This window comes from Neobacillus sp. GCM10023253, from assembly GCF_042653105.1.
GTDB classification, from domain to species: domain Bacteria; phylum Bacillota; class Bacilli; order Bacillales; family Cytobacillaceae; genus Neobacillus; species Neobacillus citreus.
The window spans coordinates 55,287-112,957 of sequence record NZ_JBHSHV010000009.1 but is presented as its reverse complement, the minus strand read 5'-3'; the positions used below and the strand labels follow the sequence as shown (position 1 = coordinate 112,957).

Below are 57,671 nucleotides of genomic sequence, written 5' to 3'. Positions count from 1 at the left end.
CCGCTCCTGCTGCTGTCTCAGAACAGGCTCCACAGCCTCCAGCTGCAGTCCTAACAGAGGTTCCGCCTGCACTGCCGAATAATACAGGTTCGGTTGAGACGGCTGGTATACAGCAGGATAGAAAAGAGGAATCAGGAAAGCGCCCAATCGCTTCGCCTGCTGCCCGTAAACTAGCAAGGGAGAAAGGTATCAATTTACAAGAGATTCCGTCATCCGACCCATTAGGAAGATTAAGAAAACAAGATGTCTCATCATTTCAGCCTGGTATGAACCCGGCTGGGCCGTCAGTTCCTAAAAGGGAAGCATCAGTGGAACCGATGAAAGTTGAAAATCCGGCAAAACCAGTTATCAATGAGAGAATGTCCAGACGCCGCCAGACCATTGCTAAGCGGTTGCTCGAGGTAAAGCAGTCAACCGCCATGTTAACAACTTTTAATGAAATTGACATGACAGCGGTAATGGACCTGCGAAAACGCCGGAAGGATAAATTTTTCGAAGAGCATGATGTTCGGCTGGGCTTTATGTCCTTCTTCACAAAAGCTGTAGTTGCTGCATTGAAAAAATACCCTTATTTAAATGCCGAAATTCAAGGAGATCAAATTTTAGTTAAAAAGTTTTATGATATTGGCATTGCTGTAGCGGCAGAAGAAGGTCTAGTCGTACCGGTTGTTAGAGATGCCGACCGAAAATCATTCGCTGAAATTGAAAGTGATATTATGCAGCTTGCTGAAAAAGCAAGAGCAAATAAATTATCATTAAAGGACTTACAAGGAGGCACCTTTACGATCACGAACGGCGGGGTTTTCGGGTCCTTACTTTCAACGCCAATTTTAAACGGGCCTCAGGTTGGGATTCTTGGCATGCACACAATCCAGCTTCGCCCTGTGGCGGTTGACAAGGACAAAATGGAGAATCGCCCGATGATGTATGTTGCCCTTTCTTATGATCACCGAATTGTCGATGGCAAAGAGGCTGTAAGCTTTTTAAGTACAATTAAGAAACTCCTTGAGGACCCGGAAACGTTACTGCTTGAAGGATAATATGTCAAAATAAATTAGGAAAACCGCTGATAATCGGATCAGCGGTTTTTAATGTCTAGCGATTTTTTAATGGCCTTAATCCACGTCGTTCAATTTCATCTTTAAGAATTTTTATCCATTCCTTTTCCTTACCAGACTTCAATGCATCCCGATACGAAAGAATTAGCTGTTCATTACTCATAATCTTCAATTAAGAATGCCCTCCTCGGAAAGTGGATTGAATATTCAGTTTTTACTATTGTAATGGTTTACAATGGATTTGAGAACCCTTACTGATAAAATTTTCACAAATTTGTCATTCTTAATTACGGGCTATGTTTACTATAATTGGAAATATTATATTTAAAAAATATTGAATATTCCAAAAAATATGTTAACATACATTTTGTAAGCGTTTTATTTTATTGAATTGTAAAGTGTTTTAGGGGGTTGTAAGGATGTCGGAATTATTAACTGTAACAGTTGGAGAGCTGTTAGAAGAAAAAGCAAAATTACACCCAGAGCATGAAGCAGTCGTGTATTCAGACCGGAATCTGAGATGGACCTACAGCAGGTTCAACCAAGTTTGCCGGACTGCTGCAAAAGGCTTAATGAAACTTGGAATCGAAAAGGGAGAGCATCTTGCAGCATGGTCGACAAACACTCCTGAGTGGCTGATTACCCAATTTGCTACAGGAAAGATGGGGGCGGTACTGGTTACGGTAAACACAAACTATCGAACAGCAGAATTGGAATATCTTTTAAAACAATCAGACTCCACTACGATTATTTTAATGGATAAAATGAAGGATTCTTCCTATGTCGATATGCTTTACGAAATTGCACCTGAATTAAAAACTTCAGAACCGGGCAGGTTGAAAAGCAGCAAGCTGCCATTCCTTAAGAATGTCATCGTATTGGGGGAGAAGAGATACCCAGGTACCTTTTCATGGGAAGATATTATTCGCTTAGGTGAATTGGTTTCAGATCAAGAACTGGATAACAGGATGAACTCACTTGAACCCGATGATGTGATTAACATGCAGTATACTTCCGGGACAACAGGTTTCCCCAAGGGGGTTATGCTGACCCATAATAATATTGTCAATAATGCCTTAAATATTGCAAATTGCATGAAGCTGACCGTTCAAGACCGCCTTTGCATACCAGTTCCATTTTTTCACTGCTTCGGATGTGTTCTTGGTACAATGGCTTGCATGACTGTAGGAGCTACCATGGTACCGGTACAGGAATTCAGCCCGAAAAAGGTACTTCAGACGGTTCAAGATGAAAAATGCACGGGACTTCACGGTGTTCCGACCATGTTTATCGCGGAATTGAATGATCCTGAGTTTGAAAAGTATAACCTGTCGTCCTTAAGAACCGGGATCATGGCTGGATCAAATTGTCCAATTGAAGTCATGAAAGCCGTTATCGAAAGGATGGGGGCCACGGAAATTACGATTGCCTATGGACAAACAGAGTCCTCACCGGTCATTACCCAGACGCGGACAGATGACCCTATTGAATTACGGGTGGAAACAGTCGGAAAAGCTCTGCCAAATGTCGAAGTGAAAATTGTAGAACCGGGAACGAGTAGGGAAGTGCCGCGCGGTATTCAGGGGGAGCTTTGCACCAGAGGTTACCATGTCATGAGAGGCTACTACAAAAATATTGAGGCAACCACAGAAGCGATTGACCAAGAGGGCTGGCTGCATACAGGTGACTTGGCGGTCATGGATGAAAACGGCTACTGCAAAATTACCGGCCGATTGAAGGATATGATTATAAGAGGCGGAGAAAATATCTATCCCCGTGAAATTGAAGAATTTTTATATACAAATCCCAAGATTTTAGATGTCCAGGTGGTAGGAATCCCCGATGAAGTGTATGGGGAAGAGGTAATGGCCTGGATCATATTAAAAGAAGGGGAGTCGGCGGATGCTGAGGAGGTCAGGGAATTCTGCAAAGGAAAAATCTCGAAACATAAAATCCCGCGGTATATAGAATTTACAGACTCTTATCCAATGACAGCCTCCGGAAAAATACAAAAATACCGGTTAAGGGAGAAGGCAAAAGAAGTAGTGAAAAGATAATATTTTCAATGTTGTTGCACGATACCGGCCCTTTTGATTATACTTAAACTTGGACAATTGAGGAAAAAGGGCGGTGAAAGCATGATTCATCTGACATGGCGTGAACGCGAAACAGTTAAGAAAGTTAAATGTGTGCATACAAACGCTGAAAAATATATGGTAAAAAACATGTTGACTGTTGGAAAAGTGTACGATGTAAAAAATGAAACGGAAGAATTCTATTACATTATTGACAACTCCGGCAAGGTCGGCGGATTTTATAAGGATTATTTTCAAGACGCATAAAAAATGCCTGGCACTTTAAGCCAGGCATTTTTCTATTTTGCATCCGGGAATACACGTCGGATGGTATCTGTAAATTCGTCAAATAAACCGGAAACTGGCCGACCTTTCCGAACGTCTCTTTCAAAACGATTCATTCGTTCATAAAAATCTGGATTAACGGAAACATAGACGTTATCAATATCTGGATCCACTAATTTAACTGTTCTAGAAATTGTATCTTTGACATTGGCTGTAAGTCCATTTCGTGCCGTACGGTTCAGTTTTGCGGCAACATAAGCATTATGATTCGAGACGATAATATTGGCGTGATTTACCTCAGGCAGGTCCGATACCTTGCGGGCTGCTTCCTCGGCAACACGCATTTTGGAACCCGTAGTACTTTGCACATTTGTCCCACGGATATCTTGTTTGTTAATATTTCTATCCAATTCTTGATCGCTGACATCAACACCTGAAATGGCCGGCCCGCCGTGATTTGGAATATTATAATTTACTTTGGCTGGATTTATCTCATTGCGGGTGGCGGTATCGTCATTCACATCATTTCGCGCACAGCCAACTAGGCAGAGACTAAACATGATAGTAGCAGTAAAGAACAGTCTCAATTTCACTTTTTTGCACTCCTTTTTTATAGGTTGTACAAAATTAGGTTGCCAAACATGGAAATAAACTATCCAATGAAAAAAGGAAGCATCTGTGTCGATGCTTCCTTTAAAGAATAGATTATTTTGCCTGCGCTTCTGCAGGTTTTTTTGCATAGAGCTTTTGACTAATCAAGGTTTGAACAGTCAGGAACGTTCCCCCAACAACCCAGTAAAGCGGCAGAGCGGCAGGTGCACTGAAAGAGAACATGACAATCATAAGCGGGGACATTAACCCCATAAATTTCATTTGTTGACGCTGCTGTTCTGGCATGGTTGACTGAGAAACTCTAAATTGGAAATAATAAATAACCCCTGCAATGATAGTGATAACGATATCAGGATGCCCCAAACTAAACCATAAAAATTTATGAGAAGCAATTTCTTGGGAGCCGCGAATTGCATAGTAAAAGCCTGTTAATATCGGCATCTGAATAAGAATTGGAAGGCAGCCCATATTTAATGGGTTAACACCATGCTTTTGATATAGACCCATCATTTCAGCTTGCAGTTCTTGTTTTTTCTTTGCATCCTTTTCGGCCTTCATCTTCTTTTGAATTGCATCCATCTCAGGCTTTAAGGCATCCATTTTTTCTTTCATATGCATTTGATTTTTATATTGTCTTAGCATTAATGGCATTAACACAAGCCTGATGATCAAAGTTACGAAAATAATTGCTAATCCATAGTTTCCGCCAAAAACTTCTGCGAAGAAGTGAATAATTTTTGCAAATGGTTCAACAAAGTACGTATGGAAGAAACCATCATTTTTCCCGCTTTGCTGGGAAGAGCATGCAGATAATAGTAATACAGAAAAAGATAGAATAATTAATAGTAACGATGATTTATGTTTTTTCATATTTCCTCCTAAAGGTATGATTTAGTATAAAGTAGAGAATAAGAAGGAAATTGGCTTTTCAGAATCATCGTCCCGGAAACACGCTTTTCTTCGGATAAATTTAACGATTCTTATTAAAATAATACTAATCGTTAAACTGCTTTTTTTCTTATAAAAAAACAGCGGGTGAATAATTTTTGAGCCGTATGGGTTCGAAAGCGAACCAATTGATGAGGAATCTACACCCAAAGCCCACAAATTTTTTAAAACCAGTCCTAGATAAAGACTCATATAAAGGGCTGTTAAGGTATTAATATCCGAATGATCGATTAATAATTGAAACAAACATTTCACCTCGCATCAGGTAACCAATGATATGAGTATATAAGAGAATAGCCAAATAATCAATTATTGTTGTGATGTTAATGTTTGGGTCTAAATGTTCATGAAAAGTAAAGAACACTTACTCCCGGAAGGAATTAGTGTTCTTTAGGTTTTTGCCAATGTGCAGTTAACATCGTATAGGCAAGATCAACTTTCTCTTCGCTTGGCGGTTCCACATCCTTTAAAGGGTATTCGTGGCCGAGCGCTTCCCATTTATAAACGCCCAGTTTGTGGTAAGGAAGAATTTCAATTTTTCGAACGTTTGCAAGTGTTCCAATGAATTCGCCAAGATTCTTCAAGTCTTCCGGTTCATCAGTTACAGATGGAACTAAAACGTGACGAACCCAAATCGGGACATTTCGGTCTGACAAAAACTTGGCAAACTCGAGAATATGGTCATTGGCCATACCGGTCAACTGGATATGTTTTTTCCTGTTTATATGTTTCAAATCTAGCAATATTAGATCGGTGTAAAGTAACAGTTCTTCAAGCTGTTCGATGAACAGCTTGGAATGGGAAAAGCAGCCCCCGGAGGAATCGATGGTTGTATGGATTCCTTTCTTTTTACATTCCCTAAATAGTTCAATGAGAAAAGGAACCTGCAGGAGGGGTTCACCCCCGCTGACGGTAATGCCGCCTCCTGAGGCTTGGATAAATGGGAGGTAGGATTCCAAATCATCTATGATTTCGGAAACTGTCATTTCCTTTCTGGTGCCGATTTCCCAAGTATCGGCATTATGACAAAATTGGCAGCGCAGCAGACAGCCTTGTGTAAAAATGACATAGCGGATTCCTGGCCCATCTACGGTTCCTAATGTTTCAATAGAATGAATGTTTCCGTTCATGATGATTCTCCTCTCATTAAAAGCAGAGGCTGAAGGGGACAGCCTCTATTCTTTTTTACAACGATTCATGGAAGGTGCGATTGATTACATCAAGCTGCTGTTCTTTTGTTAGCTTAATAAAGTTAACAGCATATCCGGATACGCGGATTGTTAATTGCGGATAAAGCTCCGGATGCTCCATGGCATCTAAAAGTGTTTCCCTGTTAAAGACGTTTATATTTAAATGATGACCTGCTTTAATGGCATAACCATCTAAAATGGACACTAGGTTGCAAATTTGACTTTCTTCTTCCTTACCTAATGCTTTCGGAACGATGGAGAATGTATTGGAAATACCATCCATTGCATAGCTGTATGGAAGCTTGGCAACAGAGGAGAGTGATGCTAATGTCCCTTTTGTATCCCGTCCGTGCATTGGGTTTGCTCCTGGTGCAAACGGTTCGCCAGCGCGGCGGCCATCTGGTGTATTACCTGTTTTCTTACCGTAAACCACGTTAGAAGTGATGGTTAATATTGATAAAGTATGAACAGAGTTGCGATAGGTTTGATGCTTACGCAGCTTTTTCATAAAGCTTTTTACAATTCCAACGGCAATGCTATCTACACGGTCATCATTGTTTCCGTATTTAGGGAAATCGCCGCTTATTTCAAAATCAACAGCAAGGCCGTTTTCATCGCGAATCACTTTCACCTTGCCGTATTTTATCGCGCTGAGCGAGTCGGCAACTACACTTAAACCAGCGATACCAGTTGCCATCGTCCGAATAATCTGCGTATCATGCAGAGCCATCTCAATTCTCTCATAGCTATATTTGTCATGCATATAGTGAATGACATTCAACGTATTAATGTATAGGCCGGCGAGCCATTCCATCATTTGATCGAACTTTTGCATGACCTCATCGAAATCCAAAATATCTGAAGAGATCGGCCGATACTCTGGTCCTACCTGTTTTTTTAATTTTTCATCGACACCGCCGTTGATGGCATATAGCAGTGCTTTTGCCAAGTTGGCACGGGCACCGAAGAACTGCATTTGCTTGCCGATTTCCATGGCGGATACACAGCAGGCAATCCCGTAATCATCACCATATTCAAGGCGCATGATATCATCATTTTCATATTGAATAGAGCTAGTTTTAATGGACATTTTCGCACAATACTTCTTGAAATTTTCAGGAAGCAGTACGGACCATAGTACTGTTAAGTTTGGCTCTGGAGCAGGACCAAGATTATCAAGGGTGTGCAGGAACCGGAACGAGTTTTTTGTAACAAGCGGGCGGCCGTCGATAGCCATACCGCCAATAGACTCTGTTACCCAAGTAGGATCACCGCTGAATAATTCATTGTAATCCGGCGTACGCGCAAATTTGACGAGACGGAGCTTCATTACAAAATGGTCAACTAGTTCTTGAGCTTCTACCTCTGATAAGGTACCGTTTTGTAAGTCTCTTTCGATATAAATATCAAGGAAGGTGGAGACACGGCCAAGGCTCATCGCTGCGCCGTTTTGTTCTTTAATGGCTGCTAAATAGGCAAAGTATAACCATTGGAAGGCCTCGGCGGCATTCTTTGCTGGTCCGGAAATATCGAATCCATAGCTTGCTGCCAGTTCTTTAAGTTCCTTCAAGGCCCGGTATTGCTCAGAAAGCTCTTCGCGCAGCCGGATATTATCTTCAGTCATTACTTTGCTAGTGCTATTGAAATCTTTTTGTTTTTCTTTCATTAAGAAATCGACACCATATAAAGCAACACGGCGGTAATCCCCGATAATTCGACCGCGCCCGTACGCATCCGGCAGACCGGTAATAATCCCTGCTTTTCTGGCTAAAATCATTTCACTCGTATAAGCATCGAAAACACCTTGGTTATGTGTCTTTCGGAATTCGGTAAAAATTCTTTCAATCTCTGGATTTAATTTGTAGCCATATGCTTCACAAGCCTGTTTAGCCATACGAATTCCGCCGAATGGCTGAAGAGAGCGGTTAAATGGCTTATCTGTCTGCACGCCGACTACCTTTTCAAGATCTTCATCCAAGTAGCCTGGGCCATGGGAAGTGATGGTTGATACGGTCTCCGTATCCATTTCTAGGACTCCGCCATTTTCTCTTTCCTGTTTCGTCAATTCCATTACTTGCTGCCATAGATTATTTGTCGAATCTGTAGCACCGGCTAAAAAGCGGTCATCACCTTCATATGGAGAGTAATTTTTTAGAATAAAGTCACGTACGTTAACTTCTTTTGTCCAAGTCCCTTTTGTAAAAGCCTTCCATGCTTCCATGTTTTTTCACCTCTAAATGAAATAAAAATTTATATAACAGATTGGCTATTATTTCTACACTTAAAGTATAACAGGTTAACAATCTGAAATAAGGGATAAATGTTAAGATATTGTGAAATGAAGAATTTGTGGGGTTTTTTATGGAGAATTTGAACGAATTATGAACATGTTTATAAACTGTTTCACTTTATTTATATAACAAACACCGCCTGTTATATAAGAACGATTCAACAATAACAGCACCTAAATAGTGATTACTAGTGAACAGCATAAAAAAACAGGAGAAAAATGCTCCTGTTTTAATCTACGATAATATCAGCAATCATTGGACCATTATGGGCACGATTGGAATGAACTTCGCAAATTAAGCGATAGGTACCCTCCTTGGAAAATTGAAGTGGAACGATTGTTTCTTCCCCTTTTTTTACAGTCCCCTTGATATTTGTACCTTCAATATAGAATGGATGTTCTTCTCCGTTAATGCCGGTTATATACAATTTAACCTTTTCTCCTTTTTCTATAATGATTTGACTCGGATCCCAACGATAGGCCTCAATATCTTTCCCGTTTTTCATTTTGGATTTGTATTCAACTGTCACCATATGGATTTCTCGTATTTTCCCATCTGCCTTCTGATTAAAGACCGCAGCATCCCCAGCTTTTAATAGAAACCAAGATGAAATTGCAGCAAGCATAATACCCACAGCTAAAACGAATAGAAGTGTTTCTTTTTTTAATATTAAAAATTTCACAAGCATAACCCCCCTCTAATATTTGTCCTAGTTTATTCATATGCCGGATAGGTGGGAAAACTTGTCTACTTTTTTTCCTGAATTTTCGAATTGCCTCTGACCAGATGGTTGAACGTTCGATAAAATGTCTACACTTGTAATAAGTCACCGCAAGAAAGTAAGAAATTGCTTTGTATTTCTTTCATAAACGTTTATAGTAAAATCAGGGATGATATGAATACTAGGTGATTATTTTGAAGGGTTATCAGAAGGATAAAATTTTTAAGATTGTAAAATTTTTATTCCCATTGCTTTTATTGATTTTTGCAATATTTGAAATAAAAAAGTTTGTGGGAAATTTAGATGTTCATTTGCTAGAAAAAGAATTAAATCAACTCAATTTTTTGACGCTGCTGCTTATCATTGGCATTACCTTTTCGGCTGTATTACCGATGCTTTTGTATGATGTGATTTTAGTTCGGATTTTAGGGGCAAAGGTCCCAAAAAAAGAATTGTTAGAGCAATCGTTTATTGCCAATTCCTTTTCTAATTTAATCGGATTCGGCGGGTTAATCGGGGCAGCGTTAAGAACGTACTTTTTTCACAAACTTGAACAGGATAAGCGGAGATTACTTAGTGTTATAGCAACAGTTTCCCTATTTTATTTGGCAGGCATCTCATTGTTATCGTGGGCAGCGGCACTTTGGTTCCGGAAGTTTCCTCTGTTTGTCGATACCAAATGGCTTTATTTTGCTGTGTTGGGTGTCGCCCTTTATCTACCGGTCTTTTTAATGATACATAGAATGAACGCTAAAAAGGGCAAGCAATCTTTGATTACGGTAAAAGAGGGAACTAAGCTCATTGGGGTTTCTTTTGTTGAATGGATCGCTGTCTTTTTTGCTATTTATCTATTGACCAGAATTCTGGGTATCTCAATCCGAATCGAAGATCTTTTTCCTGTCTATATTGCCGCTGTTTGTGCAGGAATCATCAGTATGATACCGGGCGGTCTTGGCTCATTTGATTTAGTTTTTATTTGGGGGATGCAGGAATTTCATATGGCCGAGGAAAAAGTCCTCGTTCTCCTTCTTTTGTATCGGGTAGGCTATTACTTACTGCCGTTTATCGTGAGCCTCATTTTTTTTGTGAAGCTTTATTGGGAAAGATGGAACCAGTCGTGGAATAATTTACCTAACGCGATATTAGAGGTATTTAGCCACGTCATTTTGACTATGCTAGTGTTTCTATCAGGGCTTATCCTGCTTTTATCTGCAAGTGTGCCGGGGATTATGTCGAGGCTTAAAATTGCCCAGGAACTGTTATCGTTTCCGATTATTAATGTTTCCCATCAACTCTCTGTTGCTGCTGGATTTTTGCTGTTAGGATTATCGCGAGGCATTGAATATAGAGTGAAACGGACATATGAATTAACAATGGCAGCCTTAATTCTTGCAGCACTGTTTTCCATTTTTAAAGGGATTGATTATGAAGAAGCCATCTTCTTAATTATTGTCGCCATCCTACTTAGAGTTTCGAAAGGGCAGTTCTATCGGGAAAGCTATGTATTAACCTGGGGAAGAACACTCTTTGATATTGCATTAATTGTAATCATTACATCGATGTATATCATCATTGGCTATTTAAATTTACCGGATGCCAAATTGGCGCTGCCTGCAAAATTATTGCCATATGTCATTATCGATTATCACGATTTATTTATGAGTGCGGGAATTGGGTTGTTTATTGCTGTTTCAATCCTTGCCATTGGCTATCTCAACAGCTTATCGAAAAAATGGAAATTTGAATCATCGTTGACACAAGAACAGGAAATCGTTCAGCATTTACATAAATATCAGGGGAAAGTCTTGTCCCATCTGATTTTCTTGCACGATAAATATATTTTCTGGAACAAAAAAAGAAATGTCATGATTTCATTTCAAAAATATGCGGATAAACTGGTGATCCTTGGTGATCCAATTGGTGAACTAAATGATCTATCTTCCGCCATTGAAGAATTTCAGGAAATTGCTGACCTGTATGGATTTTCGCTTGTATTCTATCAGGTTAGTGAAGAAATGCTTCCATACCTTTATAACCATGGATTTGCCTTTTTTAAATTGGGGGAAGAGGCCTTTGTGAAATTGCGGGAATTTTCATTGGCTGGAAGCAAAATGAAAGGATTACGGGCCATTAAAAACAAATTTACCAGTGAAAATTTTCGTTACGAATTGGTAAATCCGCCTCATTCCAGTGAACTTTTAAATGAACTGCGTGAAGTGTCAAATGATTGGCTACAGGGAAGCAAAGAAAAGGGATATTCGCTGGGATTCTTTGATGAAGCTTACCTAAATAAGGCTCCTATTGCACTTGTAAAGGATCGTAATAGTAGAATTATTGGCTTCATGAGCATGATGTATGTTTATGATGATAACCAGACTATTTCAGTGGATTTAATGAGATTCCGTCCGGATGTAGAATCAGGTAGCGTGGATTTTCTGTTTCTCTCCTTAATGGATTGGGCGAAGGAACAGGGGTACCGGCGATTTAATATGGGTATGGCCCCATTGGCGAATGTTGGCCTTTCCAGGTTTTCTTTTTTAAGTGAGAAAATTGCGGCGCAGATTTTCCTGCACGGTCATTTTTTCTATCATTTTCAAGGCTTAAGAAAATTCAAAGAAAAATATACAAATATTTGGGAACCGAAATATTTAGCCTATCGGAAAAAATCTTCTCTTCCGTTTATTATGGCACAAATTACCCTGTTGATTTCGAAGAGAAGGGCATAGATAATGAAAAGTGGCTGGGACAATGAGTCTGCCGCTTTTTTTTATATAAATTTCCAAAAAGGACTCTTCATATCTATAAATATTTGGTAAAATCAATTAGGTAATTAGTCATGGATAGGGTGTTGTCATTGAGTAAATGGATTTTAATTCTTATAATAGTCTTGTTCTTATTTTTAAACCAAATTCCCGTCTTTGCAGAAGGGACTGGGGACCTGCCATTAAAAAGTGAATCAGCGGTGCTTTTAGATACTGAAACGAATGCTGTTCTCTACGGGAAAAATGCGGACGAAAAAATGTATCCTGCCAGCGTTACGAAAATCGCTACAGCTATTTATGCCATTGAAAAAGGGGACTTAGACAGTATTGCGACAGTCAGTGCCAATGCTGTTAGACAAGATGGTACAAGGGTCTACTTAGTGGAAGGTGAACAAGTACCGCTAAAAAAACTAATTCAAGGGATGCTGATCAATTCAGGGAATGACGCCGCAGTGGCGATTGCGGAACAAATTGACGGCAGTGTTGACCTTTTTGCGGAACATATAAATGAATATTTAAAAACAGTTATTGGGGTTAAAAATACGCACTTTACAAATCCAAGCGGCCTTCACGATGACAATCATTATACAACTGCAATGGATTTGGCATTGATTACGAACTATGCCATGAAGAATCCTCAATTTGCCGAGATTTTTGGAACAAAAAGATTACATTGGGAGGGCCAGTCCTGGAATACTGACCTAATCACTCATCATCTTATGCTAAAAGGCGAACTTCCATACGCGGGAATAACCGGGGGGAAAACAGGATATACCACAGTATCGAAACAAACTTTGGCCACCACTGCCGATAATGGGAATTTAAAATTAACGGTGATTGTCCTAAAATCAGACCAAAAAAGAGACAAATATGATGATACAGCCATCCTGTTTGATTATGGATTTAATGAATATGTCCATTCCACCCTAAAACATGGGGAAGTTTATAAGAGCGGCGATCAGGAATTTCTATTGGATAGAGATCTCCTTGTAACGGAGGATAAAAGTGGAATTGTAAAAAAAGTCGACAGTACCGGCCGGTTATCTATTGAAAATCCAAATGGTCAGGTTCTTCAGGTGGCTCAGTTAAAACAAAAGGAAGAACCAAAACCTGTGAAAACTTCTTTAAAATCAAGTAAATCCACTAATAAGCAGGAATATGCAGCATCATACTTTTGGATTTTTATAGTTGCGGCTGCTGCCGTTTTAATAGGTGCCGGGAAAAAAATAACAGGTAAAATGTAGATGAATATAGAAAGCCATGAAATGCTTTAGTTTCATGGCTTTCTTTGTGTTAAATTGGTTGTCAATAGCATTAAAAAAGAGATGAAGATCATTGAAATGACTAACAGCCAAGCTAATTTCATATTGCCTGTTTCCATTGCAACATATACAGCAGTGGGAGCCGTCTGGGTTTTCCCAGGGATATTGCCGGCAAACATGAGCGTGGCGCCAAATTCCCCCAATGCTCTAGCAAAGCTAAGTATGAATCCGGAAACAATCGATTTTACTGATAGTGGGAGAGTTACTTGTAAAAAAACATTAAAATCACTTGCCCCGTCCATCTTCGCAGCCTCTTCGATATCCTTGTCCACGGCTTGAAATCCAGTTTTTACAGATTGGTACATTAACGGAAATGCAACAATAGTGGAGGCAATAATCGCTGCCAGTGGTGTAAAAATGATGGAGCTGTCGAAAAGGGTTTCGATAAAAGCACCTGCCGGACTATTTTTTCCAAAAAAGAAAATTAATAAAAAGCCAATAACGGTAGGCGGCAAAACAATAGGCAGCAGCATCAGGGTCTCTATGATCATTTTTCCTTTAAAATGTTTATCAGCAAATAACCTGCCGAATAAAATACCAAAGATTAGTGCCAGTAGGGCAGAAATTGTGGCCACTTTCAGTGACAATAAAATTGGGGGCCAAAATTCATTAAGCATAGTAGATAAAATACTTCCTCTCGAACGGCTGATTATTCCCTCATTATAGCGAAAGCTTCCAATTCATAAAAGATATAAAACAAAAAAACTGCCAAATTGCAGTTTTTATAGATCATCTTTGTCTTTGGCCAATAGCTGCTGGGCGCCTGAATCGAAGGAGCTCGGGGAATCAATTTGATCTCGGTCATCGACAAAGCTCCTATTCCCAAAGAAATCACTCTTATCACCAAAATTTTGGCCGTAGCCTTGATTTTTCTTGTCGGAATTATGCCACTCAGCCAGCAGGTTTTGGCCAATATTTACGGCGGAAGCATTTTCAAAGGAATTAATTTTAATCATAAATATATTTATATTAATATATGGAACGGGAGTGGGCATGTCATCTCCTCCTTATAATTGCTTTTAAATATATGCAATTCCCTAATGTTTATGAGGAAATTAAGGATTAAAATAACTTTCAGTTAAGTATGATGAAGTAAGGCTTTGTTTTTTGCTTCCCTAGATTAGGGGAGAGGGGGTGCGGATTGATGGATATGGAAAAGTTGAAACAATGGCTAGAGATGGCTAAAAATATGCAGGGCGGGGATTTCTGGAACAATATCTTTGACCAAGAATTTGCCCAACAATTTATGAATGAAGCGCCTTTTAAGACACCTAATGCCCATTCAAACCGGCAGCAGCCCGGCACCGATCTGAAAAGCGAGAGAACGTTCCCTGCAATTGATTTAATGGAAGGGGAAGAGGAGGTAATGGTAGTTATCGAGCTCCCTGGTGTCTTAAAAGAAAACATAGAATTAGGGCTTAATGGCAATATTCTCACCGTCAAAGGAAGAGCGCTGCCTGTTCATCCACATTTGAAATATACTTATTCGGAAAGGTTTTACGGTGAATTCAATCGGCAGATTACCTTACCTGATACCGTAAATCCGCAGGATATCAGCGCTAAATTCTGGAATGGCTTATTAATAGTCAGTTATCAACGATTCGTACAAAAGGGCGAAATTATCCCAATTGAATAACAGGTTTTTATGAAAATAGGACTTGATAAGCAGTGTTTTCCATATAAATAAAGTAAGGTTAAAAATAAGGGAGCGTTTTAGGCCAATGTCAATAAAAAATTTATTCCTTATTTTCCGCAAAAATGATTATGATAAAGAACTCCGAAAAAAAATAACTTCCTTAGAGAGAAATATAGAAGAATTGGAACAAACGCTGCGGGACTTAAAGGCACAAAACAAGCCTGATGAAACCGTGAAAACAAAGGATCCCCCTATAATAATCGAAAAAATAAATATCGAAAAAATTATTCTGGATAAATATGAATTGAATAATAACTTCGGACAGCTTGGGATTAAAGAATTGAAAGGAAAATTAAACATAGGTGCCACATACGGCAGTGAATTTACACCAAATTTCACCGGAGATGAAGACGATAAAGTAACCGAAGCTAAAGAGGAAAGAATCAAGAAGCAAGAAAAACCGAATGGACCCAAGGTAAATATTAAACCAAAAGACCATTAAAAAAAGACTAAAGAGGAGTCCTTTAGTCTTTGTGTTAACATTATTGAAGTCTGCTTTCAACCGCTTGGCATACTTCATCAGCAGACAAACCGTTTGCATCAATAACCGGTGCTTTCGTAACGGTATCAGCCATTCCCATAACGTTCGAATCAAGGCCGGTAACGACACAGCAATCACAATTTTGGGCGTCAGACTCCTGTTTGAGTTCGACAACATCATATCCTTTTGCACGTAGAGCATCTTGAACATTTGTAAGAGATTGTTCTACTCCAACCCTTGCCATACAAACACCTCCTCAATCATTATGTTGCCTAAGTTTGACAGAAATATTCCGAATAACAGGGGATAATCTTTCAAAAGCTAAAATGGGAGGTGTACTATGGGCAAACGCAGTAAAAAGAAAGCCGACCCTTCAACCATAGGGTTGGCTTCACCAGAAGTAGAAGGACAGGGAACGACCACAACAGAAACTGGCTCCAGAATGCAGCCATCTTCAAGGAAAAAGCAGAAACAAATGTAATAATGAAATAAGAGGCTGCCATTTGACAGCCTCTTATTTGTCCAGTTCCAGCGCCCAGCGGCTATTGTCCTTCGCTCATCTCCCTACGATAAGTCAACATCGGATCGCTTCGCTCTCCGTGTTTCCTTTATCTCAGTCGATGCGCTCCAGGCCATACGCCGCTAAACGGGCGCTTCCACTTTTCTAATTATTTATACATCTCTGCTACTTGTTTTTGTATATCAGTATTCTCTAGGTATTCATCATAAGACATTTGCTTATCGACCAATCCAGCAGGTGTTAGTTCAAAAATGCGGTTGGCAATCGTTTGGATAAACTGATGGTCATGGGAAGCAAACAGCATGGATCCCTTAAAATTAATTAATCCATTGTTTAGAGCGGTAATAGACTCCAAATCCAAGTGGTTGGTTGGCTCATCTAAGAGCAAGACATTTGCTCCGCTAAGCATCATTTTGGACAGCATACAGCGGACTTTTTCTCCTCCGGAAAGGACGCTTGATTTCTTTAAAACTTCTTCACCGGAAAATAGCATTCTTCCTAAAAATCCACGTAGGAAGCTTTCACTGTCATCTTTTGGTGAAAACTGACGAAGCCAATCAACAAGATTTAAGTCGCTATTCTCAAAGTATTCCGAGTTATCCTTTGGAAAGTAGGCTTGAGATGTGGTGATTCCCCATTTAAAGGTACCGCTGTCAGCTTCCATTTCACCCATTAATATTTTAAAGAGTGTTGTTTTGGCTGTTTCATTTGTTCCGACAAGGGCGATTTTGTCTCCCTTGTTCATGATAAAGCTAATGTTATCAAGTACCTTCACGCCTTCGATTGTTTTCGTCAGCCCTTCTACTCTTAACAAATCATTACCAATTTCCCTATCTGGGGTAAAGCCGACATATGGATATCGTCTTGAAGATGGTCTAATATCATCAAGTGTAATTTTGTCCAATAGCTTTTTCCGTGATGTTGCCTGCTTGGATTTTGAAGCATTCGCACTAAAACGGGCAATAAAGCTTTGCAACTCTTTAATTTTTTCTTCTTTCTTCTTATTGGCGTCCTGCGCCATTTTTGAAGCTAATTGACTGGATTCATACCAGAAGTCGTAGTTGCCGACATAGATTTGGATTTTGCCAAAGTCTAAATCCGCAATATGGGTACAAACCTTATTTAAGAAGTGACGGTCATGGGATACAACAATCACTGTATTTTCAAAATTGATCAGGAATTCTTCAAGCCATTGGATGGCCTTAATATCCAGATGGTTGGTTGGCTCGTCTAAAAGTAATACATCAGGCTGGCCAAATAGGGCCTGTGCAAGAAGGACTTTTACCTTTTCAGCACCTGTTAATTCAGCCAACTTTTTATAATGAAGCTCTTCGCCAATTCCCAGACCTTTTAACAGGATGGCCGCTTCAGATTCAGCTTCCCAGCCGTTTAACTCGGCAAATTCACCCTCGAGTTCAGCAGCTTTCATGCCGTCCTCATCCGTGAAGTTTTCTTTCATATAAATGGCGTCTTTTTCCTGCATTACCTGATAAAGTCTGGTGTGACCCATGATAACTGTTTTTAAAACTTCATGTTCCTCATATTCAAAGTGGTTCTGCTTTAAAACCGCCATCCGCTCGTTCGGTCCTAGTTGGACTGTACCCGTTTGCGCTTCAATTTCTCCAGCGAGTATTTTTATAAAGGTAGATTTTCCGGCACCGTTCGCCCCGATGAGACCGTAGCAATTGCCGGGAGTAAATTTAATATTCACATCTTCAAAAAGCTTTCGGTCTCCGTATCTTAAACTTACATTACTTACAGTAATCATTCTTGCATCCTCCAAAAAAACATATTGCTTTGTATTATACCATTAATAAGGGAAAAGAGCGAATTTCACAAAAAAATCTTTGGGGGAAAATGCATCATTTTTTTGAGTTTTGTGGGGAAGTAAAGTAGTAAAAAGAAAAATTTTCTAAAAAAATTTTTTTGTTTTCACACTTTATTCATATTTTTGTTGTAAAATTATCGTAAGATGCAGTTAAAAGAGGGTGAATTGTGTGGCCAAAAAACAGCTCGCAGAACTCGTAAACAAGCTTAAAAAAGCAGGTATTAAAGCGAGTTTAACGAAACCAAAGTCCAATTATCATTTATCTTTGCAGCAATTAAAAAAATATCCTTCATCTGTTGTTAAATAATATATGTAGTGAAAAGCGATTAATCCTAGGGACTAACCGCTTTTTTTATACTAATTAATTTTATCCATTATTTTATTTTTAACTTCTTCGCGATTAAAACCATCGCCCATCGGAAATTTGGCAACAAATTTATTGTTTTCGTCAATTAAGTAAGTGAATGTGGTGTGGACAAATTGTCCGTTTCCAGGGTCTTTATATTGGAATTGCAAGGCCTCACCAATCTCCCTGATCTTTTTCTGCTCATTTTTAATATTTTGTTTATCCCCGGTTAGGAATACCCAGTCTTTGCTATTTTCAATTCCAAACCCCTTCATATAATTGGACAATACTTCTGGAGTATCACGATAGGGGTCAATCGTAATCGTAATGAATTCGATATCCTTGCCGAATACCCCGCTTTTTTCTAAATCCTTTTTCAAAGCGGCCATCTTTTGCGTCGTGGTCGGGCAGACATCAGGACAGTGTGTGTAAATGAATTCAATGAGCTTTAATTTTCTTTGATCCTTGCCGAATGTATATTTATCACCATTTTGATTGATTAATGTAACATTGCCTGGAATTTTGGTGTTTGCATCCCGAATAAGAAAATAGGAAATGCCGGCAGCAATACCGATAAATATGGCTAAACTGCAAATAAGGTAGATTTTTTTCATCACGATTCCCTCCTAACAATAAGATAAAGAAGTTTTCACAAAAATGATATGGATATTTTGTGAACAAAAAATGGGCTATGATAATATTGACAATTCATGCCAAATGTAATAATCTGAAGTTGAAATTAAGTTTTCTTAATAAAAGGAGTATGTTTTATGTTAGGTGTCGTTCTTAACTAATCCAACTAATTGGATATTTTCATTCCGGCCGCCTTCTTGTTTTTTTGATAACAAGAAAGGGTTATTTGAGTATGGGCAAGGAATGAGGTTAAGAACAATGGGCAGCCATAAGCATACATTTTATAAATCAATGTAGCTGTGTACACTCGTGTAGACAGTTTTTATTTTGGTTTATTTTGTTGTAATTTTCATTTGCCGCAATGACATTGTTCATTGCGGCTATTTTTATTTTGGGAGGAATATAAGTTGAATCAGCATACCTTTAATGTATTGGAATTTAAACAAATAAAAGAAACTATTGCAGGCTTTGCCATGACAAAGGAAGGAAAAGCGAAAATTGCGGGCCTGACACCTTCTTCTATTAAGAAGCAAATTGAGGCTTGGCTTGATGAGGTTACGGAAGCCGTCGAGATTCTGAAAAAAAGTGCAAGTGTTCCTGTCCATGGACTTGATGGGATGGAACAGATGCTTTCCAACTTAAATAAAGGAGTGGTCTTCCGTCCGGACCAGTTAATGAAGCTGTACGATTTCTTGGATAGCTGCGGAAAGATGAGAAGATATATGAAGGATAAGGAATATTTTGCACCAAGAGTTGCGTCCTATGTCCATGTAATTGAAGAACTGCCGGAGCTTGCCAATGAAATTAATCGCTGTATCCATAATGGCAGAGTGGACGATTATGCCAGCAAGGAGTTATTAAAAATTAGGAAGCAAATGGCCATTCAGGAGGAGCGCCTGAAGGAAAAAACCATGCAGCTGGTAAGGTCAAATAAATATAAGCCATATTTACAGGAACAGGTTGTCAGTCAGCGAAATGGAAGATTTGTGATACCGATAAAAAAGGAGTATCGGACCAAAATTAAAGGGACAGTCTTGGATACATCGGCATCAGGAGCAACATTGTTTATTGAACCTGAGGATATTGCTATATTCCAAGATCAACTTAGCTGGCTTATAGCCGATGAAGAGACCGAGGTACAAAAAGTTCTCAGCCGTCTAACTGGATTGGTGGAGCAATATGAAACGCAAATTCGGCTGGCAGTCGAAACAATGGTTCACTATGATTTTTTGTTTGCAAAAGCAAAGTATTCCCGTTCCATTCATGGCTCCAAGGTGAGAATGAATGACACTGGTGATATGGAATTAATTGAGGCAAAGCATCCGTTGTTAGGTGAAAAAGCTGTACCGTTGACTTTTAGTATGGGGGATAATAAACGAGCCTTAATTATTACGGGTCCGAATACGGGCGGGAAAACAGTTACCATCAAGACGGTTGGGCTGCTCACATTAATGGCCCAATGCGGACTTCATATACCTGCAGATGAAAAGAGTAATATTAGTATTTTTCAAGCTATTTTAGTTGATATTGGGGACGGTCAGAGTATTGCCGAAAATTTAAGTACGTTCAGTTCCAGAATCGTTAATATCATTGAAATCTTAAAGAATGCAAACAATCGCACATTAACTTTAATAGATGAACTTGGTTCCGGCACAGATCCGGGTGAGGGAATGGGTCTGGCAACAGCCATTCTTGAAACTCTTTACGAAAAGGGGGCCGTGATTTTGGCCACCACCCATTATAGTGAAATAAAAGATCTTGCCGAACAGCATCCAGGATTTATAAATGGGTCAATGGAGTTTGATCTTAAGAGCTTAAGTCCAACCTACCGTTTAATGATAGGGAAAGGGGGGGAAAGCCAGGCCTTTGAGATTGCTTTGCAGTTGGGAATCCACCCGAAAATCATTGAAAAAGCGCATAGCGTAACGTATAAAGAAGAAAAAACCTATGTTTCTCCTGTTTCGGACGATTGGAAGCTTAAGGATATGGAAAAACAGGTTATCATCAACAAACACCAAGACAAAAAGCCAGTTGTAAAACCTGTCCAACAAGTGCCTTTATACCAGCAGGGGGACAATGTAAAAATCACACCGGGAAATGAATTTGGGATTGTTTATAAAGGACCAGATCAGCAAGGAAATTATATTGTCCAGATAAAGGGTGAAAAAGTATCGGTTAACCATAAAAGGATGAAGCTATATATTGCCGCAAATGAATTATATCCCGACGATTATGATTTCGATATTATCTTTCAAACGAAAGAAAATCGCAAAAAAAGCAAAATTCTTTCAAAAAGACATGATGACGAAATTATAATTGAACATTCAGAATAACGATAATTCTTAAAACCTCGAAGAGGCTGTCTAAAAGGTACCCATATTAGACAGCCTCTATTATCATTTTTTATTCTGTAAATATTGTTTAGCCAGCAGCTGCTTTACTTCGTTATAGCTTAAACCTGACTGGCTGTTTAGACGTTTTACCTCTTCAATATCTGTTCCAACAATCGAATAACGCTTCTGATTTAAGTTCATTTTAAGTCCTCCAAATGAAAAAGAAAAATGAAGAAATGAAAAGGCTAATTTTGGACATACTAAAGGAAAAGGAGGCGGTTCCGATTTTTTTTGGTAAACGTGCAAAAGAAGAAGAAATGGAAACAATTCTTGTTGATACTGAAATTTTTTCATGCATGGATAATTCATGTATAGGCTGGATGAGAAAGGATTTTGTATCTGACGATTTACTGTGCCCAATGTGTGGTAATGAAATGATACAGGAAATTCGTGAGCTTCCGAAAATATAATAAGTTTCGTGACAAAGACTGTCTTGCTGATGACAGTCTTTATCTATACCCATATCTTCTACAAATTTTCATTTTGCTGGCCGATTTCACCGGCGGCAATAATTGAATTGGCTTCTTTAAGAAATTCATGCTCATCGACCGAATCACCGGGAACATTTTTTAAATTTGGATAGATGGCCCCATTATTAATGGTAATGGTTTTTTCTTTTGGAGCGGTTGTCAAATAATCTTCCTTCTTTGCCATTTCATCATCTCCTTACGTACAGGTTTTGCATTCCAATTGGCTTCTATGCTTCCCTATTTTTGACCAAAACGGAAAAAACTCTCCGGTCCGTCCGGAGAGTTTTTGTTATTCTTCTTTCTTTGATAGGCAGTGGTCACATTCCATTAGGTAAGATTCAGCTTGCTCTTCCATATGCTGACCGCATTCTGGACATTCTTTTTTAGGAAGGTTACGGAAAAATTCAACTGGGCTCATTAACATTATTAAACATCTCCTTTATAGTACAGTTATTTTTATTGTTGTTTGTTGTAGTACAGAATAGTCAAAAATAAAAGTTTCCCTCTTTTTATTCTGCTTTTTTGGATAAACAGCGATCGCATTCCATTAGGTAAGATTCAGCTTGCTCCTCCATATGCTGACCACACTCAGGGCATTCCTTTTTAGGCAGATTACGAAAAAATTCAACCGGACTCATTAACATTTAAAACTCCTCCTTTATTAATACAGTTTATTTTAATCCCTCTTGTTATAGTACAGTATAAACAAAAAAATTAAAAATGTGTAGCCTTTTTTCTAAAAAAGTTAAATTTTTTTAAAAATAAGTCTTTTATCCCGGACAAGTAAGTTTATTAATGATTATTTATGTAGGATTTAATTTAGGGTAAATTAAACAAAAATTTATCTTTCCTAACATTTTACTTTCCATTACAATCATAGTAGAAATAGGTTAAATGGGGGAATGCACGTTAATGAATGCATTTTTAGGAGAATTTCATCCTTATCTTTTTATAATTGCTGTTGGACTAACCTTTATGGCTTCTTATACGGCCTTAGACATGTTTTCCTTAATTAGGTCCTCAGATCAAAATAAAAGGCTGCTTTTTATAGGCGGCACACTTTCAATGGGAATTGGAGTATGGGTAACTAATTTTATTGGATTATTAACGACAAATAGTACTCTGTTTGCTAACTACCATATTCCATTAACGATTCTTTCCATATTTATTGGAGTTGCCTTTACTGGAATGGCGTTTTTTCCGCTGTTTGGAAAAGAAATTAAGATGTCACATCTGCTTGCTGGCAGTTCATTACTAACAATAGCCGTTTTTTCCATCCATATTATAGGCATTTATTCTATGAATGTGACAATTAAATATCATTTCCTTTTATTTGCTTTTTCTGGACTGTTAATGTTCGCAGCCTTCTTCTTTTCCTTTTGGATTTTGTTTTCTGTAAGGAATTTTCCGACTGAAAATCAAGTTTGGCTAAAGCCGGTAAGTTCGATTATTTTAACTGCGGCGATTGCCGAGGGACATATTTTATTAAAGAAATCGACACTATTTATCACCGATAACAATATGGTTAATAGTTCTGCTCCAGATAGTCTGTTTTTTACTTATTTGGTGCTGTTTGTTTCCGTCCTTATAATGGCGGGACTTATTGTTTCAAGTACCTTAATTAGCAAACAGCTAGCCACATCCGATTTCAACTTAAAGGAATCAATTAAAGAAGTAAAAGATATTACCTTTGCTTTAGATCAATCATCCATTGTAGCGATAACCAATTCAAAAGGTATTATTACATTTGTTAATGATAAATTCAGTGAGATTTCGAAATACTGCCGGGATGAATTGATCGGACAGGATCATCGCATTTTAAATTCCGGATACCATTCAAAAGACTTTTTTAAAGATTTGTGGAAAACAATTGGCCAAGGTAATGTTTGGCACGGAGAGATTTGCAACCGTGCCAAGGATGGAGGCCTATATTGGGTGGATACAACGATTGTTCCCTTTTTAAATAGTCACGGGAAGCCGTATCAATATGTAGCGATTCGGACCGATATTTCAGACCGGAAACGTGCTGAGGGACATTTAAAAGAAACAATGAAGGAAAACACTGATATTAAATTTGCTTTGGACCAGTCTTCGATTGTTGCCTTTACAGATTCACGGGGGAAAATTACCAGCGTAAACGACAAGTTTTGTGAGATATCCAAATACAGCCGGGAAGAGATCATTGGAAAGGACCATAATATCTTGAATTCCGGTTACCATTCCAGGGACTTTTTCAAAAACCTATGGAAAACGATTGGGGAAGGAAAGGTTTGGAAAGGGGAAATCCGCAATAAAGCGAAGGATGGAACTTTTTATTGGGTCGATACCACGATCGTTCCATTTCTCAATGAACAGGGGAAGCCATATCAGTATTTGGCGATCCGCAATGATATAACAGAACGCAAGAAGACGGAAGAAGTCCTCCACCGGCAGGATAAGCTTGCCGCGGTTGGGCAATTAGCTGCCGGCGTTGCACATGAAATCCGCAACCCGCTGACATCTATGAAGGGTTACACGGAATTTTTGCAGTTAGATGAGCAAGATCCTGAACGCCTTGAATTTTTGAATATTATTTTAGATGAAATTGAGCGCGTCAATACCATTGTCGAGGACTTCATGGTCTTGGCTAAACCGAAGGCAGTGGAATTAGAAGAAAAGAATGTTGTACCGGTTATCAAGAATGTGGTTTCACTGCTTGAGTTTGAGGCGCGTAAGAAAAACGTCCGTCTGATGTTTAACTGCAATCAGGAAATAATCCAGATAGAATGTGATGAAAATCGTTTGAAGCAGGTCTTTTTAAACTTTATAAAAAATGGTATAGAGGCCATGCCGAATGGCGGGGATCTGCATGTTAAAACGGTGATTCATGAGAACAATGTGCAAATATCCATTCAAGATACCGGTGTTGGCATTCCAAAAGAAAAGCTGAAAAAGCTCGGAGAACCTTTTTTCACTACCAAGAAAAATGGAAATGGACTAGGGTTAATGGTCAGCTTTAAAATTATAGAAAGCCATAACGGGAAAGTATTTGTAGAAAGTGAACCAAACAAGGGAACAACATTCAATATTCTATTGCCGGCAAAAACAGCCTAAAACGGAAGAGCCTATCTTCCGTTTTTCTTTTTTGAAAAATAGACAAAATTTTTTGCAAAAAAGGAAGCCGTAAATGTAATAATTAGATTAATATGATTATATAGATAGTTTAGTTATCACAGGGAGGGAGCATTTTGGGTGAAGCAAATTTAGTCAAGACAATTTGCGGCTATTGCGGTACAGGCTGCGGATTAGTCCTAGAGGTTCAGGATAATAAAATCGTCAAAATCCGCGGTGACAAGGAAGCACCGGTTAACAAAGGACAAACTTGTGTCAAAGGTGCATTTGCCTATGAGTATGTCCATGCCAAAAACCGGCTGACAGCACCTTTAATAAGAAGGGCCGGGGAACTGGTGGAAACTACTTGGGAAGAAGCTTATCAATTTATTGCAAGCAAACTTTCCGACGTAAAAAGCAAGTGGGGATCAAATGCCATCAGCATGTTCGCTTGTGCGAGAAGCACAAACGAATCAAATTATGTAACACAAAAATTTATGAGGACGGTTATTGGCAGTAACAATATTGACGGCTGCAACCGAACGTGACATGCGCCAAGCGTTGCCGGTCTGGCAACTATTTTTGGAAGCGGTTTCCCAACAAACACTTTGGAGGATATCGACAAAGCAGAGGTATTACTCCTAATGGGCTCTAACACGACAGAGGCACACCCGATTATCGCTAATCGCATGAAAAAAGCAGCAAAAGCCGGCCTCAAAATCATTGTCGTCGACCCAAGAAAAATAGAAATGACAAAAGTGGCCCACCGCCACCTGCAAATCAATGTAGGCACTGATATTGCCCTAATAAATGCCTTGATTCGGGTAATTCTAAAGGAAGGTCTTTATAATCAAAAATTTATTGAGCAATTTACAATTGATTTTGATAAACTGGCAAATCAGGTTGAGCTATATACACCGGAATATTCGGCCAAGATCACAGGTCTTGCCCCGGAAGAAATCGTGGCCACTGCCAGGGACTATGCAAATGCGAGCGCTTCGATGATTGCTTATACACTAGGAATTACCGAACATCACTGTGGGGTGAACAATGTTTTCGACATTGCCAATCTTGCCCTTTTAACCGGGAACATTGGAAAGCCAGGCTCCGGAATTATGCCGCTAAGGGGACAAAATAATGTTCAAGGTGCTGGTGACATGGGCTGTCTTCCAAATCAATTGGCAGGAGCAATGAGCTTAACTAATGATGAATACAGAGCACGTTATGAAAAGGAATGGAATATTACCCTAAATCCCCAGGCGGGCGACACCCAAACCAGGACATTTGATCGGCTTGAGATGGGAGAGCTAAAAGGACTTTATGTGATTGGGGAAAATCCACTTCTCGCCGATGTTGATATGAACCATACAAAAACATTGTTGAAAAAGCTGGATTTATTAATCGTTCAGGACATTTTTCTGACTGAAACCGCGAAAATGGCTGATGTTGTGCTTCCTGCCCGTTCCTGGGGTGAAGTCGAAGGGACTTACACAAACACGGACCGGCGGATCCAACGAGTACGTAAGGCAGTCGAGCCAGGTCCGAATACAAAGGAAGATTGGGTCATTCTTTGCGAGCTGGCGACATTGATGGGTTATCCAATGCATTATAACAAGAGCGAAGAAATTTGGGATGAAGTCAGGAAAATCGCATGGGAAATGTACGGGGGCATTTCGTATGAGCGACTGGAGAAGGAATACAGCATTCATTACCCTTGTCCAGATGAAAACCACCCGGGTACATTTATTATGCATGAAAGGTTCCATCAAACCGAAGCGGCTTCTAAAAAAGCTCCTTTTGTGCCTGTCGATTATACACCGCCTATGGAGCCACCGGATGAAGAGTATCCTTTTACGTTGACGACAGGCAGACGTTATGAGTCGTACAACACGCATACACAGACTCGGCATTACGCTGCGGGAGTGAAAATAAAACAGACTGAAGAGACTGTTGATATCCATCCTGAAGACGCCAAATCTCTTGGAATAGTCGATGGGGAAGTCGTCCAAGTCCGTTCACGAAGAGGAGACCTTCAAGTAAAAGCCAAAATTACAGAACAGGTTGTACCGGGGCTTGTCTTTATGAGTTTTCACTGGAGCGAAACACCGACTAACGTATTAACTTTAAATGAATATGATCCGATTTCGGGAACAGCCGAATATAAAGCTTGTGCCGTAGCGATTGAGCGATTAAGCTAAATAAGTAATAAAGAATAGTGGAAATGAGCAATCCACTATTCTTTTTTTCCTGTATCGCCAAATCATGGACAGACTGGAAGGTTCTGATGCGTTAGAAATGCTATTGTAATATAACTGCCATTCTTGTTAATGAATTAACATCTCCTTGTTCTTTTTCTGTTAAGAAACCATGTTAAGATTACCTTAGACATGCTTCGATGGGAACATAGGAGGTAGTTAAATGATTTTTAAAATAAAAACATTCATTGCAGCTATTGGATTATCAGCGGGTTTTGGGGTGCATGCACATGCTGCAGCGCTGGCAGTGCCTCAAGTGGACTCTTTAAAAGAACAGCCAATAATGAATATTACAAATGTGCAAACTTTTGATGATTGGATGAAAATATCAACTCTAAATGATATTCCAATGTTACAAAGTGAAAAACAATTGATTGTTAACAAAACAGATACTTTCTGGGACAGTGCTAATCACATTCAAGAATCAGTCGCTAAAGCAAATGAAACGATTATTAGTCCGGAAACACAGATTGTTGCTCCAAAAGTTGTGGAGAACAATGAGCAGAAACCAGAAACTGCTGCACCAATACAAGACAAACCTGAAATAGCCGTTAGCCAGCAGGATAACAGCAAACCACAGGAACAGCCTGTTGTCGAAAATAAGGCGTCTGCTGAAACGCCTGACAATAACAATCAAAATAATAATGCTGTCGAAGCAACTACAAATGATAATAATAACAACACCATCGATGCACAGCCGGTTGTAAATCAAAATCAACCAAAGGAGATCACTGTAGATGCCACTGCTTATACAGCTTCATGTGAAGGCTGCTCCGGCATTACCAAAACGGGTATAGATATAAAGGCTAACCCAAATGCAAAAGTGATTGCAGTAGATCCAGCAGTCATACCACTTGGAAGCAAGGTATATGTTGAGGGATACGGTGAAGCAATTGCAGGTGATATTGGCGGGGGAATTAATGGACATGAAATTGATGTGTTTATCCCTTCAGAACAAGATGCACTTAAATGGGGACGTAAAACAATTACAGTTAAAATATTAAACTAGAATAAGCCGGATCAAAATCCGGCCTGTCTAATTGTCGAGAAAGGGTATTTTTCTCGGCAATTTTTTTTATTAATTGTCTCTGTTAATGGGCCTGTTGAAAAGCCTTATATTAATAATTATATAATGTATTAACACGGAGAATTGTTAAAGGGAATAAGTAAAATAAAAGGCTATCGAATGTTTTTCGACAGCCTGACAAGCCGGATGATTATCCGGCTTGTTTTGCTAGTTCTTGGGTTTTTGAAACAGTAGCTTTTCTTTGATAGAAGTACCAGTTTAATGCGAATGAAATTGCATAAAATCCAATAAAGAAATAAAACGCTGTTACTGGTGTTCCTGTGGCATTAACAGACCAGCCGAATAGTTTTGGAATTAAGAATGATCCGTAAGCGGCAAATGCTGCTGAAAAGCCTATAACTGGTGCTGCTTCCTTTGGTATGAAAATATTTGGAATCATTTGGAAAGTAGAACCAGAACCAATCCCTGATGCAAGGAACAAAATTAAGAAAGAAATTAAAAATCCTGCAAATTGTTTAGCATTAAGGAAATAGATTACTCCAATAGCACCAATTGTCATAACAACAAATACATAGGCTGTAACCTTTGCTCCACCCAGTTTATCTGCAATCCAACCGCCTACAGGTCTAGCGGCAGCTGCCACTAGCGCTCCAAGGAAAGCAAGTGAAATGTATTCAGGGAATTGGGATTTTAATAATAACGGGAATGCTGCTGAATACCCAATGAACGATCCAAATGTACCGATATAAAGAATGGTCATAATCCATGTGTGTTTCCGCTTAACGATCACAAATTGATCTGCTACTGATTGTTTTGTGCCTGGAACGTTATCCATTTTAAATGCTGCAAGTAATGTTACAATCACAATTGGGATAACCCAAACAAATGCTGCGTTTTGTAACCAAACTTCTTGACCGTTAGATAAAACCTGCTTACCGCCAATTAAGGCAAATGTTCCAGAAGTAATGACTAATGGAGTGATAAATTGAACAACTGAAACTCCCATATTTCCTAAGCCGCCGTTAATTCCAAGAGCAGTTCCTTTTTCACTCTTTGGAAAGAAAAAGCTGATATTCGCACTTGAAGATGAGAAGTTACCGCCGCCTAATCCGCACAGTGCAGCAAGAGTCAGCATAATAGAATATGGCGTATCTGGGTTTTGTACTGCAAAGCCAATTCCAATAGCTGGTATCGCTAATATCGCAGTTGAAATGACGGTCCAGTTTTTGCCGCCTATCGTTCCGACTGCAAATGTATAAACAAAGCGAAGTGTTGCTCCGACAAGACCAGGGATAGCGGCTAAAGTAAAGAGCTGTTCCTCCGTAAAGTTAAAGCCAATATCATTTAAGCGTATGGCAACCACTGACCAAATTTGCCAAACGATGAAGGCAAGCATTAATGATGGGACGGAGATCCATAGATTTCTTTTTGCGTGTTTTTTTCCTTCTGCTTTCCAGAACTTTTCGTCTTCTGGGTTCCAATACGTTATTCGAGCCATTTTGATTTCCTCCAATGTGGATTTCTATTTTTAAAATGTTAGTTTAGTTGTTTATGATGTTAATATAAACCAAAGGATAACACGATTTTTGTGACGAACGTCACAAAAGTAGTGAAGGAACTGTGAACTCGCTCAAGTTGACAAAAAGTTGTAATAAATTTACCGTGTTGGCAAAAAAAAGAGACCTTCTTAACGAAGATCCCTGTAGCTTTTTAACTTTACGCACTTTCCTCTTTAAACATCCCAACGTAATTTTTGGTTTCACCTAAATCATCTTTAATCGCTGTTATAGTCAGCCATTCCTTATAAATCTCATTATTTTTACGCTTATTCCAAATGTGCCCTTCCCAGTATCCTGTCGATGAAAGGCTCGCCCACATTTGCTTGTAAAATTCGTTGTTATGCTCTCCGGACTGTAAAACGCTTGGGGTCTTTCCGATTACTTCCTCCTGTTGATAACCGGTAATTTTCGTGAAAGCCGGATTTACCCTTAGAATGATTCCATGTGGATCAGTGACGCATATTCCATCGACGGCATGGTTCACAATTTGTGTGGAAATATCAAGTTTTTCTTGGAAGTAAAGCCATACGACAATGACCAGACTGGCCAATGAAAATTCAGATAGGGCCATGAATCCAATGGCATAATGACCTGTAAGATTAAAGAGAATGGTTAGTATAATTGGTGGAAAAAAGCCTCCAAGTCCTCCCATTGCGGAAACAATGCCATTAACAATTCCGGCCTGCTTTGAAAAATAGAGAGGAACCAGTTTAAAAATAGCCCCATTTCCGATTCCAGCAAAGAATGCAACTAATAAACAGCCAAAAGAATAAATAGGCAGGGAGGGTGTAAAAGACAGTAGAAAGCCGGCAAATGTAAGGCTGAAGAAAACAGTTGCAAGAATCATAAAAGGATTTACTTTATCCCCTAACCATCCGCCGACCGGACGGAAAAGAGTAGCCAAAGCAATAAAACCTGCAGTACGTAGACCTGCGTCCACCTTCGATAGCTCAAAGTGATTCACTAAGAAGGACGGCAGATAAATCGTAAAGGCCACAAAGGCTCCAAAGGTTATAAAATAAAACAAGCTTAAAAACCAAAGCTTCGGATTTCGATAAACTTTATTAATTTGTTCCGATAATGGAAGGTTAGCCCTTTGTTCCTCACGGTCACCAAAAAGAAAATTTAATAAGGCAAAAATGATCACAATGACCAGATATATTTGTATCGTTGTTCTCCAGCCAAACTCATTGGCCAGTATCGGTGCGAGGAAGGATGTAATAGCTGTGCCGATATTACCTGCACCATATATGCCATTAATAAAACCATGCTTTGTTTTGGCATAATATTTTGGGAGAGAAGTTACTCCAACGGAAAATATCGCTCCGCCAATCCCAAGCACAAATCCGCCTGCAATTAACATAAACATTGAATTGGCATAACTGATGATGGCAATCGGTACGACGAGAAGTACAAAACTGATTGAAAATAATATTCTTGCTCCAAAGCGATTAGTCCAATAGCCGATTGGAACTCTAAGGAGTGACCCAAGTATAACAGGTACCGCTGTGGCCCAGGCAATTTCCGTTGAAGAAAGTGCAATATCTGCCTTAATAAAAGGCATTAATGAAGAAATGAGCACCCATACCATAAACCCGCCGATTAGGCTTCCTGTTTGCAAAAATAGCTGCTTTGTTCCTTGATTCATTCATATTCCTCCTCTGCCCTACAATAAATTAAAAATAAATCTTCCTAATTTATTTCATGCACCACCAACGAATTATTTCCTCCGAAGCATTATATTACATAAAACTGTCACATTCTGTGAGGAATGACACATAAATGTAGGAAAATTGTTTAATAAAGTTCAAAATTCAGCAGTATCAGCCAATGTTATAGGGTGAGAAGAAGGATAGAATGTCAATAGAATTCATATTTCATGGACGGAATGGAAAATATATGACAAGAGTTTCGACTTTTAGGCATTTTAAAGTTAAAAGGTGAGGAAGGAATGTATGAAACGAAAAAAAAGATTTTATCTTGACCCGCCACAAATACTTGTGCTTGGATTTGCTCTAATTATTTTGCTTGGCGCAATCCTGTTGACCCTCCCAGTTTCTACAATGGATGGAAAAGGTCTGCATTTTTTAAATGCCTTGTTTACTGCAACTTCAGCCACCTGCGTGACAGGCCTGGTGGTGGTAGATACGGGAACCACTTTTACTTTGTTCGGCCAATTGGTCATTTTATCCATGATTCAAGTAGGCGGCCTGGGCTTTATGACGTTTGCCACCCTGTTTGCCTTCCTCCTCGGTAAAAGAATTTCATTAAAAGAGCGAATCCTCCTTCAGGAATCCTTAAATAATATTTCGATGGAGGGGATTGTCCGCCTCGCAAAACGGATTTTAATTTTTACATTCGTCATTGAGTTAACAGGTGCAGTACTATTAACCATTCGATTTTCATTTGATTTTCCCATTGGAAAAGCCATTTACTATGGAGTATTTCATTCCATTTCGAATTTTAATAATGCCGGTTTTGATTTGATGGGTGAATTTCATAGCTTAACAAGTTATGTAGACGACCCAATTGTTACCTTAACAGTTTGTGCATTAATAGTATTGGGCGGAATTGGCTTCATCGTTATGAATGATCTTTACGAATATCGACTCTCCAAGAAGTTATCCCTGCATACAAAGATTGTTCTTGTTACCACGATTTTTTTTGTGGCACTTGGAACAGTCGGAATTTTCTTCCTTGAACTTACAAATGATAAAACGATTAAGCCATTAACACTGTCTGGAAAAATCCTTGGTTCCCTATTTCAATCGGTAACAGCAAGAACGGCAGGGGCAAATACCTTAAGCATCGGCGACCTAAGACATGCTTCGTTATTTTTGATAATTTTACTTATGTTTATTGGTGCATCCCCAGGTTCTACTGGTGGCGGGATTAAAACGACCACTTTTACCACTTTAATGGGAGCGGTTTGGTCGCAAATCCGCGGGAAAGAGGATGTGATTTTCTACAGGCAGCGAATTGGTTATGAAACGATTTATAAGGCCCTTACGGTAACACTTAGTGGACTGTTTCTCGTTATGGTGGTTACACTTGTCCTCACTATAACCGAAACTGGGAAGGACTTTTTAATGATAATGTTTGAAGCGACTTCTGCATTTGCAACAGTCGGCCTCTCGATGGGACTGACACCAGAACTGTCTTCTATCGGCAAAGGAATCATTATATTTACGATGTTTGCTGGACGGGTTGGACCGCTCACAATCGCTTATGCAGTCACCATACGCAGAAACCCGGATGCTTTCCGATATCCTAAAGGCAAAATCATGATTGGCTAAACTGACAGCAAGGAGGAAACTTCGAAAAATGGCAGATCAATTTGCAGTTATTGGATTAGGCAGGTTTGGACTAAGCATCGCCAATAAGTTATATGAATCTGGAAGGGATGTGCTCGGTGTTGATGTAAACGAGGAAAGGGCAGATGAGGCACAGAGCTATGTAACCCATTCCGTTATCGCTGATTCGACCGATCCGGAGGCGTTAAAATCAATTGGAATTCGCAATTTTGATACCGTCATAGTCGCAATCGGCAATGATATTCAGGCCAGCATCTTAAGTGTCTTGCTATTAAAGGAATTAGGGGTTAAGAAAGTCATTGCCAAAGCCTTAAATAAACTCCATGGGGAAGTTTTAAAAAAGGTAGGGGCCGATTGGGTTGTCTTTCCGGAGCGGGATATGGGAATAAGAGTGGCCCATCAACTGATATCCCCAAAGGTGCTGAACTTTATTGAATTGTCCAAGGATTATAGTGTTGAAGAAGTAAAAATACCGGAAAAAATGACGGATAAAACCTTAAGAGAACTCGATTTGCGTGCCAAGTATAATCTTAGCGTCATCGCAATTCGCCACCATGACGATATTTTTATTTCCCCTTCACCTGATAAAATCATAGACCACGGTGATGTTCTAGTCGTCATTGGAGAAAACCGAGACCTTGAGCGATTTGCAAATCTCGAATAATCTAAGTCCCCCCATTTGAATGGGGGGATTTTATTTGCGAAAATATAATTATGTTGAGAGGAGAGGTCGAGATGAAATTTACTGATTTAGAAACCACTACAGAACGGTTAGAATTAATGAAAACATTAGCAAATCGTTTCCAATCGAGAGCCCATAAGCTAGATGCGGAGGGTGGGTTTCCTTTTGATAATATTCAAGACCTGAAAGACACGGGCTATACCACATTAACAGTACCTAAAAAGTATGGCGGGAAGGGAATCTCTCTTTACGAAATGATTAAACTTCAAGAACTGATTGCTGAAGGGGATGGTTCAACTGCCCTGGCGATTGGCTGGCATATGGGCATTATTTATAATTTGAACGAAAAAAATTCATGGAAAGAACCTATTTTCAAATTTTTATGTGAACAGGTAATGGCAGGCTCGTTAATTAACAGCGCTGCCACTGAACCAAAAACAGGGAGCCCGACGCGCGGCGGCAGGCCGGAGACAACGGCTGAACAAAAGGGCGGCAGGTGGCTTCTCAATGGCAGGAAAACCTTTACCACCATGTCTCCAGTTCTTGATTATTTTATCGTCAGTGCAAGTCTAAAGGGTACTGAGGAAATTGCAAATTTTCTTATTCCTCGATCTGCTGAAGGACTAAAAATCGAGGAAACATGGGACGTTATAGCCATGAGGGGGACGGGAAGCCATGATTTGGTATTGGAGGATGTCATTATACCAGAAGAGCATATAGTCGAGCCAATTAAACCGGGTAAAAAGAGGGCGATGGGCTGGCTGCTTCATATTCCTGCCTGCTATTTAGGAATTGCGAAAGCGGCAAAAAGGTCTTCCATAAATTTTGCCAAGGAATATTCGCCAAATAGTATCCAAGGTACAATAATTGATTTGCCAAATGTTCAGCAAAAAATTGGGGAAATGGAATTGAAAATCATGCAGGCGGAATTTTTCTTGTATGGTGCCGCCAAACAATGGGATGAATCAACTGAGGAAGAAAGAGAAAAGCTGGCTTCTGTATTGGGGGCCGCTAAATTAACGGTGACAAATTCCGCCATTTCCATCGTGGACCTTGCAATGAGAATAGTCGGGGCAAAAAGTCTTTCATCCCAAAGCCCTCTGCAGCGTTATTACCGTGACGTGAGGGCAGGGCTCCATAATCCGCCAATGGATGACATGACCATCCAGCTGCTGGCAAAGCATAGTATTACCAATAACTAACCTGTAGTAACGAACAGACCAATTAAAGTACAATCAAAAAAAGTGTAAGGCAGGAACTAAGCTTCCTGCCTTACACCATGTCCTCATTTTCCTTTTCGAGATCAGCCGGCTGCGGCTGTGCTTGTTGAGTAATTGTTCCTAGAACTTCCCTATCATATTTACCTGGGTCTTTTCCTGCACCAGGCGCAATATTAGACATAGGCAGCTGTTCCATTTCTTTCCCTCGCGGCATTTATATTCATTCCTTTATTATAAAGTAAGAAATATTTTACTCTTCGATAAGCTCACTGATTTCCACTGTTGTTCTTTCTTCAAGCGGCCCGCGCAAATGGACGGTCGCGGTTCTTCCATCCTCATTTAACTGGTCAATCCATACAGATGCACCATTGTATTTAACCATGATATCAGCGGATGAAGATAGGATTTGTTTTACCCTATTGACATTCATTACTTTCACTCCTCCATTAATAATCATTTTAGTCTGTGATGAAAGAAGTGATTTTATGCAACGATGTCTATGTAGCCGCTTTCTTCTATTATATATACAAAAAACTCCTATAAAAGATAAGACTAATATCCGATTGCATACGAAGAACCGAATGTATATGCTAGTTAGAAATACAATTCTACAGAAAAGCCGGAAAGAAAAATAAGGCAGTCCAAAAAAATAAATTAATAAGAAAATGCTGAAACTAAATTTAATTTCATTCGTCTAATATTATTGAGTTTGAAAATAGTCATGTCCAACTCCCAAATAGCATAAGAATAAAGGGACATTCAGCATCATGTTAATGTTTTTCTTTTTATAGAAAATATGATATAGTTATTGAGGTTCGTTTACCGAAGTTAAATTTGGTAAGTGAGAGGAGAAGTTTTAAAAATGATTAAGGAAAGACTTTTAAAAAAAGTAAACAAAAGTCATATTACATTTTACATCATTGCCGTTGTTTTATTTTGGCTAAAAACCTACGCGGCATATCAAATTGAATTTAATTTAGGAATTGATAACAGCCTCCAAGAATTTTTATTATTTATCAATCCATTGAGTTCGGCGTTATTCTTTTTTGGAATTGCCTTGCTCTTTAAAAAGCGTACTAAGCTTGTTATGATTATCACAAATTTTATACTGTCCTTTTTACTTTACGCAAACATTGCTTATTATCGCTTTTTTAATGATTTTATAACCGTACCTGTTTTAATGCAGACGAAAACAAATGCCGGACAATTGGGCGATAGCGCTCTTTCACTCATGTCCCCACTTGATATTTTTTATTTTACAGACTTCTTTATTCTAATTGCCCTTGCGTTAACCATGTTCAAACAAGTGACGGTTACGAACAGGAAGTCATTTAAAATCGTTCTTTTGTTTTCGATTACGACATTTTTGTTTAACTTGGGTCTTGCGGAAAAGGATCGTCCGCAGCTATTGACTCGTTCTTTTGACCGAAATTATTTAGTGAAATATCTTGGTGCATATAACTTCACGATTTATGATGTCATTCAAAATATCAAATCATCGAGCCAAAGAGCATTGGCAAATTCAACAGATGTTACTGCGGTAGAAAACTATGTTAAAGCGAATCATGCCGCACCAAATCCTGATTACTTTGGCAAGGCAAAGGGAATGAATGTGATTTATGTTTCAATGGAATCATTTCAAACCTTTATGATTGATTACAAGATGCAGGATGGCCAGGAAGTTACACCGTTTCTAAATTCATTAACACATGATCAGAATACATTTTATTTTGAAAACTTTTTCCATCAAACTGGGCAGGGGAAAACCTCGGATGCCGAGTTTTTAATGGAAAACTCATTATACCCGATGGCTCAAGGTGCTGTGTTTGTCAACAAAGCCCAAAACACTTATCAGGCTATGCCGGCCATTTTAAAAGGGAACGGCTATAATTCAGCCGTCTTCCATGGCAACTATAAAACATTCTGGAATCGAAATGTAATGTATAAGGCCTTAGGGTATGATCAGTTTTTTGATGCGGAATATTACAACATGACGGATGAAAACACGAAAAACTATGGCTTAAAGGATAAACCGTTCTTTGCTGAGTCTATGCCAATGCTAAAGAGCTTAAAGCAGCCTTTCTATACAAAGTTTATTACCTTATCGAATCATTTTCCTTTCGAAATGGATCCGGAGGACACAGACTTCCCTGCAGGTAATACTGAAGATACGGTCGTTAATCAATACTTCCAATCTGCGCATTATATGGATCAGGCATTGGAACAGTTCTTTAATGATTTAAAGGCTGCAGGTTTATATGATAATACAGTGGTTGTTATGTACGGTGACCATTATGGCATTTCCGAAAACCACAACGATGCCATGGCACAAGTGCTAGGAGTGGATGAAATAACTCCTGCTATTAATGCTAAATTACAGCGGGTCCCTTTATTTATCCATGTACCAGGAGTACAAGGCGGGATTCAAAAGCAATTTGGCGGCGAAGTAGATGTTCGTCCGACCGTTCTTCATTTGCTTGGTATTGATACGAAGGATTACCTTGAGTTTGGCTCAGATTTACTGTCGCCAAATCATCGCAATTGGGCTTTATTCAGAAACGGGGATTTTGTTTCCTCAGATGTTATTCAAGTAAAAGACAAATGCTATTCGACCGAAACAGGTGAGCTTCTTGAGAATTCAGAGGCGTGCAAGGATATTGCTGAAAAGGTAAGCTCAGAACTGCAAATGTCTGATGAAGTTGTCTACAAAGACCTGCTTCGTTTTTATCAGCCGGAAGGATATACGTCAATCAATCCGAACGACTATGAATACCTGGGACCTAAAACAGGCAAGACATCTAAAACAACTGAAAGCAACTAAACCAGAGGGAAGATGAAAATCTTCCCTCTTTTGTTTTTCCTAATTTTTGAAATAAAAATGTTGAAAAATCCTAATAATAGTGTAAAATTTCACTAAAGGGATATAATTGTATTTAGTGGAAAAATGTTCATTAATGGAGAAGGTGATGAAATGGAACCTAGCAAAAGAGAAGAGAGGCGAAAAATTTTTCGCCAGGAGCTTTTCACTCTTAGAGAAGAAGGATACCTTTCTGAGGCAATCGTCGAAACGGTTGCAAAAGCACACCATCAATACCATTTGGATTTATTAGAACATGAGAGAATACCTATTCAAACGAAAAAAACGGAGCCTGTCAAAAAAACGGAACCAAAACCCCAAAAGGCTAAAAAGGTACTAACAGCGGAAGAGATTCGTGAGAGAAATATCACTTGGTCATTAAACATTGGAGTTATCTTTTTGTTGATTGGCGGATTATTCGTAGCCACAAGCAATTGGGAATCCATGACAAGTGTGATGAAAAGCGGATCCATTGCAGTGGTTGCATTAATGTTTTTTGGAATCGCCATGCTTGCAAAAAAGGTACTGAAAATTGAAAAAACAGCGTTTGCCTTTATTGTTCTTGGGAGTTTATTTCTGCCTATTTTTATCTTATCGTTAGGCTGGTTTGGACTATTAGGCGGGTATTTATCCATCAATGGAGAAGGCAGATATTTGCTTGGTATGCTGGGGAGTATTGTTCCGGTCATTGTTTATCTTCATTTCGCCAAAAACTTGGGATCCAGGCTGTTCGTCTGGTTTTCCTATGTATCGGTTTCTGCGGGTGCTGCTTTTTTGCTGGCAGGACTAAAACTAAATGTCGACTTCTTTTATTTTGGGATGATGCTGTTTAATGCGGTTGTTATTTTTATTTATCACCAGCTTAAAGGCAAAGAAACTTATAAATTGTTTACCAAAGAATTTGTGCCCTTTATACAGGTCAATCTCGTCCTTTGCACCTTATTCATGCTGTTTTTATATGACAATGAGGTTCTCTATAGTTTTAACCTTCTTTTGACCGCTGTGGTTTATTTATCGATGATGTATGTAAGTGGAAGAAAGGAATATCACTTCATATTTAGTGTGATGATTGTTTATGGAGCTTATCAGTTGATTGAAAACAGTTTCCTGGATTACTTTGGAGAGATTGTCTATGCCTTAATCGGTTTTGCCTTTGTGTTTATTCCGAAAGCGCTAGATAATAAGTTTTCACTTGATCGGGTATTTCAATATACAAGTGCCATTATCTCTGGTTTTGCTTTTATTTATATTAGCTTGGAGGGCATTTTACTCCGCTCCGGAAGTCCTTCTCTTGTACTAATGCTTGCCTATTTTATCATAGCAGCAAACTTTATCTATTTAGCTTATAGCAGCGGAAAAAAACTGTTTCCATATTTAAGTTCTGCTTTCATGGCATCAGGACTTTATGAGGCAATCTATTTAGTCTTATGGAAAATCGAAGGTATTGATATTTTATTATCGATATTTTGCAGTGGATTCCTCTTGTTCACTTTAATCGGAGTAGTAAGAGTTAAATGGCTATCTATTATTCATACAAGTTCCAAGGATGTTGGCTTAGCAGTAATGACTGCTAGCTTAATGGCCGCTATCCTGTTTAACCAATGGTGGGAGCTTGGGGTTATGCTGCTTCTAACGGTTATGGTCACTTATTTGATTTTGAAGAAGGAAGCAAGCGTTATTTTTAAGGAAATGGCTCTTTGGACTCTGCCAGTTTCACTTGGTTTTTCAGTGGTTAGCTTTGGACAGGAATTAAATATACGAAATGAATACTATTCTGTTGAGTTTGGAAATGCTGTCAATTTTGCGGCAGGGGCCATTCTGGTGGTCTTATCAGCAGTACTTTGGAAAAAGTGGAGTGAGAAAAAGTTAATCAAAACTTCCCTTTTTTCATCGGCCAGCCTTTATGCGATTGCCATTGCCCATGCTTTATTTGGGCCAGTTAACCAGTTATGGGTACAGCCAATAATTATTGCAATTGGCGTTGCACTTTACTTTTACCTATATAAAAAGATTGGAACGGAGTGGGCACCGTTTCTTGTAAGCATCAACACAATGTTAGTTTATTTTTCGGTCATCCATTCCGTTTCCCTAAAGTTTGAATTTGGCCAACTCACGAGTTCCTTAATGGCTACAACAAGTGCAGTTTTCTTGCTGGGGATCGCTTACTTAACCAGAAAAATAGATTCCGTCTTGTCAGCTGCCTTTGTTTGGACGGGGCATATCTTATATCCAATTGCGCTGGCATCTACGTTGGTTCTTTATCACACGGAGGCGCTATATAGCTTTGCCATATCATTGATTGTATACGGTCTGAGTGCAAATTTGGCCAAAAAAGAATGGAATATCAAAATATTCCTTTACGGTGCTTTTACTTCGTTATTTTTACTAATTTCAACTGGTATGGATAAATGGCTGGATTCTGTTGTGGGATTGTATGAATTCCCAATTACAGCGGCTTTAATTCTATTATTCTCCTTGCTGGTGAATGATGAATATAAAAAGAGAACGGCCAACTACTTGATTCCATTCGCTATTTTCGGAATTGGCTGTCTTCTTTGGACGTATCCGTTTACCTGGCAGCCTTATATCGTGATAATTGCATACACTTTGGTCACATTACTTTATTTGCATAAAACAAAATGGGATGTGCTTGGTATCATTCCGTTGTTTTTCTTGTTTGCGGCAACGGCACAATTTTCTTATTTAGGTGACCTGACCCCTGTACAAAACTTGCTCCTTTCAGGCGGGGTGGGGATTTTGATGTCGGCAATTGGCCATAAGGTATACGAAAAGCTGATAACCAAGGGAACAAATCTTATTACTTTCAATATAGACGGCTATACCATCATTTCCTTTTTGTATTTTTGGCTTATGTACTTCTTTATGGATGAATCACTATGGAGTCATGCTCTCCCTGGCATATTATTTGCCGGTAACTTTTTCTTGCAAAGAAAAAGAGTACCAGCAAACTTCTCGGTTTTTATGGGGATAATTGGCCTCGCTTATTTATTGCAGCCATACTATGCCATTATTGGGCTCCTCGATATTCCTCTTTTATGGGCGAGGGAAGTTCAGGTACTGCCTTTCATTGTCCTGGTGATATTTATTCGCCGCTTATTAAAAGGCAGGTACTCACAAATAACTAAAACGATTCAATGGGCCGTCCTTATCATTGTTTCATTATTATTAATCCAGGATGGGCTGGCAAGCAATACTATTTATGATGCCATTATTCTTGGTTCCCTTTCCTTACTGTCCATGCTTGCGGGAATGTATTTGCAAATAAAAGCTTACTTTTTTACAGGTGCAGGTGTTTTACTTCTGAATGTATTTTTGCAGACAAGACCTTATTGGGGGAATATGCCATGGTGGGCTTATTTGTTAATCGCCGGACTTATTCTGATTACTGTAGCCAGCTTTAACGAATGGCATAAACAAAAACTCCTGAAAGGGGAAACGACTTTTATTACTGTTTTAAAGGAAATGACAATTGATCGAATCAAGAGATGGGATTAACCCATCTGGAATTTTGTCTATATTTCTTGAAAAATACCATAAAGTCTGTTACTATAGTGTTAACTTAATATTTGTCATTTAGGAGGAGTCTGTCACTTAGGGATACGTATGCCCTTTGTTGACAGGCTTTTTTTGTTTCCATTTTTGTGAAGAGTCTGTTTGTAAAATTCAGACTCTTTTTTATTTTTTAGAAGGAAAGGTGATTTTGATGGAATTATTATTTCAATTGGCGGTTATTTTAATTGCCTCCAAAATAGCGGGGGATATCAGTGTCAGACTGGGACAGCCTTCTGTGTTGGGAAAACTGGTTATCGGTATTATTCTAGGGCCGGCTGTTTTAGGGCTAGTCGATGAAACAACGACACTAGAACAGCTCAGCCAAATAGGAGTCATTTTGTTAATGTTCATTGCCGGCATGGAAACAGATTTGGATGAATTTAAGCGTTCAGGAAAAGCTGCCACCTTTGTGGGGTTAAGCGGAATAATTGTTCCTTTGGCGGTCGGTTTTCTGGCCGGAATTCTCATGAATATGACCACGATAGAAGCCATATTTTTAGGGCTGCTTCTTTCCGCCACAAGTGTCAGTATTTCTGTCCAGGCGCTTAAAGAGTTAAATAAAATGCAGTCAAAAGAGGGAGCAGCAATTCTTGGGGCAGCGGTCATCGATGATGTCGTGGTTATTATTGCACTGGCGTTTTTAATGAGCATGGCTGGCGGCGATGTGAATTTAAGCATAGTCATTATTAAAAAGGTGCTCTTTTTCGGTGGTGCCATTTTAGCGGCGTGGAAGCTTGTTCCATGGATTTTAAAAAAGTTTGCCCCATTAAAGGTTACCGAGTCAGTCATTTCCGCGGCATTAATCATTTGTTTTCTTTATGCGTATTTAGCTGAGGTAACTGGTGTGGCAGCCATTATTGGTGCGTATATTGCGGGTGTGGCGATCAGTTTAACAGACTTCAAAAAGGAAGTCTTTGAAAAGGTGGAAACAATCGGCTATTCAATTTTTGTTCCAGTGTTCTTTACATCGATTGGTATAAAGGCTAGCTTCGAAGGCCTTGCGCAAAATATCGGTCTTATTATTGTCCTTAGCATAATTGCTATTTTAACAAAACTTATTGGTGCAGCTGCGGGCGCTAAAATGGCCCATTTCTCATGGAACAGTTCGCTTGGAATCGGTGCAGCCATGGTTTCCCGAGGTGAGGTTGCTTTGATTCTTGCCACAATCGGTATTGAGGCTAAATTAATTAACCAGCAGCTATTTTCCATCCTAGTTATCGTTGTTCTTGTGACTACAATTGTAACCCCGCCAATGATGAAGTTTTTCTTTCAGCGAGGCGTCAAGCAAAATGCAATGAAGAGTACGGCATAAAGGAAGAGGCTGCCCTCCTGGGGCAGCCTCTTGCCGTATCAGCTGACAGATTTTAATGGACTTGACAGTGTATTGTCAGGTGTCTTTTTGCCAACGTTCCGCAATCCCATTATAAATCTGGTGGTAAATATTAAGGCTGCAGCAATAATGAAAATCCCGCACAATGCCCCCACTTGGTCAGATCCTGTCCACTCAGGTAAGTGCACGGCCCACCTTCTCGGTGCACTTATTTTTCCGGCATAAAGGAATGAACCAACCAATCCGGTAAAGAAAATAAAATAAGTGGAAATAGCTAATTTATCAAAACCTGTTTGTTTCTGAGTACCTTCTGTTTTATTGAAGTAATACATGAAACCGAAAATCATCGCGATTACGCCCATTCCCATGTAGGTATGGAAATGGCCGGGAACCCATTTCGTGTTGTGCATGACATGGTTAACGACAATGGTTGCATCAATAATAGCCGGTACAGCGCCTGCCACCCAGCCAAACATCGCCAGGAACATCATGCTTGAGGCAAAATCCCATTTCACGCTAGAGCGGAAAATAATCATTAAGGCGCCATAGGCTGTTACTACCATGACAGGAAGGCCGTTCGCATAGGAAAATACTTGTCCGATAATCAGCATCCATCGCGGTACGGCAAAGTCCATTAACAGATGGTGAGTATAAATCATAAGTGTGAATAAGGTAGAGAAGTTCCAAGCAATCAAAAAGGCTTTATTTGATTTCCATGGACGTCCTGTATATTCCTGCAGGATTTCATAAACCGCAATAACAGCCATATAAATTGTACAGTTAGCGAAAATATGGCCAAACGCATAGGTCAAATGCTTTGCAAGCATCGGATCAAAGGTGAAATCTGGATTGATAATGTTTATGATTGATTCCATTAGTGCAGTAGCACCAGCAAGAATTCCAACTGAATTAGCAATAATTACCATTGTTGTTGCCACAACTGCCGCCGGCGGTCCATATCCCTGTTTCCCTCTAAAGATATAATCCCAGCCCAGAGATTTTCCTAAGCCGCCGTATTCCTTGATCAGTCTTGCTGCCAAATAGAAATACATAACAAGGTAGCCGACACCAAGAATTAGAAGCCCAAACAGGAACAACAATGCCCCAGTCATCCCTTTGAATTTTGCTGAAAACGATGGAAGCGGGTACAGGAACGTCCATCCATCCGAAAAATTAAATCCGAAAATGGCGGTCAGAATTAAAACAACACCAATTAAAGACAAGGCCAAATTGGCAAAAAAGACTTTATGATTTAATTGGATATATTTTGATAGAAAGTACCACATGATGGCACTGCCGCCCAATGAAGCAATTCCAATCATACCTGTTCCATGAATGGTCATCACCTTATAAAACATCTCCGGTGAAATTTTAACAACATTTCCTTGGTTCAATAGCATAATTACGCCGAAAATCATCATCAGAACCAGTACAACTGAGGTAACCACTAACGAAAAAGCCACGCCTTTTTTAATAGATTTACGTGCATTGTTACTCATATTTAGTTACCTCCTTTTGGCTTGACGACAATATCCTTAATCATGACATGATGTCCGGTACTGCAATATTCCAAGCATAATATTTTGTAGGTGCCCGGTTTTGTAAATGTTATCTCCACTACATTGGTATATTCAGGCATTGCCTGCGTCTGGGCAATTAACTGCATGTTTGGATCATATAGTCCAAATCCATGGGTTACATCCTTGCTAGTGACACGAAACTGAACAGGTTCTCCAACGACAAAGTGGTCATCACTTAGTTCCCAGGAAAATTGCATCCCCGCAACATCCACAATCTTGCTTTTTGTATCTGCTTTGGCATGCTGGGCATGATAAGGCAGTTTACTTAATGACAGGGCAGTAGCGAACCCCATCACAGCAACAAGCCCTAAAAAATAAAACTTCCGGATTTTGTAGCCTTTCTCTTGAATAGGCCCATACTCTCGTTGTTTCCTCGACTCCCCATAAACGAAAGAAAAAGCAAGTGCAATGAGGAAAACAAAGAACAGTGTAGCGTACCATGCAATAGATTGGTACATGAAATCCCCTCCCAATATTGTTTCAAAAAACAAGTCATCCCCCAACAACTTGTTATTCCTTTACATTTTAATGTCCTTCTTGTGACAAAATAGTGAAAAAAATCATACATTCCAGTAAAACTGAAAATTTTCCTATTTAAATAACTTTTTTTCAAAAAAAATAGGAAAGTACCCCCAACATTTACATAACGTATTCGAATATTTTAGTAAATTACTATACTCGGGAGGTTAGATGATGGGAACCTTATTGATTGACATTGACAAATTACTAGAAGCTACTTCAGATCTAACATCTGAGAAAAATATTGGAAAATTGAAACCGGTAGAAATTGACAAGCTGCTTGACCGTACAAAAGATTGGTAAAAATCAGGACCTAGTTCCTCCGAATACTTTTTATAGATTTTGCCTTCCATTATTGGAAGGTTTTTTTTATTAAAAAAAATACTAAAACAGTGAAACTCTTTTGATTTGCCGCTTTAAAGCAAAAAATAAATTTTGAATTTTCTATTGCTTTTGTACTAAAAAAATACTAGAATAATTTTTAATATAATTAATTTTTAGAAAATAAATTAGGGGGATTACTTAATGAAGAAAAAAGTAAAAGGTCTTTCCATAGCTCTAGCCGGAATGCTGCTTCTTGCCGGCTGTGGAAGTAAGGAAACTTCCAGCGGCTCGGAAAAAGGCGGGGCAGATAAGGAATTTAAAGTCGGAATCAGCCAGTTTGCACCGCACCCTTCTTTGGATGCAGCAACAGAAGGCTTTAAGAAGGCATTAGCAGACAAAGGAATCAAAGTGAAGTTTGATGAACAAAATGCTCAAGCAGATATGAACAACACCCAAACAATTGCTAAGAATTTTGTAGGTGACAAGGTTGATTTAATCTTTGCAAATGCTACTCCAAGTGCTACAGCAGCCTTGAATGCAACAAAAGACATTCCAATTATTTTTACATCTGTAACTGATCCGGTTGGCGCAGGTCTAGTAAAAGCTTTTGACCAGCCTGGAAAAAATATTACAGGAACAACTGATAACCATCCAGAAGCAACAAAGAAAACAATAAATTTCATTACGGATGAAGTAAAAGCCAAGAATGTTGGCGTCATTTATAACTCCGGTGAGCAAAATTCCGAAGTCCAAGTAAAAGAGGTCAAGAAATTAGTAGAAGAGAAGGGTGCTAAGCTTGTAGAGGTTTCTGTTGCCAATACTTCAGAGGTTAAGCAGGCAGCTGAATCCTTGGTAGGCCGAGTGGATGCCATTTACGTACCGACTGACAATACGGTTGTTACGGCTCTTGATTCAGTTATCAGCGTAGCTAACAGCAAAAAAATTCCTCTGTTTGTCGGTGAACTTGATTCTATGAAAAAAGGTGCCGTTGCAGCAACTGGATTCAATTATTATGACATTGGCTATCAATCTGGTGTAATGGCTGCTGACATTTTATCCGGAAAGAAAAAAACTTCCGAAATTCCGGTTGAGCTGCCGAAGACTTTAAAATTGGTCATTAATAAAAAAGCTGCCGAAGCTCAAGGACTTGAAGTGAAAGAAGAATGGAGCAAGCTTGGCGAGTTTTATGACGGGAAATAGAAAAGCGGAAGCGCCTAGGCGCTGGAGCTAGACAAATAAGAGTGACGAATAGATTATCAGGAGTCAATCTTTCTTTAGGATTGACTCCTTATGTGCTTGACACAAATTAATGTAGGTCAAATTGTTTTTGGCTAAATGTCAAAAAAGGAAAGGATGAACACAATGTTTACAGCCATATTTGGATCATTCGAGGCAGGTATCATCTATGCGATTATGGCGCTGGGCGTCTATCTATCCTTTCGTATTCTAGATTTCCCGGATTTAACGGTAGATGGAAGTTTTGTTACAGGAGGCGCTATTGCCGCGGTCATGATTGCGGGGGGAGCGAATCCCTTTTTAGCAACTATAATGGCTTTATTTGCCGGTTTTCTTGCTGGATGTATGACCGGGATCCTGCATACCTTTGGAAAAATTAACAATCTGCTTGCCGGTATTCTAATGATGATTGCCCTCTACTCCATTAACTTAAGAATCATGGGGCGTTCCAACATTCCATTATTAAATACGGATACAGCCTTCACGAAAATTGGCGATATTTTCGAAAAATCAGGAATTGATTCTTTCCTTAACGGACTGCTAACGGCAGCAGGCTTAGGTGACAGTCTTCCTGAAACATGGGGCATTCTTATTTTCATGCTTGTGGTTACCTTTATGATTAAATTCCTGACTGATTGGTTTTTACAAACGGAAATCGGGCTTGCTGTCAGAGCGACAGGAAATAATCAGCGCATGATTCGCAGTTTTTCAGCTAATACAAATCTTTTGACTGTTCTTGGTTTGGGACTTTCCAATGCTTTGGTAGCTTTTTCCGGAGCACTGATTGCCCAGCAAGGCGGTTTTGCGGATGTTGGAATGGGTATTGGTATGATTATTATCGGGCTTGCATCTGTTATTATTGGTGAAGCATTGTTCGGTACTAAAACAATTGCCAGAACTACACTTGCTGTTATTGGAGGCTCCATTATCTACCGGATTGTCGTTTCAATGGCACTAAGAATTGAATTCCTCGATCCAGGAGATATGAAGCTGATAACCGCCATAATTGTCATTCTTGCTTTGACAACACCTAAGATTATTGAGCGTTCAAAAGAGAAAAAGCGGAAAGCTCGCAGAAAAGCAGAAAAACTGGGCGTAATGCAAGCATCTGTAGAGCGGAAGGGTGAAAATCATGCTGCAGTTAAATCAGATTCATAAAATTTTCAACGAGGGTTCGCCGGATGAAAAGATTGCCATTGATCATATTAATTTAACTATGAAAAAGGGAGATTTCGTTACAGTTATCGGAAGTAACGGAGCGGGTAAGTCAACGCTGATGAATATTATTTCCGGCGGTATACTACCTGATATTGGGGAAGTTTTTATCGACGGTAAAAATGTGACCACAATGTCCGAGTATAAACGTGCCAAAATGATTGGCCGCGTCTTCCAGGATCCGATGGCCGGTACCGCACCAAGCATGACAATTGAAGAGAATCTGGCAATGGCATATTCCCGGAATAAAACAAGAACCCTTAGCAGGGGTGTTACAAAAAAACGCCGCGATTATTTCCGGGAGGTTTTAGAGTCGCTTCATCTTGGACTGGAAAATCGTCTCAGTGCAAAGGTCGGGCTCCTGTCAGGTGGGGAACGTCAAGCCTTATCATTATTAATGGCAACGTTCACAGAGCCATCCATTCTCCTTTTGGATGAACATACCGCTGCCCTTGATCCATCTCGTGCAGAGTTAATTACGAATTTGACAAAGGAAATCGTCGATAAGTATAAGCTTACTACCTTAATGGTTACCCATAATATGCAGCAGGCTATAGACCTTGGGAACCGCTTGATTATGATGGATAAAGGTCAAATAATTTTAGAAGTAAACGAGGAACAGAAGAAAGGTCTAACTATTGAAGGATTACTCGAGGAATTCAAACGAATCCGCGGCGTCCAAATGGCTAGCGACCGGGCCGTCCTCTCGTAAAATATTTTTTTGCTGGAAAGACGGACAATATTTTATTGAAATACATTTCCAACACTTAAATAGTAGAAACATACCGCTGTCTGGTATGTTTCTTTTTTATTTTAAAAAAATTAGTGTTTAATGCCTCAAAGCGTTATTGCTTTGCACTCTATTCTTGAGGGAATAGGCTGCCTCTTTTTACAATGTATTTATATTATAAATAAAGCTAAGGGGGGTAAAACATGAAAGAAAGGATATCGAGAGCAGAGCAGTTGGTCGAGGACTTTTTCCCAGTGAGGGACGTGGATTATATAGAAATTTATACCGGGAATGCCAAGCAGGCATGCCATTATTTTTGTACTGCCTTTGGATTTAGGCCAATTGCCTATTCCGGGCTTGAAACCGGGAATCGCGAAAACGTTTCCTATGTATTGAAACAGGGAAATATCCGCCTTGTTCTTACCGGATCCTACACAGAAAATACGCGGACAGCACTATTTGTTAAAAAACATGGTGACGGCGTAAAGGATGTGGCCCTGCTGGTTGACGATGTTACAAAGGCCTTTGAGGAGGCAGTAAACAGAGGAGCTATTGCAATTGCCGCTCCATTTGAAATGAAAGATGAAAATGGTGTCGTGAAAAAAGCCGTTCTCGGTACCTACGGCGATACCATTCATACGCTTATAGAACGGAAAAATTATCAAGGTGCCTTTTTACCTGGGTATAAGCCTTATTCTAACAATCTGCCGGTAGAGGGAACAGGTTTAATTGGGTTTGACCATGTTGTTGGCAATGTTGAAAGCATGGAGGAATGGGTAGAGTACTATTCCAAGGTGATGGGCTTTAAGGAAATGAAGCATTTTAGTGATAAGGATATCACAACCGAATATTCGGCACTCATGTCAAAAGTGATGCATAACGGCGGTAGAATCAAATTCCCGATTAATGAACCTGCAGAGGGTAAGCGCAAGTCGCAAATTCAAGAATACCTGGAATTCTATAATGGCCCGGGGGTTCAGCATCTGGCCATTTTAACTGAGGATATCGTTTCAACGGTAACGGCGTTAAGGAAAAATGGTGTGGAATTCCTATCTACTCCGGGAGCCTATTATGATTCATTAGCAGAGCGGATTGGAAAGATTGATGAAGAGATTGGAAAACTGCGTGAATTGAATATTTTAGTAGACCGTGATGATGAGGGATATTTGCTGCAAATCTTCACAAAGCCGATTGTCGACCGTCCGACCCTCTTTATTGAAATCATCCAGCGTAAAGGGGCAAGGGGCTTTGGTGAAGGAAACTTTAAGGCTCTATTTGAATCCATTGAACGGGAGCAGGAGAAAAGAGGAAATCTATAAAAATAGAATATTAGCTGTTTTTAAAAGGGCGTGGTGAAGAATGTACTACCGTCAAATGGGAAAGCTGCCCCGCAAGCGGCATACGATATTTAAAAAAGAGGATGGGAGCCTTTATAGAGAGCAGGTTATGGGTACCAGGGGGTTTTCCGGCACACAATCAATTCTTTACCATCATTATATGCCGACAGAAGTTGTAAAAGTGGAACTAAAGGGCAGTTATCTTCCGGAATATGAAGAGCAGCAACCGCTTAAGCATCGGCATTTTTTTACAAATAAAATTAACAGGCGTGGAGATTTCTTAAACGCAAGAGAGTACCTTTTGGGAAATCAAGATTTGTTAATCGGGACAGCGACTGTCACAGAAGGGATAAACAGCTTTTATCGAAATGGTGACGGAGATGAGATGCTGTTTATTCATACCGGCACAGGAAAGCTGGAGACGATGTTTGGGACGTTATCGTACGGACCAGGTGATTACCTGCTCATTCCGATAGGAACAATTTACAGATTGATTCCTAAAGGTGCTGAACCGACAAAGATGCTGTTTGTTGAGGCATTCAGTCAAATCACGACACCTCGGCGTTATCGGAACGAATACGGGCAGCTGCTGGAGCATAGTCCGTTTTGCGAACGGGACATCCGCGGTCCGGAAAGGTTAGAAACCTATAATCAATCTGGGGAATTCGAGGTGTTAACGAAGTCACGCGAGGCTATCCATTCGCACATTATTGGCCATCATCCGCTTGATGTGGCAGGCTGGGACGGTTATTTGTACCCGTGGGCCTTTAATATAGAAAACTTTGAACCAATTACAGGAAGGATTCATCAGCCGCCGCCGGTTCATCAAACATTTGAAGGAAACAATTTTGTTGTTTGTTCATTTGTTCCGCGTCTTTACGATTATCATCCTGAGGCCATCCCGGCACCATATTATCATAGCAATGTAAACAGTGACGAGCTTCTCTATTATGTAAAGGGCAATTTTATGAGCCGTAAGGGTATCCAGGAAGGATCGATTACCCTGCACCCGAGCGGAATTCCGCATGGACCTCACCCGGGGAAAACGGAGGCGAGCATTGGGAAGAAAGAGACACTTGAATTGGCTGTTATGATTGATACCTTTCACCCATTGAAGGCTGTAAAAAATGCTCATGAATATGAGGACCCTGCCTATATGTATTCCTGGTACGAAAGGAAAGAATAGAATGGCTGAAGCAATCCAACATTAAGGTTGGGTTGTTTTTTCATTTAAGGAGGATTATTTTAATAAAAATGGTATGCTTTAGATAGAGGTTTTTGTGAGAGGTGAAATGAATGAAATTGGAAGCTATATTAGCAAAATTAAAGGAGCATACTCCAGAAATACTAGGGAGCAAGAAATTTTCAAAATATGCAGTTATGGTGCCGCTAGTATTAAAAGGTGATGAAGTTCATGTCTTATTTGAGGTTCGGTCTCTTCAGTTAAAAAGACAGCCGGGTGAAATCTGTTTTCCTGGCGGAAAGATTGATTCCCATGACGAGGACGCTGAAGCCGCTGCCATCCGTGAGACAAATGAGGAACTCCGGATTGACAGAGAAGAGATATCAAAAGTCTATCCGCTTGATTACATGGTTTCGCCCTTTGGCATGATTATATATCCTTATGCAGGGTTCATAAAGAATCCGGAAAAGGTAAACCCAAATCCATCTGAAGTTGGAGAAGTATTTACCGTGCCGTTGTCCTTCTTTTTTGAAAAAGAGCCGGAAGTTTATCATATTGAATTTAAAATGGAGCCGGAAAAAAATTTTCCGTTTGATTTGATTGTTGGCGGTGAGAATTATAATTGGCGTGCACGAGGGATGGAGGAATATTTCTATCTTTATGAAGATAAAGTCATTTGGGGATTGACAGCCAGAATTCTTGCCCATTTTATTGAGCTAATCCGCGGAGAATAAGCTTTCACTCAGGCAGTGTGTTTATCGTAAAATGCACTGTTTTTTTCTCGTTTTTTGTAAATGTCCACCTGGAATGAACATTTGTACACATATAACGGAAAAAACACTTGAATAATTTCAAAATTGTACTAAAATTAAGTTTATATTTTTAAAAATTAGGAGATGTCAGAATGAAGGTCGTTAAGTTTGGGGGCTCCTCTTTAGCTTCAGGAAAACAACTTGAAAAGGTATTCCAAATTGTCATGTCAGATCCTGAACGAAAAGTGGTTGTTGTATCAGCACCGGGTAAGCGGAACCCGGAAGATATAAAAGTAACTGATTTATTAATAACATGTGCCGAAAAATCGCTGGCAAACAGTAATCCTGTAGAAGAAATTAACACCGTTCTAGCAAGATATCGGGATATTGCAGAGGAGCTTTCGCTTCCAGGAGAAATCATTGCAGATATCGAGGATGATTTATTCGCAAGATTGAACGGTGACAAGGATAAGCCTGATCGTTACATAGACCGGTTAAAAGCCGCTGGTGAAGATAATAATGCCAAATTGGTGGCAGCATTTTTCCGCAAGCGGGAAGTTGAGGCCTATTATGTCGATCCGAAAGAGGCTGGGCTGGTTGTAAGCCCAGAACCGGGAAATGCACAGGCACTGCCTGAAGCATATGAACGCTTATTTGCACTCCGTAATCAGCCTGGCATTTTAATTTTTCCAGGATTCTTTGGCTACAGCGAAGAAGGTGAAGTTTTTACCTTTTCACGAAGCGGCTCCGATATTACTGGTTCCATTCTCGCGAATGCTTTAAAGGCTGATTTGTATGAGAACTTTACGGATGTGGATGCCGTTTATTCCGTTAACCCTTATATTGTTGAAAAACCAAAGGAAATAAAGGAATTAACATACCGAGAAATGCGGGAGCTTTCCTATGCAGGTTTTAGTGTATTGCATGATGAGGCACTTGTGCCGGCCTTCCGTGCGGGAATCCCAGTTCATGTCAAGAACACTAATAATCCAAGTGCCCCAGGTACGAGGATTGTGGCTGAGCGGGAAAACACCAACGGGCCAGCCATCGGGATTGCCAGTGATAAAGGCTTTTGCAGCATTTATGTGAGCAAATACTTAATGAACCGTGAAGTAGGCTTCGGACGTAAACTTCTCGGGATTTTAGAAGACTTCGGATTATCATATGAGCATACGCCGTCAGGAATAGATGATATTTCTGTGATTTTACGAGAAAACCAGTTTGACGGGGAAATGGAAAAGGAAATTCTGCAGCGTATTAAAACAGAACTACACGCAGATGAAGTAAAGCTTGTCCATGGACTTTCTCTGATCATGGTAGTTGGAGAGGGAATGCGCCGAAATGTAGGGACAATGGCCAGAGCCTCCAAGGCCTTGGCAAAAGCCAAGGTTAATATCGAAATGATTAATCAAGGTTCATCCGAGGTTAGCATGATGTTTGGTGTGAAATCAGTTGATGAAAAAAGAGCTGTAAAGGCGATTTATGAGGAGTTTTTTACAGCGGTGACCGTATAAGTTAAAAAGCAGCCTTAGTGATTGGGGCTGCTTTTATCTTCCCTTGTTCAGTTTTATCTTTGTCCTTATCCCGGACCATATCGCAATCACTAAACCGCCAAGGGTGTCCGCAATTAGGTCGGTCATCGTATCCTTATTCCCTCCGCCTTGTAGAGTCATCCCCAAAAACTGGTCACAGCTAAATTCATAAACCTCCCATAGCACACCGCCGAGAACGGCAAATGATAACGTAAATAAAAACACAAACCAGGGAGATATATCTTCTCCGGCGGACCTGTGTATCAGCCGTTCATATAAGGCGATGCCGGCAAAAGCTAAAATTGCCCCGCTGACCACATGCATAAAGGTGTCCCACCAGCCGAGCCCATACCAGCCGCGAATAGAACCCAAATATTGTGAGCCCACTAAAAAAATTAAATAGGAAATGACGATGGGCAGATTAAATTGGAGTTTTGTAAATAACGCCAAGAGAAGCGGGATTGCACCGCATACAATGCCGCCTATGGCTACGGTTGATTTAAAGGATTGCCCCTGATTATGATAATAGACAGATAAAATTGCCATGAAAATTACGTATAATCCGCTTAATAAAAGGACAAGTTTTCGATTCATATATGCCACCCCAACCTACACAGTCTGTTTTCTAACTTTTGCATAAACAGCCACGAGAATACCCCCTGCAAGACCGAATAGCAAATCAAGCATCGTATCTTTATTCCCGCCTCTTTGCATGGTGTGCGTAAAGGTGATATCTCCTAAAAATTCGTAAATCTCCCATAGTGCACTGGCCAAAACGGATAATGAGAGGACGAAAAGGAAAAGAATCCAAGAGGAGACATCATTTCGAGCCTTCGTTGTAATCATATTCTTAAATAAGGCAATTCCCACAATCCCTACGTACACCCCTTTATAAAAATGAAGAGTGGAATCCCACCATTTGTAATGTAAATAAAAACTGGAGATTGACCCTAAATATAACGTGCAAAATAAAAAGAAATAATACCCTATGATAATGGGAAGGTTGAAGGGATTCTTTTTAAAACGCAATAAAAAAAGTGGAAGGGCGCTGACTAGTATTCCACCGAGAGCTACCTGCCATCTGGTTGAGTCCCCCTTCATAATGTATATAATAAATAGGACAGCCATAAATAAAATAAAAATCGTACTTAAAACAGCAAGAACCTTTCGCCACATAATTGCACCTCTTTACAAGAGTCCTGCCTGATATTATGCCCATTATGTTCCGATTTTACCCGAGTATGTATCCGGCACTCGCCAACAGCTTATTAAAAATGTATAGTAATACTGGAATAGATAGTAACTTATATTGAATAACTTTGTGGAGGCTTCTTATGCAAAGGGCACAAATACCGACATATGAACGAATCGCCATCGATTTAGCCAATCGAATTTACGATGGGGAATTTAAAGTTGGCGATAAGATTCATGGAAGATCGACATTGGCTAGTGATTACAAGGTATCTCCGGAAACAGTCAGGAGGGCCATCAAAATTTTGGAGGATGTGGAAATTGTCCAGTCCACAAAGGGAAGCGGGATTGTCATCTCATCCCGTGAAAATGCTTTTAAATATATTTCACGTTTTTCGAATCTGGCTAGCATTAAGGAATTAGAAAAACAAATGAATACACTTATGTTGGAACGAAATAAGCTGGATGACCAGTTGTTTGATACGCTTCGAAAAATATTGGATTATTCAGGGAAACTTCGTCACACGAATCCGCTTGCCCCGATTGAAGTAGAAATTCTTCCAACCTGCAGCCATATCGGCAAGACTATTTCGGATTTGAAATTTTGGCAAAACACTGGAGGCACAGTAATTGGGATCAAAAGACAGGGAGGCCTCGTAATCTCTCCAGGACCGTACGCGCTTATTCTAGAAGGGGATGTATTGCTCGTGATTGGCAGCGAGGAAACCTATGACAGGGTGGTTCATTTTATACAGGAATAAGAACAGGAGGCGACGTTTTGTCAGCCTCCTGTTGTTTTATTTGTCTAATAATCCCTCTTTTTCTAAAAATTCCTTCGCAACTTTTGCTGGGGATTGTTTTAGACTATCAACCTTATAATTTAGTTCCCTCATTTTATCCTCTGTGATCTTGCCGGCAAGGCTGTTAAGAACATTTTTCAGTTCAGGATGTTCTTTTAAAGTTTCCTCCTTGATGATTGGAACTGCATAGTAAGGCGGGAAAAAGTTCTTATCATCCTTTAACACATTTAGCTTAAAGGCTTCAATCAAGCCATCGGTAGAGAAAGCGTCAATAACGTCGCTTTTGTGATTGTCGAGCGCTGTATAACGCAGGCCGCCGTCAACGGCTTTAACGTCCTTAAATTGCATATTATACGTTTTGGAGAGACCGATTAATCCGTCTTCTCGATTTGGGAACTCAATTGTCGGTCCCATAATTAACTCGTTACTGACTTTGGCCAAGTCGGAGATGGTTTTCAGTCCGTATTGATCAGCGGTATCCTTACGAATAGCCAGTGCATAGGTGTTATTAAAACCAAGCGGCTTTAATAATCTAATCCCGTACTTTTTGTTAAATTCCTTTTGAACATAATCGTACACCTGTTCCGGATTATTCTGTGGGGGCTGTTTTAAAATATTGACAAGGCCAGTCCCTGTATATTCTATATATGCATCAATATCGCCGCTGTTAAGGGCGCTGAAGGTAACCTGAGAACCGCCAAGATTCAGCTTTCTTTCAACCTCTAAATCAGTTTTATTTTCAATTAAGTCGGCAAGCATATTACCAAGAATCAACTGCTCACTGAAATTCTTCGAACCAATGACAATTTTATCGCCAGCCTGGGCCTTTGAATAAACGGTAAAGACGCCGGCAATGACGAGAAGGACACTGGCAAAAGAAAGAATGATTTTTTTTGTTGTTTTTCCTGTTTTCGACGCAGACGATTGTTTTGTCTTATAAGATAGGGAGGTCTCAAGCTTTCCGACAATAAAGTCGATTAATAATGCAAGGATACATGCCGGAATCGCACCTGCCAAAATCATGGCATTGTCGACCGTTTGCACACCAGAGAAGACAAGATAACCAAGTCCGCCGGCTCCGACGAATGCGGCAATCGTCATTAACCCAACAGCCGTAACGGCTGAAATTCTGATACCCGCCATAATCATCGGGAAGGCCAGCGGCAGCTGCACCTTTCTCATTGTTTGACTCTTGGTCAGACCGATGCCTTTGGCGGCTTCCAGAATGTCTCGATCAATATTGGTTAATCCTGTATAGGTATTTTTCACAATTGGAAGCAGGGAGTACAATACCACCATTACAATGGCAGGGGTACTGCCGATGCCGATAAATGGAATTAGAAATCCGAGCAAGGCCAGACTTGGCACCGCCTGAATGACATTTGTAGTGCCTATGATTGGTTTAGAAAGCTTTGGCTCTCTGGAAATCAATATTCCAAGTGGAATTCCAATAACGGTAGCAATCAGAACAGACATGACACTTAAATATATATGCTGTCCTAAAAGTTCAAGGAGTTGGTTATAGTTGTTACTTGCATAGTTCCATAATTCACCCATTAAAAGGCCACCTCCATATCGATTAATTGGCTGCTTAGTGCAGATAAAATACTGCTTCTTGTAATAAGACCTGTTAACTGTCCCGTACTGTTTATAACAGGCACATAACCAATCTTATGTTCATTCATGGTTGCAAGAACGGAAATCAAATTGGCATCCTGTGATACTGACAGGACATTCTTCTCCATTACCCATTCAATTTCTGAGTTGCGGTTTAACAATTGAATTCCTTTCAAGGTCACCAATCCGATAAGACGATTATTCTTGTCAGTTACCAATAAACTGTCTACTTTGTTTTCCTTCATGATTTCAATTGCCTGCAGGACGTTCCGTTTGGCGGTAATTTTAACCGGATTTGGAATCATGATATCCTCTGCCATTAACAATTCAGGATTATTCCATACCCTGCGCTTGCCGATAAAATCGGAAACAAAATCATTAGCAGGATTTTTTAAGATGTTTTCTGGCGTGTCATACTGAAGAATATCTCCATCTTTTAAAATACAAATCTTGTCAGCTATTTTAATAGCCTCATCCATATCATGAGTGACAAAGATGATCGTTTTGTTTAATTCCTTTTGCATTTGGAACAGTTCATCCTGAAGTGATGATCGTGTAACGGGATCGAGTGCACTGAATGGTTCATCCATTAAGATAATGTCGGAGTTTGTGGAGAAGGCTCTTGCTACGCCAATTCGCTGCTGCTGACCGCCGCTTAATTCCTTTGGATAACGGTGCAGATACTCTTTAGGATCTAACCCTACTATTTCAAGTAACTCGTTCGTTTTCTTCTCAATAGCAGCAGGATCTTCACCCTTCAGTTTAGGAATCAACTCCAAGTTTTCCTTAATCGTCATATGTGGGAATAAACCCGTGTTTTGAATGACATAGCCAATATTTCGGCGAAGCTCAATCGGATTCACGGTAGAAATATCAGATCCATTTACCACAATCTTCCCAGAAGTTGGCTGTATCAGCTTATTAATCATTTTTAGCAAGGTTGTCTTCCCGCAGCCACTTGGACCGATAAAAACAACAAGCTGTCCTGCTTCAACTTTTAATGAAAAAGAATTTATAACTGTTTTGGATCGATATTTTTTAATAATATTCTTAAACTCTATCAATCTCATTCCCTCCTTTTTGGGATGTAACAACTTAATGTTAACACATAAGTTGT

The 57,671-nt window shown here is 39.6% G+C and carries 55 protein-coding genes (1 of these 55 only partly in view); 29 read left to right on the top strand and 26 right to left on the bottom strand.

Annotation, left to right across the window (positions count from 1 at the left end):
* Nucleotides 1–1,040: the 3' portion of a 2-oxoglutarate dehydrogenase complex dihydrolipoyllysine-residue succinyltransferase gene (odhB, locus tag ACFPA1_RS13295; protein ID WP_378583597.1), read on the top strand. The gene continues 244 nt to the left of window position 1, outside the view; only the last 1,040 of its 1,284 coding nucleotides appear in the window; the start codon falls outside the window, past its left edge; it ends in the stop codon at nucleotides 1,038–1,040.
* Nucleotides 1,041–1,095: 55 nt separating this feature from the next.
* On the opposite strand, the gene sda is transcribed toward odhB, so the two are convergent.
* Nucleotides 1,096–1,221 (bottom strand): sporulation histidine kinase inhibitor Sda, encoded by a 126-nt coding sequence (gene sda, locus ACFPA1_RS13290; RefSeq protein WP_378583628.1) that lies wholly within the window; start codon nucleotides 1,219–1,221, stop codon nucleotides 1,096–1,098.
* A gap of 256 nt (nucleotides 1,222–1,477) precedes the next feature.
* Here sda and ACFPA1_RS13285 point away from each other — a divergent pair, with 256 nt between their 5' ends.
* Nucleotides 1,478–3,115, top strand: a complete 1,638-nt coding sequence (locus tag ACFPA1_RS13285) for an AMP-binding protein (RefSeq protein ID WP_378583595.1) — start codon at nucleotides 1,478–1,480, stop codon at nucleotides 3,113–3,115.
* A gap of 81 nt (nucleotides 3,116–3,196) precedes the next feature.
* The gene (locus ACFPA1_RS13280) at nucleotides 3,197–3,400 is read left to right on the top strand and encodes a DUF6501 family protein (protein WP_213145171.1); all 204 of its coding nucleotides are present in this window, start codon (nucleotides 3,197–3,199) and stop codon (nucleotides 3,398–3,400) included.
* 32 nt (nucleotides 3,401–3,432) lie between these two features.
* Here ACFPA1_RS13280 and ACFPA1_RS13275 read toward each other — a convergent pair whose 3' ends face one another.
* From ACFPA1_RS13275 to ACFPA1_RS13250, 6 genes are all read right to left on the bottom strand, one after another.
* Complete coding sequence (locus ACFPA1_RS13275; protein ID WP_378583593.1) at nucleotides 3,433–4,011, bottom strand: YhcN/YlaJ family sporulation lipoprotein; 579 nt, start codon at nucleotides 4,009–4,011, stop codon at nucleotides 3,433–3,435.
* A 112-nt stretch (nucleotides 4,012–4,123) separates the two neighbouring features.
* A complete protein-coding gene (gene yidC / locus ACFPA1_RS13270) occupies nucleotides 4,124–4,900 on the bottom strand; it encodes a membrane protein insertase YidC (protein WP_213145173.1) in 777 nt (258 codons plus the stop codon).
* A gap of 21 nt (nucleotides 4,901–4,921) precedes the next feature.
* The gene (locus tag ACFPA1_RS13265) at nucleotides 4,922–5,224 is read right to left on the bottom strand and encodes a hypothetical protein (RefSeq protein WP_241113951.1); all 303 of its coding nucleotides are present in this window, start codon (nucleotides 5,222–5,224) and stop codon (nucleotides 4,922–4,924) included.
* Nucleotides 5,225–5,358: 134 nt separating this feature from the next.
* Entirely contained in the window at nucleotides 5,359–6,108 is a 750-nt protein-coding gene (gene pflA, locus ACFPA1_RS13260) for a pyruvate formate-lyase-activating protein (protein ID WP_378583589.1), read from the bottom strand.
* A gap of 55 nt (nucleotides 6,109–6,163) precedes the next feature.
* Entirely contained in the window at nucleotides 6,164–8,389 is a 2,226-nt protein-coding gene (gene pflB, locus ACFPA1_RS13255; RefSeq protein ID WP_213145175.1) for a formate C-acetyltransferase, read from the bottom strand.
* Nucleotides 8,390–8,688: 299 nt separating this feature from the next.
* Complete coding sequence (locus tag ACFPA1_RS13250) at nucleotides 8,689–9,141, bottom strand: cupredoxin domain-containing protein (RefSeq protein ID WP_213145176.1); 453 nt, start codon at nucleotides 9,139–9,141, stop codon at nucleotides 8,689–8,691.
* Nucleotides 9,142–9,365: 224 nt separating this feature from the next.
* Here ACFPA1_RS13250 and mprF point away from each other — a divergent pair, with 224 nt between their 5' ends.
* Nucleotides 9,366–11,906: a bifunctional lysylphosphatidylglycerol flippase/synthetase MprF gene (mprF, locus tag ACFPA1_RS13245; protein ID WP_241113952.1), complete on the top strand. Its 2,541-nt coding sequence runs from the start codon at nucleotides 9,366–9,368 to the stop codon at nucleotides 11,904–11,906.
* Nucleotides 11,907–12,025: 119 nt separating this feature from the next.
* The gene (locus ACFPA1_RS13240) at nucleotides 12,026–13,186 is read left to right on the top strand and encodes a D-alanyl-D-alanine carboxypeptidase family protein (protein ID WP_378583626.1); all 1,161 of its coding nucleotides are present in this window, start codon (nucleotides 12,026–12,028) and stop codon (nucleotides 13,184–13,186) included.
* 32 nt (nucleotides 13,187–13,218) lie between these two features.
* On the opposite strand, the gene modB is transcribed toward ACFPA1_RS13240, so the two are convergent.
* Nucleotides 13,219–13,881: a molybdate ABC transporter permease subunit gene (gene modB, locus ACFPA1_RS13235; RefSeq protein ID WP_213145179.1), complete on the bottom strand. Its 663-nt coding sequence runs from the start codon at nucleotides 13,879–13,881 to the stop codon at nucleotides 13,219–13,221.
* 105 nt (nucleotides 13,882–13,986) lie between these two features.
* Nucleotides 13,987–14,259 carry a hypothetical protein gene (locus ACFPA1_RS13230; RefSeq protein ID WP_213145180.1) on the bottom strand — a complete coding sequence of 91 codons (273 nt, stop codon included), beginning with the start codon at nucleotides 14,257–14,259 and terminating at the stop codon, nucleotides 13,987–13,989.
* 149 nt (nucleotides 14,260–14,408) lie between these two features.
* Here ACFPA1_RS13230 and ACFPA1_RS13225 point away from each other — a divergent pair, with 149 nt between their 5' ends.
* Together ACFPA1_RS13225 and ACFPA1_RS13220 are read left to right on the top strand one after the other, a co-directional pair.
* Nucleotides 14,409–14,900, top strand: a complete 492-nt coding sequence (locus ACFPA1_RS13225; RefSeq protein WP_213145181.1) for an Hsp20/alpha crystallin family protein — start codon at nucleotides 14,409–14,411, stop codon at nucleotides 14,898–14,900.
* Between the two features lie 85 nt (nucleotides 14,901–14,985).
* Nucleotides 14,986–15,402 (top strand): hypothetical protein, encoded by a 417-nt coding sequence (locus ACFPA1_RS13220; protein ID WP_241113954.1) that lies wholly within the window; start codon nucleotides 14,986–14,988, stop codon nucleotides 15,400–15,402.
* Between the two features lie 40 nt (nucleotides 15,403–15,442).
* On the opposite strand, the gene ACFPA1_RS13215 is transcribed toward ACFPA1_RS13220, so the two are convergent.
* Entirely contained in the window at nucleotides 15,443–15,685 is a 243-nt protein-coding gene (locus ACFPA1_RS13215; RefSeq protein WP_213145182.1) for a YkuS family protein, read from the bottom strand.
* A gap of 96 nt (nucleotides 15,686–15,781) precedes the next feature.
* Here ACFPA1_RS13215 and ACFPA1_RS13210 point away from each other — a divergent pair, with 96 nt between their 5' ends.
* Nucleotides 15,782–15,922, top strand: a complete 141-nt coding sequence (locus tag ACFPA1_RS13210) for a YuzL family protein (protein WP_213120545.1) — start codon at nucleotides 15,782–15,784, stop codon at nucleotides 15,920–15,922.
* Nucleotides 15,923–16,109: 187 nt separating this feature from the next.
* Here the strand turns inward: ACFPA1_RS13210 and ACFPA1_RS13205 are convergent, their stop codons facing one another.
* Nucleotides 16,110–17,729 carry an ABC-F family ATP-binding cassette domain-containing protein gene (locus ACFPA1_RS13205; protein ID WP_213145183.1) on the bottom strand — a complete coding sequence of 540 codons (1,620 nt, stop codon included), beginning with the start codon at nucleotides 17,727–17,729 and terminating at the stop codon, nucleotides 16,110–16,112.
* A gap of 229 nt (nucleotides 17,730–17,958) precedes the next feature.
* Here ACFPA1_RS13205 and ACFPA1_RS13200 point away from each other — a divergent pair, with 229 nt between their 5' ends.
* Nucleotides 17,959–18,096 carry a hypothetical protein gene (locus tag ACFPA1_RS13200; protein ID WP_213145184.1) on the top strand — a complete coding sequence of 46 codons (138 nt, stop codon included), beginning with the start codon at nucleotides 17,959–17,961 and terminating at the stop codon, nucleotides 18,094–18,096.
* Between the two features lie 50 nt (nucleotides 18,097–18,146).
* Here ACFPA1_RS13200 and ACFPA1_RS13195 read toward each other — a convergent pair whose 3' ends face one another.
* Nucleotides 18,147–18,749, bottom strand: a complete 603-nt coding sequence (locus ACFPA1_RS13195) for an SCO family protein (protein WP_378583581.1) — start codon at nucleotides 18,747–18,749, stop codon at nucleotides 18,147–18,149.
* A gap of 426 nt (nucleotides 18,750–19,175) precedes the next feature.
* Between ACFPA1_RS13195 and ACFPA1_RS13190 the strand changes: the two genes are divergently transcribed.
* Complete coding sequence (locus ACFPA1_RS13190) at nucleotides 19,176–21,101, top strand: endonuclease MutS2 (protein ID WP_378583578.1); 1,926 nt, start codon at nucleotides 19,176–19,178, stop codon at nucleotides 21,099–21,101.
* A gap of 63 nt (nucleotides 21,102–21,164) precedes the next feature.
* On the opposite strand, the gene ACFPA1_RS13185 is transcribed toward ACFPA1_RS13190, so the two are convergent.
* The gene (locus ACFPA1_RS13185) at nucleotides 21,165–21,302 is read right to left on the bottom strand and encodes a hypothetical protein (protein WP_213145186.1); all 138 of its coding nucleotides are present in this window, start codon (nucleotides 21,300–21,302) and stop codon (nucleotides 21,165–21,167) included.
* 14 nt (nucleotides 21,303–21,316) lie between these two features.
* Here ACFPA1_RS13185 and ACFPA1_RS13180 point away from each other — a divergent pair, with 14 nt between their 5' ends.
* Complete coding sequence (locus ACFPA1_RS13180) at nucleotides 21,317–21,571, top strand: cold-inducible protein YdjO-related protein (RefSeq protein WP_241113955.1); 255 nt, start codon at nucleotides 21,317–21,319, stop codon at nucleotides 21,569–21,571.
* A 58-nt stretch (nucleotides 21,572–21,629) separates the two neighbouring features.
* On the opposite strand, the gene ACFPA1_RS13175 is transcribed toward ACFPA1_RS13180, so the two are convergent.
* The 3 genes from ACFPA1_RS13175 to yhfH (ACFPA1_RS13165) all read right to left on the bottom strand — a co-directional run bounded on the left by ACFPA1_RS13175 (nucleotide 21,630) and on the right by yhfH (ACFPA1_RS13165) (nucleotide 22,275).
* The gene (locus ACFPA1_RS13175; protein WP_213145187.1) at nucleotides 21,630–21,815 is read right to left on the bottom strand and encodes a hypothetical protein; all 186 of its coding nucleotides are present in this window, start codon (nucleotides 21,813–21,815) and stop codon (nucleotides 21,630–21,632) included.
* A 105-nt stretch (nucleotides 21,816–21,920) separates the two neighbouring features.
* On the bottom strand, nucleotides 21,921–22,055 hold the full coding sequence (gene yhfH / locus ACFPA1_RS13170) for a protein YhfH (protein WP_213145188.1): 135 nt from the start codon (nucleotides 22,053–22,055) through the stop codon (nucleotides 21,921–21,923).
* Nucleotides 22,056–22,140: 85 nt separating this feature from the next.
* Nucleotides 22,141–22,275 carry a protein YhfH gene (gene yhfH, locus ACFPA1_RS13165; RefSeq protein ID WP_213120552.1) on the bottom strand — a complete coding sequence of 45 codons (135 nt, stop codon included), beginning with the start codon at nucleotides 22,273–22,275 and terminating at the stop codon, nucleotides 22,141–22,143.
* Nucleotides 22,276–22,543: 268 nt separating this feature from the next.
* On the opposite strand from yhfH (ACFPA1_RS13165), the gene ACFPA1_RS13160 reads away from it, so the two are divergent.
* The 3 genes from ACFPA1_RS13160 to ACFPA1_RS13150 all read left to right on the top strand — a co-directional run bounded on the left by ACFPA1_RS13160 (nucleotide 22,544) and on the right by ACFPA1_RS13150 (nucleotide 27,985).
* A complete protein-coding gene (locus ACFPA1_RS13160; protein WP_378583575.1) occupies nucleotides 22,544–24,724 on the top strand; it encodes a PAS domain S-box protein in 2,181 nt (726 codons plus the stop codon).
* Between the two features lie 134 nt (nucleotides 24,725–24,858).
* Complete coding sequence (gene fdhF, locus ACFPA1_RS13155) at nucleotides 24,859–26,919, top strand: formate dehydrogenase subunit alpha (RefSeq protein ID WP_378583572.1); 2,061 nt, start codon at nucleotides 24,859–24,861, stop codon at nucleotides 26,917–26,919.
* 220 nt (nucleotides 26,920–27,139) lie between these two features.
* Nucleotides 27,140–27,985: a 3D domain-containing protein gene (locus tag ACFPA1_RS13150; RefSeq protein WP_378583570.1), complete on the top strand. Its 846-nt coding sequence runs from the start codon at nucleotides 27,140–27,142 to the stop codon at nucleotides 27,983–27,985.
* A 208-nt stretch (nucleotides 27,986–28,193) separates the two neighbouring features.
* On the opposite strand, the gene ACFPA1_RS13145 is transcribed toward ACFPA1_RS13150, so the two are convergent.
* Nucleotides 28,194–29,501 carry an MFS transporter gene (locus tag ACFPA1_RS13145; RefSeq protein WP_213145193.1) on the bottom strand — a complete coding sequence of 436 codons (1,308 nt, stop codon included), beginning with the start codon at nucleotides 29,499–29,501 and terminating at the stop codon, nucleotides 28,194–28,196.
* Between the two features lie 218 nt (nucleotides 29,502–29,719).
* Nucleotides 29,720–31,210: an MFS transporter gene (locus ACFPA1_RS13140; protein ID WP_213145194.1), complete on the bottom strand. Its 1,491-nt coding sequence runs from the start codon at nucleotides 31,208–31,210 to the stop codon at nucleotides 29,720–29,722.
* A 307-nt stretch (nucleotides 31,211–31,517) separates the two neighbouring features.
* Between ACFPA1_RS13140 and ACFPA1_RS13135 the strand changes: the two genes are divergently transcribed.
* From ACFPA1_RS13135 to ACFPA1_RS13125, 3 genes are all read left to right on the top strand, one after another.
* Nucleotides 31,518–32,858, top strand: coding sequence for a TrkH family potassium uptake protein (locus ACFPA1_RS13135; protein ID WP_213145195.1), 1,341 nt, complete (start codon nucleotides 31,518–31,520; stop codon nucleotides 32,856–32,858).
* A gap of 28 nt (nucleotides 32,859–32,886) precedes the next feature.
* Nucleotides 32,887–33,540, top strand: a complete 654-nt coding sequence (locus ACFPA1_RS13130; RefSeq protein WP_213145196.1) for a potassium channel family protein — start codon at nucleotides 32,887–32,889, stop codon at nucleotides 33,538–33,540.
* 71 nt (nucleotides 33,541–33,611) lie between these two features.
* Nucleotides 33,612–34,760: an acyl-CoA dehydrogenase family protein gene (locus ACFPA1_RS13125; protein ID WP_378583567.1), complete on the top strand. Its 1,149-nt coding sequence runs from the start codon at nucleotides 33,612–33,614 to the stop codon at nucleotides 34,758–34,760.
* 70 nt (nucleotides 34,761–34,830) lie between these two features.
* Here ACFPA1_RS13125 and ACFPA1_RS13120 read toward each other — a convergent pair whose 3' ends face one another.
* Nucleotides 34,831–34,992 (bottom strand): hypothetical protein, encoded by a 162-nt coding sequence (locus ACFPA1_RS13120; protein WP_241113956.1) that lies wholly within the window; start codon nucleotides 34,990–34,992, stop codon nucleotides 34,831–34,833.
* Between the two features lie 36 nt (nucleotides 34,993–35,028).
* Nucleotides 35,029–35,208, bottom strand: a complete 180-nt coding sequence (locus ACFPA1_RS13115) for an H-type small acid-soluble spore protein (protein WP_213145198.1) — start codon at nucleotides 35,206–35,208, stop codon at nucleotides 35,029–35,031.
* Between the two features lie 432 nt (nucleotides 35,209–35,640).
* Here ACFPA1_RS13115 and ACFPA1_RS13110 point away from each other — a divergent pair, with 432 nt between their 5' ends.
* From ACFPA1_RS13110 to ACFPA1_RS13100, 3 genes are all read left to right on the top strand, one after another.
* Entirely contained in the window at nucleotides 35,641–37,599 is a 1,959-nt protein-coding gene (locus ACFPA1_RS13110) for an LTA synthase family protein (protein WP_213145199.1), read from the top strand.
* 150 nt (nucleotides 37,600–37,749) lie between these two features.
* Nucleotides 37,750–41,151, top strand: coding sequence for a hypothetical protein (locus ACFPA1_RS13105; protein WP_378583562.1), 3,402 nt, complete (start codon nucleotides 37,750–37,752; stop codon nucleotides 41,149–41,151).
* Nucleotides 41,152–41,359: 208 nt separating this feature from the next.
* On the top strand, nucleotides 41,360–42,520 hold the full coding sequence (locus tag ACFPA1_RS13100) for a cation:proton antiporter (RefSeq protein ID WP_213145201.1): 1,161 nt from the start codon (nucleotides 41,360–41,362) through the stop codon (nucleotides 42,518–42,520).
* Nucleotides 42,521–42,558: 38 nt separating this feature from the next.
* Here the strand turns inward: ACFPA1_RS13100 and ACFPA1_RS13095 are convergent, their stop codons facing one another.
* A complete protein-coding gene (locus ACFPA1_RS13095; RefSeq protein ID WP_378583560.1) occupies nucleotides 42,559–44,037 on the bottom strand; it encodes a cbb3-type cytochrome c oxidase subunit I in 1,479 nt (492 codons plus the stop codon).
* Nucleotides 44,038–44,039: 2 nt separating this feature from the next.
* Nucleotides 44,040–44,576: a cytochrome c oxidase subunit II gene (locus ACFPA1_RS13090; RefSeq protein ID WP_213145203.1), complete on the bottom strand. Its 537-nt coding sequence runs from the start codon at nucleotides 44,574–44,576 to the stop codon at nucleotides 44,040–44,042.
* 232 nt (nucleotides 44,577–44,808) lie between these two features.
* Here ACFPA1_RS13090 and ACFPA1_RS13085 point away from each other — a divergent pair, with 232 nt between their 5' ends.
* The 8 genes from ACFPA1_RS13085 to ACFPA1_RS13050 all read left to right on the top strand — a co-directional run bounded on the left by ACFPA1_RS13085 (nucleotide 44,809) and on the right by ACFPA1_RS13050 (nucleotide 52,928).
* Nucleotides 44,809–44,940, top strand: coding sequence for a hypothetical protein (locus tag ACFPA1_RS13085; RefSeq protein ID WP_284035935.1), 132 nt, complete (start codon nucleotides 44,809–44,811; stop codon nucleotides 44,938–44,940).
* 222 nt (nucleotides 44,941–45,162) lie between these two features.
* Nucleotides 45,163–46,161 carry an ABC transporter substrate-binding protein gene (locus ACFPA1_RS13080; protein WP_213145204.1) on the top strand — a complete coding sequence of 333 codons (999 nt, stop codon included), beginning with the start codon at nucleotides 45,163–45,165 and terminating at the stop codon, nucleotides 46,159–46,161.
* A 162-nt stretch (nucleotides 46,162–46,323) separates the two neighbouring features.
* The gene (locus ACFPA1_RS13075; RefSeq protein ID WP_378583553.1) at nucleotides 46,324–47,355 is read left to right on the top strand and encodes an ABC transporter permease; all 1,032 of its coding nucleotides are present in this window, start codon (nucleotides 46,324–46,326) and stop codon (nucleotides 47,353–47,355) included.
* Entirely contained in the window at nucleotides 47,330–48,124 is a 795-nt protein-coding gene (locus ACFPA1_RS13070; protein WP_213145206.1) for an ABC transporter ATP-binding protein, read from the top strand. Before ACFPA1_RS13075 ends, ACFPA1_RS13070 begins: the two co-directional genes overlap by 26 nt.
* A 221-nt stretch (nucleotides 48,125–48,345) precedes the next feature.
* Complete coding sequence (hppD, locus tag ACFPA1_RS13065; RefSeq protein WP_378583549.1) at nucleotides 48,346–49,461, top strand: 4-hydroxyphenylpyruvate dioxygenase; 1,116 nt, start codon at nucleotides 48,346–48,348, stop codon at nucleotides 49,459–49,461.
* A 40-nt stretch (nucleotides 49,462–49,501) separates the two neighbouring features.
* Nucleotides 49,502–50,665, top strand: coding sequence for a homogentisate 1,2-dioxygenase (locus ACFPA1_RS13060; RefSeq protein WP_213145208.1), 1,164 nt, complete (start codon nucleotides 49,502–49,504; stop codon nucleotides 50,663–50,665).
* A gap of 110 nt (nucleotides 50,666–50,775) precedes the next feature.
* On the top strand, nucleotides 50,776–51,396 hold the full coding sequence (locus ACFPA1_RS13055) for an NUDIX hydrolase (RefSeq protein WP_213145209.1): 621 nt from the start codon (nucleotides 50,776–50,778) through the stop codon (nucleotides 51,394–51,396).
* Between the two features lie 170 nt (nucleotides 51,397–51,566).
* Nucleotides 51,567–52,928: an aspartate kinase gene (locus ACFPA1_RS13050; protein WP_213145210.1), complete on the top strand. Its 1,362-nt coding sequence runs from the start codon at nucleotides 51,567–51,569 to the stop codon at nucleotides 52,926–52,928.
* 33 nt (nucleotides 52,929–52,961) lie between these two features.
* On the opposite strand, the gene ACFPA1_RS13045 is transcribed toward ACFPA1_RS13050, so the two are convergent.
* Nucleotides 52,962–53,540 carry a hypothetical protein gene (locus ACFPA1_RS13045; RefSeq protein ID WP_213145211.1) on the bottom strand — a complete coding sequence of 193 codons (579 nt, stop codon included), beginning with the start codon at nucleotides 53,538–53,540 and terminating at the stop codon, nucleotides 52,962–52,964.
* A 15-nt stretch (nucleotides 53,541–53,555) separates the two neighbouring features.
* On the bottom strand, nucleotides 53,556–54,122 hold the full coding sequence (locus tag ACFPA1_RS13040; protein WP_213145212.1) for a membrane-spanning protein: 567 nt from the start codon (nucleotides 54,120–54,122) through the stop codon (nucleotides 53,556–53,558).
* Between the two features lie 158 nt (nucleotides 54,123–54,280).
* Here ACFPA1_RS13040 and ACFPA1_RS13035 point away from each other — a divergent pair, with 158 nt between their 5' ends.
* Nucleotides 54,281–54,898, top strand: coding sequence for a TrkA C-terminal domain-containing protein (locus tag ACFPA1_RS13035; RefSeq protein ID WP_213145213.1), 618 nt, complete (start codon nucleotides 54,281–54,283; stop codon nucleotides 54,896–54,898).
* A 36-nt stretch (nucleotides 54,899–54,934) separates the two neighbouring features.
* On the opposite strand, the gene ACFPA1_RS13030 is transcribed toward ACFPA1_RS13035, so the two are convergent.
* Both ACFPA1_RS13030 and ACFPA1_RS13025 read right to left on the bottom strand, forming a co-directional pair.
* Nucleotides 54,935–56,494: a glycine betaine ABC transporter substrate-binding protein gene (locus tag ACFPA1_RS13030; protein ID WP_213145214.1), complete on the bottom strand. Its 1,560-nt coding sequence runs from the start codon at nucleotides 56,492–56,494 to the stop codon at nucleotides 54,935–54,937.
* Nucleotides 56,494–57,618: an ABC transporter ATP-binding protein gene (locus ACFPA1_RS13025; protein ID WP_213145215.1), complete on the bottom strand. Its 1,125-nt coding sequence runs from the start codon at nucleotides 57,616–57,618 to the stop codon at nucleotides 56,494–56,496. The genes ACFPA1_RS13030 and ACFPA1_RS13025 overlap by 1 nt, the downstream gene beginning before the upstream one ends.
* Between the last annotated feature and the right edge of the window lie 53 nt (nucleotides 57,619–57,671).

Excerpts from the sequence above, each read along its gene's own strand:
- ACFPA1_RS13160 (WP_378583575.1), top strand. The coding sequence starts at position 22,544 with ATGAATGCATTTTTAGGAGAATTTCATCCTTATCTTTTTATAATTGCT.
- yhfH (WP_213145188.1), bottom strand. The coding sequence starts at position 22,055 with ATGTTAATGAGCCCAGTTGAATTTTTCCGTAACCTTCCTAAAAAAGAA.
- ACFPA1_RS13215 (WP_213145182.1), bottom strand. The coding sequence starts at position 15,685 with ATGGCAAGGGTTGGAGTAGAACAATCTCTTACAAATGTTCAAGATGCT.
- ACFPA1_RS13280 (WP_213145171.1), top strand. The coding sequence starts at position 3,197 with ATGATTCATCTGACATGGCGTGAACGCGAAACAGTTAAGAAAGTTAAA.
- ACFPA1_RS13145 (WP_213145193.1), bottom strand. The coding sequence starts at position 29,501 with ATGGCTCGAATAACGTATTGGAACCCAGAAGACGAAAAGTTCTGGAAA.
- pflA (WP_378583589.1), bottom strand. The coding sequence starts at position 6,108 with ATGAACGGAAACATTCATTCTATTGAAACATTAGGAACCGTAGATGGG.
- ACFPA1_RS13175 (WP_213145187.1), bottom strand. The coding sequence starts at position 21,815 with ATGGCAAAGAAGGAAGATTATTTGACAACCGCTCCAAAAGAAAAAACC.
- ACFPA1_RS13050 (WP_213145210.1), top strand. The coding sequence starts at position 51,567 with ATGAAGGTCGTTAAGTTTGGGGGCTCCTCTTTAGCTTCAGGAAAACAA.
- yhfH (WP_213120552.1), bottom strand. The coding sequence starts at position 22,275 with ATGTTAATGAGTCCGGTTGAATTTTTTCGTAATCTGCCTAAAAAGGAA.
- ACFPA1_RS13180 (WP_241113955.1), top strand. The coding sequence starts at position 21,317 with ATGAAAAAGAAAAATGAAGAAATGAAAAGGCTAATTTTGGACATACTA.
- ACFPA1_RS13100 (WP_213145201.1), top strand. The coding sequence starts at position 41,360 with ATGGAATTATTATTTCAATTGGCGGTTATTTTAATTGCCTCCAAAATA.
- ACFPA1_RS13185 (WP_213145186.1), bottom strand. The coding sequence starts at position 21,302 with ATGAACTTAAATCAGAAGCGTTATTCGATTGTTGGAACAGATATTGAA.
- ACFPA1_RS13205 (WP_213145183.1), bottom strand. The coding sequence starts at position 17,729 with ATGATTACTGTAAGTAATGTAAGTTTAAGATACGGAGACCGAAAGCTT.
- ACFPA1_RS13285 (WP_378583595.1), top strand. The coding sequence starts at position 1,478 with ATGTCGGAATTATTAACTGTAACAGTTGGAGAGCTGTTAGAAGAAAAA.
- hppD (WP_378583549.1), top strand. The coding sequence starts at position 48,346 with ATGAAAGAAAGGATATCGAGAGCAGAGCAGTTGGTCGAGGACTTTTTC.
- ACFPA1_RS13045 (WP_213145211.1), bottom strand. The coding sequence starts at position 53,540 with ATGAATCGAAAACTTGTCCTTTTATTAAGCGGATTATACGTAATTTTC.
- ACFPA1_RS13090 (WP_213145203.1), bottom strand. The coding sequence starts at position 44,576 with ATGTACCAATCTATTGCATGGTACGCTACACTGTTCTTTGTTTTCCTC.
- ACFPA1_RS13135 (WP_213145195.1), top strand. The coding sequence starts at position 31,518 with ATGAAACGAAAAAAAAGATTTTATCTTGACCCGCCACAAATACTTGTG.
- ACFPA1_RS13220 (WP_241113954.1), top strand. The coding sequence starts at position 14,986 with ATGTCAATAAAAAATTTATTCCTTATTTTCCGCAAAAATGATTATGAT.
- ACFPA1_RS13080 (WP_213145204.1), top strand. The coding sequence starts at position 45,163 with ATGAAGAAAAAAGTAAAAGGTCTTTCCATAGCTCTAGCCGGAATGCTG.
- ACFPA1_RS13105 (WP_378583562.1), top strand. The coding sequence starts at position 37,750 with ATGGAACCTAGCAAAAGAGAAGAGAGGCGAAAAATTTTTCGCCAGGAG.
- sda (WP_378583628.1), bottom strand. The coding sequence starts at position 1,221 with ATGAGTAATGAACAGCTAATTCTTTCGTATCGGGATGCATTGAAGTCT.
- pflB (WP_213145175.1), bottom strand. The coding sequence starts at position 8,389 with ATGGAAGCATGGAAGGCTTTTACAAAAGGGACTTGGACAAAAGAAGTT.
- ACFPA1_RS13195 (WP_378583581.1), bottom strand. The coding sequence starts at position 18,749 with ATGAAAAAAATCTACCTTATTTGCAGTTTAGCCATATTTATCGGTATT.
- ACFPA1_RS13225 (WP_213145181.1), top strand. The coding sequence starts at position 14,409 with ATGGATATGGAAAAGTTGAAACAATGGCTAGAGATGGCTAAAAATATG.
- ACFPA1_RS13150 (WP_378583570.1), top strand. The coding sequence starts at position 27,140 with ATGATTTTTAAAATAAAAACATTCATTGCAGCTATTGGATTATCAGCG.
- ACFPA1_RS13120 (WP_241113956.1), bottom strand. The coding sequence starts at position 34,992 with ATGCCGCGAGGGAAAGAAATGGAACAGCTGCCTATGTCTAATATTGCG.
- ACFPA1_RS13110 (WP_213145199.1), top strand. The coding sequence starts at position 35,641 with ATGATTAAGGAAAGACTTTTAAAAAAAGTAAACAAAAGTCATATTACA.
- ACFPA1_RS13070 (WP_213145206.1), top strand. The coding sequence starts at position 47,330 with ATGCTGCAGTTAAATCAGATTCATAAAATTTTCAACGAGGGTTCGCCG.
- modB (WP_213145179.1), bottom strand. The coding sequence starts at position 13,881 with ATGCTTAATGAATTTTGGCCCCCAATTTTATTGTCACTGAAAGTGGCC.
- ACFPA1_RS13030 (WP_213145214.1), bottom strand. The coding sequence starts at position 56,494 with ATGGGTGAATTATGGAACTATGCAAGTAACAACTATAACCAACTCCTT.
- ACFPA1_RS13115 (WP_213145198.1), bottom strand. The coding sequence starts at position 35,208 with ATGAATGTCAATAGGGTAAAACAAATCCTATCTTCATCCGCTGATATC.
- ACFPA1_RS13055 (WP_213145209.1), top strand. The coding sequence starts at position 50,776 with ATGAAATTGGAAGCTATATTAGCAAAATTAAAGGAGCATACTCCAGAA.
- ACFPA1_RS13095 (WP_378583560.1), bottom strand. The coding sequence starts at position 44,037 with ATGAGTAACAATGCACGTAAATCTATTAAAAAAGGCGTGGCTTTTTCG.
- yidC (WP_213145173.1), bottom strand. The coding sequence starts at position 4,900 with ATGAAAAAACATAAATCATCGTTACTATTAATTATTCTATCTTTTTCT.
- ACFPA1_RS13230 (WP_213145180.1), bottom strand. The coding sequence starts at position 14,259 with ATGCCCACTCCCGTTCCATATATTAATATAAATATATTTATGATTAAA.
- ACFPA1_RS13040 (WP_213145212.1), bottom strand. The coding sequence starts at position 54,122 with ATGTGGCGAAAGGTTCTTGCTGTTTTAAGTACGATTTTTATTTTATTT.
- ACFPA1_RS13210 (WP_213120545.1), top strand. The coding sequence starts at position 15,782 with ATGGGCAAACGCAGTAAAAAGAAAGCCGACCCTTCAACCATAGGGTTG.
- ACFPA1_RS13130 (WP_213145196.1), top strand. The coding sequence starts at position 32,887 with ATGGCAGATCAATTTGCAGTTATTGGATTAGGCAGGTTTGGACTAAGC.
- ACFPA1_RS13060 (WP_213145208.1), top strand. The coding sequence starts at position 49,502 with ATGTACTACCGTCAAATGGGAAAGCTGCCCCGCAAGCGGCATACGATA.
- ACFPA1_RS13085 (WP_284035935.1), top strand. The coding sequence starts at position 44,809 with ATGATGGGAACCTTATTGATTGACATTGACAAATTACTAGAAGCTACT.
- ACFPA1_RS13125 (WP_378583567.1), top strand. The coding sequence starts at position 33,612 with ATGAAATTTACTGATTTAGAAACCACTACAGAACGGTTAGAATTAATG.
- ACFPA1_RS13140 (WP_213145194.1), bottom strand. The coding sequence starts at position 31,210 with ATGAATCAAGGAACAAAGCAGCTATTTTTGCAAACAGGAAGCCTAATC.
- ACFPA1_RS13035 (WP_213145213.1), top strand. The coding sequence starts at position 54,281 with ATGCAAAGGGCACAAATACCGACATATGAACGAATCGCCATCGATTTA.
- ACFPA1_RS13075 (WP_378583553.1), top strand. The coding sequence starts at position 46,324 with ATGTTTACAGCCATATTTGGATCATTCGAGGCAGGTATCATCTATGCG.